Source organism: Cupriavidus sp. 05N40 (genome assembly GCF_056397305.1).
Genome location: NZ_JBFTND010000089.1, coordinates 1 through 56,356, shown reverse-complemented (window position 1 = coordinate 56,356; position 56,356 = coordinate 1). Strand labels below are relative to the sequence as shown.

Annotated in this window: 49 protein-coding genes, 1 tRNA gene and 3 pseudogenes; 11 read left to right on the top strand and 42 right to left on the bottom strand. The window is 68.2% G+C overall.

Features of this window, described 5'->3' with window-relative positions:
* Positions 1–1,774, bottom strand: a 1,774-nt coding sequence (gene ftsH, locus AC1DO7_RS21280) for an ATP-dependent zinc metalloprotease FtsH (RefSeq protein WP_477116535.1), incomplete at its 3' end; no start/stop codon positions are given.
* 129 nt (positions 1,775–1,903) lie between these two features.
* Entirely contained in the window at positions 1,904–2,569 is a 666-nt protein-coding gene (locus AC1DO7_RS21275) for an RlmE family RNA methyltransferase (protein WP_441618274.1), read from the bottom strand.
* A gap of 254 nt (positions 2,570–2,823) precedes the next feature.
* Here AC1DO7_RS21275 and AC1DO7_RS21270 point away from each other — a divergent pair, with 254 nt between their 5' ends.
* Positions 2,824–3,321, top strand: a complete 498-nt coding sequence (locus AC1DO7_RS21270; protein WP_441618272.1) for a YhbY family RNA-binding protein — start codon at positions 2,824–2,826, stop codon at positions 3,319–3,321.
* A gap of 162 nt (positions 3,322–3,483) precedes the next feature.
* On the opposite strand, the gene AC1DO7_RS21265 is transcribed toward AC1DO7_RS21270, so the two are convergent.
* The 15 genes and pseudogenes from AC1DO7_RS21265 to gloB form a co-directional block, all read right to left on the bottom strand.
* Positions 3,484–3,987, bottom strand: a complete 504-nt coding sequence (locus tag AC1DO7_RS21265; RefSeq protein WP_441618270.1) for a DUF4149 domain-containing protein — start codon at positions 3,985–3,987, stop codon at positions 3,484–3,486.
* An 18-nt stretch (positions 3,988–4,005) separates the two neighbouring features.
* Positions 4,006–4,482 carry a transcription elongation factor GreA gene (gene greA / locus AC1DO7_RS21260; protein WP_441618268.1) on the bottom strand — a complete coding sequence of 159 codons (477 nt, stop codon included), beginning with the start codon at positions 4,480–4,482 and terminating at the stop codon, positions 4,006–4,008.
* A 219-nt stretch (positions 4,483–4,701) separates the two neighbouring features.
* A complete protein-coding gene (gene carB / locus AC1DO7_RS21255; protein WP_441618266.1) occupies positions 4,702–7,950 on the bottom strand; it encodes a carbamoyl-phosphate synthase large subunit in 3,249 nt (1,082 codons plus the stop codon).
* Positions 7,951–8,015: 65 nt separating this feature from the next.
* Positions 8,016–8,690, bottom strand: coding sequence for a leucine efflux protein LeuE (gene leuE / locus AC1DO7_RS21250; RefSeq protein ID WP_477116534.1), 675 nt, complete (start codon positions 8,688–8,690; stop codon positions 8,016–8,018).
* Positions 8,691–8,736: 46 nt separating this feature from the next.
* Complete coding sequence (gene carA / locus AC1DO7_RS21245; protein ID WP_441618263.1) at positions 8,737–9,873, bottom strand: glutamine-hydrolyzing carbamoyl-phosphate synthase small subunit; 1,137 nt, start codon at positions 9,871–9,873, stop codon at positions 8,737–8,739.
* 338 nt (positions 9,874–10,211) lie between these two features.
* Complete coding sequence (locus AC1DO7_RS21240; protein WP_441618261.1) at positions 10,212–10,622, bottom strand: RidA family protein; 411 nt, start codon at positions 10,620–10,622, stop codon at positions 10,212–10,214.
* A gap of 64 nt (positions 10,623–10,686) precedes the next feature.
* Positions 10,687–11,160: an acyl-CoA thioesterase gene (locus AC1DO7_RS21235; RefSeq protein WP_441618259.1), complete on the bottom strand. Its 474-nt coding sequence runs from the start codon at positions 11,158–11,160 to the stop codon at positions 10,687–10,689.
* Positions 11,157–12,827: an AMP-binding protein gene (locus AC1DO7_RS21230; protein ID WP_477116533.1), complete on the bottom strand. Its 1,671-nt coding sequence runs from the start codon at positions 12,825–12,827 to the stop codon at positions 11,157–11,159. The genes AC1DO7_RS21235 and AC1DO7_RS21230 overlap by 4 nt, the downstream gene beginning before the upstream one ends.
* Before the next feature lie 71 nt (positions 12,828–12,898).
* On the bottom strand, positions 12,899–14,062 hold the full coding sequence (locus AC1DO7_RS21225) for an acyl-CoA dehydrogenase family protein (protein ID WP_477116532.1): 1,164 nt from the start codon (positions 14,060–14,062) through the stop codon (positions 12,899–12,901).
* 44 nt (positions 14,063–14,106) lie between these two features.
* The gene (locus AC1DO7_RS21220) at positions 14,107–14,958 is read right to left on the bottom strand and encodes an enoyl-CoA hydratase family protein (RefSeq protein ID WP_441618253.1); all 852 of its coding nucleotides are present in this window, start codon (positions 14,956–14,958) and stop codon (positions 14,107–14,109) included.
* A 64-nt stretch (positions 14,959–15,022) separates the two neighbouring features.
* A complete protein-coding gene (locus AC1DO7_RS21215; protein ID WP_441618251.1) occupies positions 15,023–15,823 on the bottom strand; it encodes an SDR family NAD(P)-dependent oxidoreductase in 801 nt (266 codons plus the stop codon).
* Between the two features lie 2 nt (positions 15,824–15,825).
* Positions 15,826–18,115 (bottom strand): annotated as a pseudogene (locus AC1DO7_RS21210) (oxidoreductase).
* A 210-nt stretch (positions 18,116–18,325) separates the two neighbouring features.
* Positions 18,326–20,254 (bottom strand): propionate--CoA ligase, encoded by a 1,929-nt coding sequence (locus AC1DO7_RS21205; RefSeq protein WP_441618391.1) that lies wholly within the window; start codon positions 20,252–20,254, stop codon positions 18,326–18,328.
* Positions 20,255–20,454: 200 nt separating this feature from the next.
* Entirely contained in the window at positions 20,455–22,122 is a 1,668-nt protein-coding gene (locus tag AC1DO7_RS21200) for a transglycosylase SLT domain-containing protein (RefSeq protein WP_441618247.1), read from the bottom strand.
* A 158-nt stretch (positions 22,123–22,280) separates the two neighbouring features.
* Positions 22,281–23,084, bottom strand: a complete 804-nt coding sequence (gloB, locus tag AC1DO7_RS21195) for a hydroxyacylglutathione hydrolase (protein ID WP_441618245.1) — start codon at positions 23,082–23,084, stop codon at positions 22,281–22,283.
* Positions 23,085–23,094: 10 nt separating this feature from the next.
* Between gloB and AC1DO7_RS21190 the strand changes: the two genes are divergently transcribed.
* From AC1DO7_RS21190 to AC1DO7_RS21170, 5 genes are all read left to right on the top strand, one after another.
* The gene (locus tag AC1DO7_RS21190) at positions 23,095–23,886 is read left to right on the top strand and encodes a class I SAM-dependent methyltransferase (protein WP_441618243.1); all 792 of its coding nucleotides are present in this window, start codon (positions 23,095–23,097) and stop codon (positions 23,884–23,886) included.
* 82 nt (positions 23,887–23,968) lie between these two features.
* Positions 23,969–24,406 carry a ribonuclease HI gene (rnhA, locus tag AC1DO7_RS21185; protein WP_441618389.1) on the top strand — a complete coding sequence of 146 codons (438 nt, stop codon included), beginning with the start codon at positions 23,969–23,971 and terminating at the stop codon, positions 24,404–24,406.
* Between the two features lie 62 nt (positions 24,407–24,468).
* On the top strand, positions 24,469–25,206 hold the full coding sequence (dnaQ, locus tag AC1DO7_RS21180; protein ID WP_441618241.1) for a DNA polymerase III subunit epsilon: 738 nt from the start codon (positions 24,469–24,471) through the stop codon (positions 25,204–25,206).
* 143 nt (positions 25,207–25,349) lie between these two features.
* Positions 25,350–25,424 (top strand) — tRNA-Val (locus AC1DO7_RS21175).
* A gap of 235 nt (positions 25,425–25,659) precedes the next feature.
* Positions 25,660–25,983 (top strand): hypothetical protein, encoded by a 324-nt coding sequence (locus AC1DO7_RS21170; protein ID WP_441618239.1) that lies wholly within the window; start codon positions 25,660–25,662, stop codon positions 25,981–25,983.
* Positions 25,984–26,026: 43 nt separating this feature from the next.
* Here AC1DO7_RS21170 and AC1DO7_RS21165 read toward each other — a convergent pair whose 3' ends face one another.
* The 6 genes and pseudogenes from AC1DO7_RS21165 to AC1DO7_RS21140 all read right to left on the bottom strand — a co-directional run bounded on the left by AC1DO7_RS21165 (position 26,027) and on the right by AC1DO7_RS21140 (position 32,360).
* The gene (locus AC1DO7_RS21165; protein ID WP_441618237.1) at positions 26,027–26,845 is read right to left on the bottom strand and encodes an IclR family transcriptional regulator; all 819 of its coding nucleotides are present in this window, start codon (positions 26,843–26,845) and stop codon (positions 26,027–26,029) included.
* Between the two features lie 150 nt (positions 26,846–26,995).
* Positions 26,996–27,823: an SRPBCC family protein gene (locus tag AC1DO7_RS21160; protein ID WP_441618235.1), complete on the bottom strand. Its 828-nt coding sequence runs from the start codon at positions 27,821–27,823 to the stop codon at positions 26,996–26,998.
* Positions 27,813–28,289 (bottom strand): (2Fe-2S)-binding protein, encoded by a 477-nt coding sequence (locus tag AC1DO7_RS21155; RefSeq protein WP_441618233.1) that lies wholly within the window; start codon positions 28,287–28,289, stop codon positions 27,813–27,815. The genes AC1DO7_RS21160 and AC1DO7_RS21155 overlap by 11 nt, the downstream gene beginning before the upstream one ends.
* A 38-nt stretch (positions 28,290–28,327) precedes the next feature.
* Positions 28,328–28,987, bottom strand: a pseudogene (locus AC1DO7_RS21150) (FAD binding domain-containing protein); the annotation flags it as partial.
* The gene (locus AC1DO7_RS21145; protein ID WP_441618229.1) at positions 28,980–31,286 is read right to left on the bottom strand and encodes a xanthine dehydrogenase family protein molybdopterin-binding subunit; all 2,307 of its coding nucleotides are present in this window, start codon (positions 31,284–31,286) and stop codon (positions 28,980–28,982) included. The pseudogene AC1DO7_RS21150 and the gene AC1DO7_RS21145, both read right to left, overlap by 8 nt.
* A gap of 84 nt (positions 31,287–31,370) precedes the next feature.
* Positions 31,371–32,360, bottom strand: a complete 990-nt coding sequence (locus AC1DO7_RS21140; RefSeq protein WP_441618227.1) for a Bug family tripartite tricarboxylate transporter substrate binding protein — start codon at positions 32,358–32,360, stop codon at positions 31,371–31,373.
* A gap of 309 nt (positions 32,361–32,669) precedes the next feature.
* Here AC1DO7_RS21140 and AC1DO7_RS21135 point away from each other — a divergent pair, with 309 nt between their 5' ends.
* Entirely contained in the window at positions 32,670–33,239 is a 570-nt protein-coding gene (locus tag AC1DO7_RS21135; RefSeq protein ID WP_441618387.1) for a MarR family winged helix-turn-helix transcriptional regulator, read from the top strand.
* Between the two features lie 54 nt (positions 33,240–33,293).
* Here AC1DO7_RS21135 and AC1DO7_RS21130 read toward each other — a convergent pair whose 3' ends face one another.
* From AC1DO7_RS21130 to AC1DO7_RS21070, 13 genes are all read right to left on the bottom strand, one after another.
* Positions 33,294–34,604 (bottom strand): MFS transporter, encoded by a 1,311-nt coding sequence (locus AC1DO7_RS21130; protein ID WP_441618385.1) that lies wholly within the window; start codon positions 34,602–34,604, stop codon positions 33,294–33,296.
* A gap of 232 nt (positions 34,605–34,836) precedes the next feature.
* Positions 34,837–35,793, bottom strand: coding sequence for a PDR/VanB family oxidoreductase (locus AC1DO7_RS21125; protein WP_477116531.1), 957 nt, complete (start codon positions 35,791–35,793; stop codon positions 34,837–34,839).
* Positions 35,794–35,926: 133 nt separating this feature from the next.
* On the bottom strand, positions 35,927–36,916 hold the full coding sequence (locus tag AC1DO7_RS21120; protein ID WP_441618223.1) for a VOC family protein: 990 nt from the start codon (positions 36,914–36,916) through the stop codon (positions 35,927–35,929).
* Between the two features lie 58 nt (positions 36,917–36,974).
* Positions 36,975–38,450: an aldehyde dehydrogenase gene (locus tag AC1DO7_RS21115; RefSeq protein WP_441618221.1), complete on the bottom strand. Its 1,476-nt coding sequence runs from the start codon at positions 38,448–38,450 to the stop codon at positions 36,975–36,977.
* Positions 38,451–38,487: 37 nt separating this feature from the next.
* Positions 38,488–39,294 (bottom strand): aspartate dehydrogenase, encoded by an 807-nt coding sequence (locus tag AC1DO7_RS21110; protein ID WP_441618219.1) that lies wholly within the window; start codon positions 39,292–39,294, stop codon positions 38,488–38,490.
* A 12-nt stretch (positions 39,295–39,306) separates the two neighbouring features.
* On the bottom strand, positions 39,307–41,067 hold the full coding sequence (locus AC1DO7_RS21105) for a thiamine pyrophosphate-binding protein (protein WP_477116530.1): 1,761 nt from the start codon (positions 41,065–41,067) through the stop codon (positions 39,307–39,309).
* A complete protein-coding gene (locus AC1DO7_RS21100; protein WP_441618215.1) occupies positions 41,060–41,863 on the bottom strand; it encodes an SDR family oxidoreductase in 804 nt (267 codons plus the stop codon). Before AC1DO7_RS21100 ends, AC1DO7_RS21105 begins: the two co-directional genes overlap by 8 nt.
* 5 nt (positions 41,864–41,868) lie before the next feature.
* Positions 41,869–42,699, bottom strand: a complete 831-nt coding sequence (locus AC1DO7_RS21095; RefSeq protein ID WP_441643374.1) for an IclR family transcriptional regulator — start codon at positions 42,697–42,699, stop codon at positions 41,869–41,871.
* A gap of 70 nt (positions 42,700–42,769) precedes the next feature.
* Positions 42,770–43,306 carry a cupin domain-containing protein gene (locus tag AC1DO7_RS21090; protein WP_441618211.1) on the bottom strand — a complete coding sequence of 179 codons (537 nt, stop codon included), beginning with the start codon at positions 43,304–43,306 and terminating at the stop codon, positions 42,770–42,772.
* A 17-nt stretch (positions 43,307–43,323) separates the two neighbouring features.
* Entirely contained in the window at positions 43,324–44,094 is a 771-nt protein-coding gene (locus AC1DO7_RS21085; RefSeq protein ID WP_441618209.1) for an SDR family oxidoreductase, read from the bottom strand.
* Positions 44,087–45,154 carry a Rieske 2Fe-2S domain-containing protein gene (locus AC1DO7_RS21080; RefSeq protein ID WP_441618207.1) on the bottom strand — a complete coding sequence of 356 codons (1,068 nt, stop codon included), beginning with the start codon at positions 45,152–45,154 and terminating at the stop codon, positions 44,087–44,089. Before AC1DO7_RS21080 ends, AC1DO7_RS21085 begins: the two co-directional genes overlap by 8 nt.
* Before the next feature lie 120 nt (positions 45,155–45,274).
* On the bottom strand, positions 45,275–45,580 hold the full coding sequence (locus tag AC1DO7_RS21075) for a recombinase-like helix-turn-helix domain-containing protein (RefSeq protein ID WP_441618205.1): 306 nt from the start codon (positions 45,578–45,580) through the stop codon (positions 45,275–45,277).
* A 211-nt stretch (positions 45,581–45,791) separates the two neighbouring features.
* Positions 45,792–46,661 carry an alpha/beta fold hydrolase gene (locus AC1DO7_RS21070; protein ID WP_441618203.1) on the bottom strand — a complete coding sequence of 290 codons (870 nt, stop codon included), beginning with the start codon at positions 46,659–46,661 and terminating at the stop codon, positions 45,792–45,794.
* Between the two features lie 490 nt (positions 46,662–47,151).
* On the opposite strand from AC1DO7_RS21070, the gene AC1DO7_RS21065 reads away from it, so the two are divergent.
* Together AC1DO7_RS21065 and AC1DO7_RS21060 are read left to right on the top strand one after the other, a co-directional pair.
* Positions 47,152–48,246 (top strand): porin, encoded by a 1,095-nt coding sequence (locus AC1DO7_RS21065; RefSeq protein ID WP_441618201.1) that lies wholly within the window; start codon positions 47,152–47,154, stop codon positions 48,244–48,246.
* Positions 48,247–48,315: 69 nt separating this feature from the next.
* Complete coding sequence (locus tag AC1DO7_RS21060; RefSeq protein ID WP_441618199.1) at positions 48,316–49,299, top strand: Bug family tripartite tricarboxylate transporter substrate binding protein; 984 nt, start codon at positions 48,316–48,318, stop codon at positions 49,297–49,299.
* Between the two features lie 59 nt (positions 49,300–49,358).
* On the opposite strand, the gene AC1DO7_RS21055 is transcribed toward AC1DO7_RS21060, so the two are convergent.
* Positions 49,359–50,480 (bottom strand): NADH:flavin oxidoreductase/NADH oxidase, encoded by a 1,122-nt coding sequence (locus AC1DO7_RS21055; protein ID WP_477116529.1) that lies wholly within the window; start codon positions 50,478–50,480, stop codon positions 49,359–49,361.
* A 120-nt stretch (positions 50,481–50,600) separates the two neighbouring features.
* Positions 50,601–51,215, bottom strand: coding sequence for a TetR/AcrR family transcriptional regulator (locus AC1DO7_RS21050; protein ID WP_477116528.1), 615 nt, complete (start codon positions 51,213–51,215; stop codon positions 50,601–50,603).
* 231 nt (positions 51,216–51,446) lie between these two features.
* Between AC1DO7_RS21050 and AC1DO7_RS21045 the strand changes: the two are divergent.
* A pseudogene (locus AC1DO7_RS21045) lies at positions 51,447–51,815 on the top strand (lecithin retinol acyltransferase family protein); the annotation flags it as partial.
* A gap of 35 nt (positions 51,816–51,850) precedes the next feature.
* Here AC1DO7_RS21045 and waaC read toward each other — a convergent pair.
* The gene (gene waaC / locus AC1DO7_RS21040) at positions 51,851–52,849 is read right to left on the bottom strand and encodes a lipopolysaccharide heptosyltransferase I (RefSeq protein ID WP_441618193.1); all 999 of its coding nucleotides are present in this window, start codon (positions 52,847–52,849) and stop codon (positions 51,851–51,853) included.
* A 104-nt stretch (positions 52,850–52,953) separates the two neighbouring features.
* Complete coding sequence (locus tag AC1DO7_RS21035; protein ID WP_441618191.1) at positions 52,954–53,559, bottom strand: cysteine hydrolase family protein; 606 nt, start codon at positions 53,557–53,559, stop codon at positions 52,954–52,956.
* 136 nt (positions 53,560–53,695) lie between these two features.
* Between AC1DO7_RS21035 and AC1DO7_RS21030 the strand changes: the two genes are divergently transcribed.
* On the top strand, positions 53,696–54,568 hold the full coding sequence (locus AC1DO7_RS21030) for a LysR family transcriptional regulator (protein ID WP_441618189.1): 873 nt from the start codon (positions 53,696–53,698) through the stop codon (positions 54,566–54,568).
* 62 nt (positions 54,569–54,630) lie between these two features.
* On the opposite strand, the gene AC1DO7_RS21025 is transcribed toward AC1DO7_RS21030, so the two are convergent.
* Both AC1DO7_RS21025 and AC1DO7_RS21020 read right to left on the bottom strand, forming a co-directional pair.
* Complete coding sequence (locus tag AC1DO7_RS21025; protein ID WP_441618187.1) at positions 54,631–55,233, bottom strand: TetR/AcrR family transcriptional regulator; 603 nt, start codon at positions 55,231–55,233, stop codon at positions 54,631–54,633.
* A gap of 139 nt (positions 55,234–55,372) precedes the next feature.
* Positions 55,373–56,125 carry a copper resistance protein CopQ gene (locus AC1DO7_RS21020; RefSeq protein WP_441643373.1) on the bottom strand — a complete coding sequence of 251 codons (753 nt, stop codon included), beginning with the start codon at positions 56,123–56,125 and terminating at the stop codon, positions 55,373–55,375.
* Positions 56,126–56,356: the final 231 nt, after the last annotated feature.

Genomic DNA, 56,356 nt, shown 5'->3' with positions numbered 1-56,356 from the left:
CCATGATGTCGTTGACCTGGTCGGCGTCGATGGTTTCCCACTCCATCAGCGCGGTCGTCATGGCTTCGACCTTGTCGCGGTTCTCTTCGAGCAGGCGCTTGGCCAGCGCGTACTGGTCATCGACGATGCGGCGGATCTCCGAATCGACCTTCTGCTGCGTGGCTTCCGACACGGTCTTCGAGGACATCTTGCCGAACATGCCGTCCTGCTCGGTATCCACGTAGACCATCGTGCCCAGCGTATCGCTCATGCCGAAGCGGGTGACCATGTCGCGCGCGGTCTTGGTGGCGCGCTCGAAGTCGTTGGAAGCACCGGTGCTCATGGCGTTGAGGAAAACCTCTTCCGCCGCGCGGCCGCCAAACAGGATGGCGATCTCGTCGAGCATGTTGTCCTTGTACTTCGAGTACTTGTCATGCTCCGGCAGCTGCCAGGTCACGCCCAGCGCCCAGCCGCGCGGCATGATGGTGACCTTGTGCACCGGATCCGCCTTGGGCAGCAGCTTCGCCACCACCGCATGGCCAGACTCGTGGTACGCCGTCGCGCGACGTTCTTCCTCGCGCATGACCGTGGACTTGCGCTCCGGACCCATGTAGATCTTGTCCTTGGCGTCCTCGAAGTCCTGCATGTCGACCACGCGCTTGCTGCGGCGTGCGGCAAACAGCGCGGCCTCGTTGACCAGGTTGGCCAGGTCGGCGCCCGAGAAGCCCGGCGTGCCGCGCGCGATCACCGACGCGTCGACGTCGTTGCCGATCGGCACCTTGCGCATATGGACCTTGAGGATCTGCTCGCGGCCGCGGATGTCCGGCAGGCCAACGTAGACCTGGCGGTCGAAACGGCCCGGACGCAGCAGCGCCTTGTCCAGCACGTCGGAACGGTTGGTCGCGGCGATCACGATCACGCCGGAGTTGGCCTCGAAGCCGTCCATCTCGACCAGCATCTGGTTGAGAGTCTGCTCGCGCTCGTCGTTGCCGCCGCCCATGCCGGCGCCGCGATGACGGCCGACCGCGTCGATTTCATCGATGAACACGATGCAGGGTGCCTGCTTCTTGGCGTTCTCGAACATGTCGCGCACGCGGGCCGCGCCCACGCCGACGAACATTTCAACGAAGTCCGAACCGGAGATGCTGAAGAACGGCACCTTGGCCTCGCCGGCGATGGCGCGCGCCAGCAGCGTCTTGCCGGTGCCCGGAGGGCCGACCAGCAGCACGCCGCGCGGGATGCGCCCGCCCAGCTTCTGGAATTTCTGGGGATCCTTGAGGAAGTCCACCAGCTCGACCACTTCTTCCTTGGATTCGTCGCAGCCGGCGACGTCCTGGAAAGTGACCGCGTTCTGGTTTTCGTCGATCAGGCGCGCACGCGATTTGCCGAAGGAGAAGGCGCCGCCTTTGCCGCCGCCCTGCATCTGCCGCATCATGTAGAACCAGAACACGATGATCAGCAGGGTCGGCCCGAGGTAGTACAGGGCCTGCACCAGCACGTTGGGTTCGTCGTCGGCCTTGCCGGTCACCTGGACACCGTACTTCATCAGGTCGCCGACCATCCAGATGTCGCCCGGCGAGATGATGGTGTACTTCTGCCCTTCCTTGGGCGTGACCACCAGATTACGGCCTTGCACGTCGACGCGGCCCACCTTGCCGTTCTTGGCATCATCCATGAACTGCGAATAGGTGACGCCTTCCTGCGCGCGGGGCTTGTCGAACTGCTTGAAGACGGTAAACAACACCAGCGCGATCACGAGCCAGATTGCCGCCTTTTGAAACAGGTTGTTATTCAAGGCCAAACTCCTTTACGAACGCCTTGCCAACGGGATAGCTGCATTGTAATGCAGCGCCCGGTGTCGGGGGAAAAAGCAAACTCATCGAAGCGATAGGCCCGCTTTACGGGCCCGCCCCACCTTCCCGCCTCATTCCGCCGACTTGAGGTAACGCCCAAGTATGAAGGTCTCGGAAGACTTGTCGCGCGACGCCTTGGGCTTGCGTTTGGCGACCACCTTGAACTGGCGCTTGAACTTCTCCACGATCTGGCTATACCCGCTGCCATGGAAACACTTTACCAGCAATGAGCCTTCGGGCTTCAAATGGGCCTGGGCAAATTCCAGCGCGAGCTCGCACAGGTACTCGATGCGCGCGGCATCCGCGAAGGCCACACCCGACAGATTGGGGGCCATATCGGACAAAACAAGGTCGATTTTCGCCCCGCCGGAGGCTGCCAGCACGATTTCTTCCAATTGTCGGAAGACCGGCTCTTCGCGGAAGTCGCCCTGGATGAAAGTGACGTCGGCGACCGCCTCCATCGGCAGGATATCGATTGCCACCACGGCGCCGTCGATGCCGCCGTCCTTGACGCGCGGCGAGGCCGCCAGCTTGTTGCGCGCGTACTGGCTCCAGCTGCCCGGCGCGGCGCCGAGGTCGACGATGACCTGGCCGGGCCGGATCAGCTTGTCCTGCTCGTCGATCTCCTTGAGCTTGTACGCTGCGCGGGCACGGTAGCCCTCGCGCTGCGCCATCTTCACGTAGGGATCGTTGATATGGTCGTGCAGCCACGACTGGTTGAATTTGTTCTTGGCCATTTGCCTGAAACTTGCCTGAGACTTGCGTAAAGCGCCTGTAGCGCATGACGCCTGATCGGAAAAGCTTGCCAGCGGCCGGTCAACCCGGTGCCCGACAGGCGTTTTTCACTCGTTTTGATGATTTTGCAGCCCGACCGCGCCAGTTTGACGGATAATACGCGCCGATTCGCTTTTTCGGCACTTCGGTGCCCTGCTTTGCGCACCTGGCTGCGCGCCCGTTTGCGCCAATTTGCGCCCTCGCCTGCGCTTTACTTATGCCCGCTCTTCAACTCATTCCAGCCCAGCGCTCCGAACTCCGCTCCCGCGCCCATGGCCTCAATCCGGTCGTGATGATCGGTGCGGACGGCCTGACGCGTGCCGTCCTGGCGGAAATCGACCGCAGCCTGGCCTCGCACGACCTGATCAAGATCCGCGTGTTCGGCGACGACCGCGAGAACCGCCTCGCCATCTACGAAGCCATTTGCGAGGATCTCGACGCGGCCCCGATCCAGCACATCGGCAAGCTGCTGGTGGTATGGCGCCCCGGCCCGGCCACCCTCAAGGAAAACCGCCCGCAGGAACTTGGCCGGCTGGCACCCCGCGGAGGCGCCGCGCCGCGCACCGTGACCGTCAGGAAGCCTAGCGCCGCACCCAATCGCCGCCCCAAGCGCTCGCAAGTGACGGTGCTGGGCAATGAACGCGTGACCGCCGGCGGCAACGTCAAGCGCGCTCGCGTGCGCCCGACCAGCCAGAAGAAGAAGGCGCTCGACTGAGCACCCGCCCGGCGCGCCCGCGCGCCGGTCCGGCAGCGGCGGGGCATTGCTGCCCGCCGCGGACCCAGGCCGCGGACCTGAACATTCCGCCCGCACCCCCTGCCCGCAYCCCGTTTCCTCCAGCCTGGCCAGGTCTTGGCCCGGCCCCGGCCATGCCCGGGCTTATTCGCCCGCGGAGCGCGGCGCGGCCGCGCGCCACACCATGACCAGCGCAAGCAGGCTCTGCACCAGGTAGATCACGCTCGACACGCCATGCAGCATGCCGAACTGGCCTTTGTACGGCGATTCCGACACACCCACGCCGAGCGCGGATGCCTTGTCCTTCAGGTTTTCCATGAAAGGCTGGATGCCGAAATAGCCGGCGAGCACGCATAGCAGCATGCCCAGCACCAGCCAGCGCAGGCCACGGTAGCGGCCCGCGCCGCGGCGGATCATCAGGTTGCACAGCGCCAGCTGCAGCACCCCCACCACCACACCCAGAATGGCCTCGGTCCTGAACAGCTGGCCGGCGATCAGGCCGGCGGTTTCGCGGCTGGGCAGCACCGAAAACAGCGTCGGGGCCACCATGTAGCCCACGGTCCACAGGCTGCCGGCCCACACCACGGTGAGCAGGAGGAAAATCCGGTGCGGCAGCGGCGGCAGGCTGGAATAGGAGGAAGAGAACACGAAGCCTCGTTCAGTCGTTCAGATATAGCGAACCGTGATGACTTCGTACTCGCGCTCGCCGCCAGGGGCCAGCACGATCGCCACGTCGCCTTCGAACTTGCCGATCAGGGCGCGCGCGATGGGCGAGCTGACCGAGATCTTGCCACTGTCGAGGTCGGCCTCGTCGTCGCCGACGATCTGGTAGCTCACCGGCTTGCCGGACTCCAGGTCTTCGAGGTCCACAGTGGCGCCGAACACGATGCGGCCGTCGGTGTCGAGCTGGGTCGGGTCGATGACCTGGGCAGCCGACAGCTTGGACTCCACTTCCAGGATGCGGCCTTCGATAAAGGCCTGCTTTTCCTTGGCGGCGTCGTATTCCGCGTTCTCCGAGAGGTCGCCTTGCGCACGCGCTTCGGAAATGGCGTTGATCACGGCGGGACGCTCGACCGCCTTCAGGCGCTGCAGCTCYTCTTTCAGCAATTCAGCGCCACGCTTGGTAATCGGAATCGTGCTCATGTCTTTCGTTCTGCAAAAAAATGAGCCGCAGCGGAGCGGGAACCATGCCCCGGCCATATGCCCGGGCACTTCCGCTCAACCGCGGCTTTTCAGGTTGTTCTCAGAGTGGTTCGTCGGTCTGACCGACCAGATTGCCGTAGTTTAGGCCAAGACGGCCGCCCGCAGCAACTGCGGGCGGCCAGGCAGCCGGGCAACCGGAAGGGCCGGAAGGCCCGACGATCAGGCCAGCGAGGCGTGCAGGCCTTGCAGGTCATAGACCTCCAGGCGCTGCATGTGCTTGAGACCCTCCACCGCGGCGCGCGCGCCGGCCATGGTGGTGTAGTACGGCACCCGGTTGGCCAGGGCCGAGATACGGATCGAGCGCGAGTCGGCGATGGCGGTGCGGGTTTCGTCCACGGTGGTGAACACCAGCGCCAGTTCGCCGTTCTTGATCATGTCGACGATGTGCGGACGACCGTCCTTCACCTTGTTGACCACGCGCACCGGAATGCCGGCCGCTTCGATCGCCGAGGCGGTGCCGCGCGTGGCCACCAGGGGGTAGCCCATGTCGTGCAGCATGCGCGCCACGCTCACGGCGTGCGGCTTGTCGCTGTCCTTCACGGTCAGCAGCACGGTGCCCTTCTCCGGCAGGCGCGAACCGGCGGCGAGCTGGCTCTTGAAGAGCGCCTCGCCGAAGGTCTTGCCCACGCCCATCACTTCGCCGGTGGAACGCATCTCGGGTCCGAGCACCGGGTCCACGCCGGGGAACTTGTTGAACGGGAACACCGCTTCCTTGACGCTGAAGTACGGCGGCACCACTTCATCATGGATACCCTGCGAGTCCAGCGACTGGCCGGCCATGCAGCGCGCGGCGATCTTCGCCAGCGACAGGCCGGTGGCCTTGGACACGTACGGCACCGTGCGCGAGGCACGCGGATTCACTTCCAGCACGTAGACCACGTCTTCGCCGTTGGTCTGCTGGATGGCGAACTGCACGTTCATCAGGCCGATCACGTTGAGGGCCTTCGCCATCGCGGCGGTCTGGCGCTTGAGCTCGTCCACGGTGGCCTGGGCCAGCGAGTACGGCGGCAGCGAGCAGGCCGAATCGCCCGAGTGCACGCCGGCCTGCTCGATGTGTTCCATCACGCCGCCGATGAACACGCGCTGGCCGTCGCTCAGGGCGTCGACGTCGCACTCGATGGCGTCGTTGAGGAAGCGGTCCAGCAGCACCGGGGAGTCGTGCGAGACCTTGACGGCCTCGCGCATGTAGCGCTCGAGGTCGCGCGGCTCATGCACGATTTCCATGGCGCGGCCGCCCAGCACGTAGGACGGGCGCACCACCAGCGGGTAGCCGATTTCCTCGGCCAGGCGCAGCGCTTCGTCCTCGGCACGCGCGGTGCGGTTGGGCGGCTGGCGCAGGCCGAGTGCCTGCAGCAGCTTCTGGAAGCGCTCGCGGTCTTCGGCCGCGTCGATCATGTCGGGGCTGGTGCCGATGATGGGCACGCCGTTGGCTTCCAGGTCCAGCGCCAGCTTCAGCGGGGTCTGGCCGCCGTACTGCACGATCACGCCGACCGGCTTTTCCTTGTCGACGACTTCCAGCACGTCTTCCAGCGTCAGCGGCTCGAAGTACAGGCGGTCCGAGGTGTCGTAGTCGGTCGACACGGTTTCCGGGTTGCAGTTGACCATGATGGTCTCGTACCCGTCTTCGCGCAGCGCCAGCGCGGCGTGCACGCAGCAGTAGTCGAACTCGATGCCCTGGCCGATCCGGTTCGGGCCGCCACCCAGCACCATGATCTTCTTGTTGTTGGTCGGCTGCGCCTCGCACTCGCCATGCTCGGCCTCGTAGGTGCCGTACATGTATGCGGTGTTGGTGGCGAACTCGGCCGCGCAGGTATCCACGCGCTTGTAGACCGGGCGCACGCCGGCGGCGTGGCGCGCGGCGCGCACTTCGGCCGGCTTGGCGCCGAGCAGCTTGGCCAGGCGGCGATCGGAGAAGCCCTTCTGCTTCAGGTGGCGCAACTCGACCGCCGACAGGCTATCGAGCTTGCGCGCCTTGACCAGGGTCTCGGTCCTGACGATGTCTTCGATCTGGGCCAGGAACCACGGGTCGATGGAGGTCTCGGCGTGCACTTCTTCCAGCGACATGCCGATGCGGAAGGCGTCGCCCACGTACCAGATGCGGTCCGGGCCGGCCTCGCCGATTTCCTCGACGATCTCGTCGCGGTCGGTGGACTTGTCGTCCAGGCCGTCCACGCCCACTTCCAGGCCGCGCAGCGCCTTCTGGAACGATTCCTGGAAGGTGCGGCCCATGGCCATCACCTCGCCCACCGACTTCATCTGCGTGGTGAGGTGGCTGTCGGCCTGAGGGAATTTCTCGAAGGCGAAACGCGGCACCTTGGTGACCACGTAGTCGATCGACGGCTCGAACGACGCCGGGGTCTGGCCGCCGGTGATCTCGTTCTTCAGCTCGTCCAGCGTGTAGCCCACCGCCAGCTTGGCGGCGACCTTGGCGATCGGGAAGCCGGTGGCCTTGGAGGCCAGCGCCGACGAACGCGACACGCGCGGGTTCATCTCGATCACGATCATGCGGCCGTCGGCCGGGTTGATCGAGAACTGCACGTTGGAGCCGCCGGTGTCCACGCCGATCTCGCGCAGCACGGCCAGCGAGGCGTTGCGCAGGATCTGGTATTCCTTGTCGGTCAGGGTCTGCGCCGGGGCCACGGTGATCGAGTCGCCGGTGTGGATGCCCATCGGGTCCAGGTTCTCGATCGAGCAGATGATGATGCAGTTGTCCGCCTTGTCGCGGACCACTTCCATCTCATACTCTTTCCAGCCCAGCAGCGATTCTTCGATCAGCAGCTCGCGGGTCGGCGAGAGATCCAGGCCGCGCTTGCAGATTTCCTCGAACTCTTCGCGGTTGTAGGCGATGCCGCCGCCGGAGCCGCCCAGCGTGAACGACGGGCGGATCACGATCGGGTAGCCGCCGGTGTCGGTTTCCTTGGCAATCTGCGACTGCACCGCCAGCGCTTCTTCCATCGAGTGGGCGATGCCGGACTTGGCCGAGCCCAGCCCGATCTTGGTCATCGCTTCCTTGAACTTCTGGCGGTCCTCGGCCTTGTCGATGGCTTCGGGCGACGCGCCGATCAGTTCCACCTTGTACTTGTCCAGCACGCCGTGGCGATGCAGGTCCAGCGCGCAGTTCAGCGCGGTCTGGCCGCCCATGGTCGGCAGGATGGCGTCCGGGCGTTCTTTCTCGATGATGCGCTCGACCACTTCCCAGGTAATCGGCTCGATGTAGGTCACGTCGGCCGTATTCGGGTCGGTCATGATCGTGGCCGGATTGGAGTTGACCAGGATGACCTTGAAGCCTTCCTCGCGCAGCGCCTTGCAGGCCTGGGCGCCGGAATAGTCGAACTCGCACGCCTGCCCGATGATGATGGGGCCGGCGCCGATGATCAGGATGCTCTTAATGTCTGTGCGCTTTGGCATTGCACGCTCTCTTTGTTGGCCGGCCCGCGCATTCGCGCGCACCGCACCGGATATCAGGATTCGAATCAGTTCAGGGTGGCTGTCGCCAGCTTGGCGCCGAAGCCGATGAACATGGCGCCCACGCCGCTGGCCATGCCGGCCGACAAGCGCCGGCGCCGGCGGAACATCTCGGCCAGCCTGGCGCCCGCAAGGATGAGCGCGGTGAGGTAGGCGAAGCTGAACACCTGGCAAACCAGCCCCAGCACGGCGAACGACAGCGCCGGCTGGCCGAACTGCGGATCGACGAACTGGATGAAGAAGGAGATGAAGAACAGGATGGCCTTGGGGTTGAGCAGGCTCACCACCAAGGCCTTGCGGAACGGGCTGGCGACACGGTCGGCCGGCGCGGCTGCGGGCACCCCTGCCACGCTACCGCGCGCCGACCAGCTGCGCAGCGCGCCGCGCAGCATCTGGAAGYCGATCCAGCCCAGGTAGGCCGCGCCGACATACTTCACCGCGTAGAACAAGGCCGGGCTGGCCTTCAGCAGCGAGGCCACGCCCGCCGCCGACAGCACCATCAGGATGGCATCGCCCAGGAATACGCCACAGGCGCCCTTGTAGCCTTCGCGCACGCCGCGCTGGGCGGCGATCGACAGCACGTACATCGAATTCGGCCCCGGCAGCAGCACGATGAAGATCGTGCCGAGCACAAAGGTCCAGAAATCGGTGATGCCGAGCGTTGCGTGCATGAAGGCGTTCATGGGATCGTCCTGACTGTCTTCGTTTCTTCTTCGGGGCGCGGTGCGCTTACTTGCGTGCGTCCGCCATCATCTTGGTGAAGCGGTCGAACAGGTAAGCCACGTCGTTCGGACCGGGCGAGGCTTCCGGGTGGCCCTGGAAGCAGAAAGCCGGCTTGTCGGTCAGCGCGAAGCCCTGCAGCGAACCGTCGAACAGCGACACGTGCGTGGTGCGCACGTTGGCCGGCAGCGTGGCGGCGTCCACGGCAAAGCCGTGGTTCTGCGAAGTGATCACCACGCGGCCGTCGTCCAGGTCCTTGACCGGGTGGTTGGCGCCGTGGTGGCCGAACTTCATCTTGAGCGTCTTCGCGCCCACGGCCAGGGCCATGATCTGGTGGCCCAGGCAGATGCCGAAGGTGGGGATGCCGCGCGCGATGAACTCGCGCGTGGCGGCGACGGCGTAGTCGCACGGTTCCGGGTCGCCGGGGCCGTTGGACAGGAAGATGCCGTCCGGATTGAGCGCGAGGGCGTCCGCGGCGCTGGCCTGCGCCGGCAGCACGGTCACCTTGCAGCCGCGCTGGGCCAGCATGCGCAGGATATTGAACTTGACGCCGTAGTCATAGGCGACCACGTGGAACTGCGGCTTGTCCTGCTTGCCGTAGCCTTCGCCGAGCTTCCACTCGGACTGGGTCCACTCGAACGGCTCCTTGACCGACACCACCTTGGCCAGGTCCATGCCGGCCAGGCCGGGGAACGAGCGGGCCAGGTCGATGGCTTTCTGCACATTGTCCTCGCCGGCCAGGATGCAGCCGTTCTGCGCGCCCTTCTCGCGCAGGATGCGGGTCAGCTTGCGGGTATCGATGCCGGCGATCGCGACGACCTTTTCCTGCTTCAGGTAGTGCGCGAGCGTGTGCTCCTTGCGGAAGCTGGAGGCCAGAATCGGCAGATCCTTGATGATCAGGCCGGCGGCATGGACTTTCGTTGCTTCGACATCCTCGGTATTGACGCCGTAATTGCCGATATGCGGATACGTCAGCGTGACGATTTGCCGCGAATAGCTCGGGTCGGTAAGGATTTCCTGGTAACCGGTGATGGCGGTGTTGAACACCACTTCGCCAATGGTATGACCGGAAGCGCCGATGGAATAGCCACGAAAGACCGTGCCGTCTGCAAGCGCGAGAATGGCGGACGGAAAAGACGGTAACACGGGTAGGCTCCTGCTGGATTCACCCCGTGACCGACCAGCTCAACGCCTCGTGCCCCGTTGTCCGGCGTGGTGGCAGGCATGGCGCTGGGCGCGATGCCTGCCACCCGGACCGTTCGCCAGGCGCTCGAAACGCCACACAGAATCATGCGGCGGAGCCAGGGCGAAATGGGGGCGGCGGAAGGTGGAATTCGGTAGGCGCTAGGGTGATGGGGTTCTGAAAGCGAAACTTTCGGATTATACCCCGCCGCACCCATTTTCTCAAGTTATCAAGGACTTGCGGGCGCATCGGGAGCTTTCGCCCGCCTTGCCCCGCCGCCCCGGGAGCCGCGCTGGTGGCCTTACGCGGCTGGAGGCACTACCGCCGTGACCTCTATTTCCACCTTGGCGCGGGACTCCACCAGGTCGGCCACTTCCACCGCCGTCATGGCCGGGAAATGACGTCCGATGGTGGCGCGATAATGCTCGCCGATGGCGCGATAGGCACTCACGTAGGCTTCCTTGTCCTTCACATACCAGGTCATGCGCACGATGTGATCGGGGCGCGCCCCGCCCTCGGCCAGCACCGCCACCACGTTGCGCAGGGCTTGCCCCACCTGCTCCGCGAAATCGTCGGTCTCGAACTCGCACTTGCCGTTCCAGCCGATCTGGCCGCCGACGAAGAGCAGGCGGCTGCCCACCTGCATTTCGGTCATCACGCCATTGGCGTAGCCGCGCGGCGGCGCCCAGTCTGGTGGTTGCAGAATCTTCATGATCGGTCATCCCGTTGCTTGTGTTTTTGATTTCCCTGACGGCGGCCCCGGCGGGGCGCAGCCATCAGCTTCCGGCTGCGTCGTGGGGCATGCCGGCCTGCATGCTGCCGGCCTCGCCCGGGGGCAGCACAAAGCGCTCCATCTGCGCGCGCACCGCCGGTGGCAGCGCGCGCGGCACCAGTTCGCCGGCATCGACGCAGACCAGCCGCTGCGCCACTTCCAGCCGCGTATCGCCATCGGGCCCGCAAAAGCGCACCAGCAGGGAGAAGCTGCTGCGCCCCAGATGCGTCACGCGCAATTCCCGGCGCAGCACTTCGTCGAGCCGGCTCGGCGCCACGAACCGGCACGACAGCGCGGCCGTGGGCACCCCCGCCTGCCCGGCGCCGTGCATCTCGCCGAAGGGCCAGCCCAGCGCCTCGCGGAACCAGTCCTCGACCAGGTCGTTGAGCATCTCGAAGTAGCGCGGGAAGAACACGATGCCCGCGGCATCGCAGTCCTTGAAGCGCACGCGGCGCAGGCTGGCGAAGACCTCGCTCACGGCTGCCTCCCGCCGCCCGCTCCTTGCTGCTCCGCCATCTGGCGCAGGCGGAAGCGCTGCAGCTTGCCGGTCTCGGTGCGCGGCAGCGCATCCACGAAGATCACGCGCCGCGGATACTTGTAAGGCGCGATCTCGGCCTTGACGTAGGCCTGCAGCGCGGCGCTGGTCGCCTCGCTGGCAGGCACGCCGGGGCGCAGCACCACATAGGCCGCGACCACCTGGCCGCGCTCGGCATCGGCCATGCCCACCACGCCGCACTCGGCCACCGCCTCGTGCCGCATCAGCGCGCTCTCCACTTCGGGGCCGGCAATGTTATAGCCTGCCGAGACGATCATGTCGTCGGAGCGCGCCTGGTAGTAGTAATAGCCATCGGCGTCGGCCATGAAGGTGTCGCCCGGCAGGTTCCAGCCGTCCCTCACATAGGCAGACTGGCGCGGGTCGTCCAGGTAGCGGCAGCCGGTGGGTCCGCGCACCGCCAGCTTGCCGACGGTGCCGGGCGGCACCGCCTGCATCGCATCGTCGACGATGCAGGCGATATAGCCCGGGACCACCTTGCCGATCGAGCCCGGCCGCACATCCGCGCCGGCGCTGGAGATGAAGATATGCATCATCTCCGTGCCGCCGATGCCGTCGGTCATCTCGATCCCGGTGGCCGCCTTCCAGCTCTGGCGCGTGGCGTCGGGCAGCGCCYCGCCGGCCGACACGCTCTTCTTCAGGCTGGAAATATCGTAGCCCGGCGCCAGCGCCGCCATCTGCCGGTAGAAGGTCGGCGCGGTGAAGACGATGGTGGCACGCCATGCCTGGATCAGTGCCAGCAGGCTGTCCGGCGCGAGGCGCTCGGCCAGCGCCGTGGACGCCCCCACCCGCAGCGGGAAGCACAGCATGCCTCCCAGGCCGAAGGTAAAGGCCAGCGGCGGCGTGCCGCAGAAAATGTCGTCGGGGCCGGGCTTGAGCACGTGGCGCGGAAACAGGTCGCACATGGCGATCACATCGCGGTGAAAGTGCACCGTGCCCTTGGGCTGGCCCGTGGTGCCGCTGGTGAAGGCGATCAGGCAGATGTCGTCGGCCGCGGTGTCGCAGGCCGCGTACGCATCCGGCTTGCCGGCCATGGCCGCTTCCACCGAGCCCGCGCCGCTGCCGTTGAAATACAGCACCTGCGCCAGGCTCGGGCAATGCTGCTCGGTTCCGGCGACCAGGTTGGCATCGAGCTCTTCGCGCAGCCGTTCGTCGCACAGCGCCGCGCTGACCTGGGCGCGGTCGATCACCTGCTTGAGTTCCTTGGCACGCAGCAGCGGCATGGTCGGCACGGCGATCAGGCCGGCCTTGACCACCGCCAGCCAGCATGCCGCCATCATCAGGTTGTTGGGCCCGCGCAGCAGCACGCGGTTGCCCGGCACCAGCTTCATGTCGCCGGTGAGCACGTGGGCGATGCGGTTCGACAGCGCGGCCAGATCCGCATAGGTGACGGCGCGCTGCGCGCCGTCCTGTTCGTAACGGATGGCCACGCGCTCCCCGCGCCCTTCGCGCACGTGGCGCTCGACCAGTTCCAGCGCGCAGTTCATGCGCCCGGGGTATTGCGTGTCCTCGTTGAACAGCAGTTCCGGCCACTGCGCCGGGGGCGGCAGCCGGTCGCGTGCAAAGGTATCGAGGTGGGCAGTGCTCGCCATGATTGTCTCCGCTTCCTTCATTCTGGTGATGCTGGTAAGGGTGGTGGTCCTGCTGCGCCGGCGCCGCCGGGCTAGCCGCGATGCTGCGCCAGCGTCTCGCGCGCGATGATCAGCTTCTGCACTTCGGTGGCGCCTTCGTAGATGCGCAGCGAGCGGATCTCGCGGTACAGGCTCTCCACGCGCGTGCCGACCTTGACGCCGAGCCCGCCGAACATCTGCACGGCGCGGTCGATCACCTGCTGCGCGTTCTCGGTGGCAACCATCTTGGCCATCGCCGCCTCGCGCGTGGTGCGCACGCCGGCCACGTCGCGCAGCCAGGCCGCGCGGTAGGTCAGCAGCGCCGCCGAGTCGATCGCGGTGGCCATGTCGCCGAGCGCGGCCTGCGTGAGCTGCAGGTCGGCCAGCACGCCGCCGAACATCGGGCGCGAGGTGGCGCGCGCCAGCGCTTCGTCCAGTGCGGCGCGGCCGAAGCCGAGCGACGCGGCGGCCACCGAGGCGCGGAAGATATCCAGCGTCATCATCGCCACCTTGAAGCCCTGCCCCGCTTCGCCCAGGCGCGCGCCGGCGGGCACGCGGCAGTTCTCGARGCGCAGCGTGGCCAGCGGGTGCGGCGCCATCACGTCGATGCGCTCGGCGATGCTCAGCCCGGGCGTGCCGGCATCCACCACGAAGGCGGAGATGCCGCGCGCGCCGGGCGCCTCGCCGGTGCGCGCGAACACGCAGTAGAAATCGGCAATGCCGCCGTTGGAGATCCAGGTCTTGACGCCGTCGAGCACGTAGTCGTCGCCGTCGCGCACGGCGCGGCACTGCATGGCCGCCACGTCCGATCCCGCATCCGGCTCGGACAGCGCAAAGGCCGCGATCGCCTCGCCGCGCGCCACGCGCGGCAGGTAGCGCTCGCGCACGGCCTCGCTGCCGGCCAGCGAAATGGCGCCGCTGCCCAGGCCCTGCATGGCGAAGGCGAAGTCGGCCAGGCCATCGTGGCGCGCGAGCGTTTCGCGCAGCAGGCACAGCGAGCGCGAATCGAGCTTGTCGAGCGCGCCGCCGTAGGCGGCCGGCACGCAGTAGCGCAGCCAGCCGGCCGCGCCGAGCTGGCGCACCAGCGCGCGGCAGGCGGCATCGGTATCGCTGTGGTCGACGGCCAGCGAAGCCGTGGCCCAGGCGTCGAGGCGCTGCTCCAGTTCGCGGTGCGCGTCATCGAAGAACGGCAGGGCGAGATAACTCTTGTCGGACATGGCGTTGGCCTTCCTCTTTCTTGGGGTCTGCTTTGCGTGTGGTTTCAGTCGCCTTCGAACACCGGGCGCGTCTTGGCCACGAAGGCATCGTAGGCGCGGCGGAAGTCCCTGGTCTGCATGCAGATGGCCTGCGCCTCGGCCTCGGCCTCGATGGCTTCGTCCAGGCCCATATTCCATTCCTGGTGCAGCAGCTTCTTGGTCACGCCGTGGGCGAAGGTGGGGCCGGCGGCGATCTGCGCGGCCAGCGCCTGCGCGTCGGCCAGCAGCGTTTCCGGCGCATGCAGCACGTTGAAGAAGCCCCATTGCAGCCCCTCCTGGGCGTTCATGGCGCGGCCGGTGTAGAGCAGTTCGCTGGCGCGGCCCTGGCCGATCACGCGCGGCAGCAGCGAACACGCGCCCATGTCGGCGCCGGCCAGGCCCACCCGCACGAACAGGAAGGCGGTCTTGGCCTGCGCCGTGCCCAGYCGCATGTCGGAGGCCAGCGCCATCATCGCGCCGGCGCCGGCGCAAATGCCGTCGACGGCGCTGACGATCGGCTGCGGACAGGCGCGCATGGCCTTGATCAGGTCGCCGGTCATGCGCGTGAACTCCAGCAGCTCGGGCATGGTCATGCGCGTGAGCGGGCCGATGATCTCGTGCACATCGCCGCCCGAGCAGAAATTGCCGCCGGCGCCGGTGACCACCACGGACTTGATGTCGGTGGCGTAGCACAGGCCGCGGAACAGGTCGCGCAGCTCGGCGTAGGAATCGAAGGTCAGCGGGTTCTTGCGCTCCGGGCGGTTCAGCGTCACGGTGCCGACCTTGCCGTCGGCCGAGACCGACCACAGGAAATGTTTGGGCTGGTAGCCGGCGAAGCTGCGCTTGTGGTGGCGCATGTCCAGTGCGATTTCGCTCATCTCGTTTCTCGCTTGCAGGGATTCGTTGGATTGCGTTGTGTGCTTGCGTCTCGCCGCGCGGGGCTCAGCCGGCCATGACTTCGCCGCCGGCCACCGGGATCGACTGTCCGGTGATGGCGCTGGCCGACGGCTGGCACAGCCATGCCACCGCATCCGCCACTTCCTCGGGCTGCACCAGGCGCCCCTGCGGATTGCCCTTGGCCAGATCGGCGCGGGCCTGCGCCTCGCTACGGCCGGTCTTGCGCACGATATTGGCCACCGCGTCACGCACGATGTCGGTCTCGGTGTAGCCCGGGCAGACCGCGTTGACGGTCACGCCGCTGCTGGCGGTCTCGAGCGCCAGCGCCCGCGTCATGCCGATCACGCCGTGCTTGGCCGCGCAATAGGCGCTGACATAGCCATAGCCAGCCAGGCCGGCGGTGCTGGCCACGTTGACGATGCGGCCCCAGCCGTTCTCCAGCATGCCGGGCAGCGCCGCCTGCGTGCACAGGAAGGTGCCGGTCAGGTTGACTTCGAGCATGCCTTGCCACAGCGCCAGGTCGGTCTTCATGAAGGGCGCGCTGCGCGCCTGCCCGGCGTTGTTGACGAGCACGTCGATGCGCCCCGCCCTCTGCGCGGCCGCGGCAAACGCCGCCGACACGCTGTCGGCGCTGGAGATATCCGCGCTGACCGTGCCGAGCACGGCCGGCGGCACCACCGCATCGGCCAGCGCATCGGCGGTGGCGGCCAGCGTGGCCGCGTCGCGACCGAGCAGGGTGACGCTGGCGCCGTGCGCCAGCAGGCGCCGCGCGATGGCGGCGCCGATGCCGCGACCGCCGCCGGTGACCAGGGCGTGCCGGCCCTGCAGGGAATGCTGTGCACCCATGTTCAAAGACCCTCCGCCTGGCGCGCATGCAGCGCCTCTTGTCTTGCCTGTTGCTGCGCCATCTGCGCCGCACGTTCCAGATTGGTCTCGAGCTGGCGCTTGCCGGCCTGGTATTGCTTCGGCCAGGCCAGTTCGCGATGCCCGATCCGCGCGGCCTCGTGGATGGTCCAGGCCGGGTCCGCCAGGTGCGGACGCGCGATCGCGCACAGGTCCGCGCGGCCGGCAGCGATGATGCTGTCGACGTGGTCGGCCTCGAAGATCGCGCCCACGGCGATGGTGGCGATGCCGGCCTCGTTGCGGATGCGGTCGGCGAACGGTGTCTGGTACATGCGCCCATACACCGGTGCCTGGTCCGGGCTCACCTGGCCCGACGAGCAATCGATCATGTCCGCGCCGGCGGCCTTGAAGGCGCGCGCGATCTCGATTGCATCGTCGGGCGTGATGCCGCCCTCGACCCAGTCATGCGCCGAGATGCGCACCGACATGGGCCAGGTAGCCGTGCGCGCAATGCAGCTCGAGCCAGTCGAAGCCGGCCTCGGCGGCGCGCCGCGCGGCGGCCGTGAAATCGTCGCGCACGCGGTCCATGTCGGCGCGCGTCATTTCGCGCGGCACCTGCGAGATGCCGGGCATATAGGGCAGCGCCGAGGCCGACAGCAGTGGCCAGTTACCGTTGTCCAGCGGGTAGTCCATCTGCTCCCAGCCGAGCTGTGTCGAGCCCTTGCGCCCCGCGTGGCCGATCTGCATGGCAATGCGCGCATCGCTGTTGGCGTGCACGAAGTCCACGATGCGGCGCCACGCGTCGCGCTGCGTGTCATTCCACAAGCCCGGGCAAGCCGGGGTGATGCGCGCGTCCGGCGAGGTACAGGTCATCTCCGCCACCACCATGCCGGCGCCGCCGAGCGCGCGCGCGCCCAGGTGGGTCAGGTGGAAATCGCCGGGTACGCCGTCCTCGCAGGAATACATGGCCATCGGCGATACCACCACGCGGTTCTTCAGCGTGACGTCGCGCACGCGGAACGGCGTGAACATCGGCGGCACGGCGCGCGCGCCGGCTTGCGGCGCGGCCGTCTGCGCCCCCGCCACGTCGGCCGCGGCCTGGCTTGCCAGCCAGCGCTCGAAATCGTCCACATAGCCCGCATCGCGCACGCGCAGGTTCTCGTGCGAGATGCGCTGCGAGCGCGTCAGCAGCGAATAGGCAAACTGGTCGGGCGCCATGCCGGCATAGCGCGCCACGTTCTCGAACCATTCGGTTGAGTTGCGCGCGGCATTCTGGATCTTCAGCACTTCCACGCTGCGGCTGGCCTGGTAGCGCTCCAGCGCCTGCGGCAGCACGTCGGCGCCGCCGGCGCCCGCATCGCGGATATTGTTGGCCAGCTCGATGGCGTCTTCCAGCGCCAGCTTGGTGCCCGAGCCGATCGAGAAATGCGCCGTGTGCGCGGCATCCCCCATCAGGACCACCGGCACGCGACGGCCGTCGGCAAGCGTGTTCCAGTGCACCCAGGTATGGCAGATCACGCGCGGGAAGCGGATCCAGCTGGCGGAGCCGCGCAGGTGGGTGGCGTTGCTGATCAGGCGGTTGCCGTCCAGGTAGCGCGCGAACAGGCGCTCGCAATACGCCACGCCCTCTTCCTGGCTCATCTGCTCGATCCCTGCCGCGCGCCACACCGGCTCGGGCGCTTCCACGATGAAGGTGGAGGTATGGTCGTCGAAGCGGTAGGCATGGGCCTGGAACCAGCCGTGCTCGGTCTTCTCGAAGGCAAAGGTGAAGGCGTCGAACAGCTTGTGCGTGCCGAGCCAGACAAAGCGGCACCGGCGCGTATCGATATCGGGCCGGAAGGTGTCGGCGTAGCGCCCGCGCACACGGCTGTTGATGCCGTCGGAGGCGATCACCAGGTCTGCCTGGTATTGCTGCGCAAGTGCCTGGTCATCCGCGACGTCGGTCTCGAACACCAGGTGCACGCCGAGTTCCTCGCAGCGCGCCTGCAGGATATTGAGCAAGCGCTTGCGGCCGATGCCGATGAAGCCGTGGCCACCGGAGCGGATGGTGCGCCCGCCGATATGGACGTCGATATCGTCCCAGTGGTTGAAGGCCTCGTCGATCTGGCGCGCGCTGACCGGGTCGGCGACCTTGAGGTTGTCCATGGTGGCATCCGAGAACACCACGCCCCAGCCGAAGGTGTCGTAGGGGCGGTTGCGCTCCACCACGTAGACCTCGTTGGCGGGGTCCTGCAGCTTCATCAGCAGGCCGAAGTACAGGCCCGAAGGGCCACCGCCGATACACAACACTCGCATCTTTCGTCTCCAGCGCGCCGGTGCCGCCGCGGCGCAAGCCAGCGGCACGGACAGCATATTTCGGCGCATGCGATGCGCGGCTGCGCATCTAGATCATGCTTAAATATTTTATGCTTAAAATATTAGTCCGCATGGCGGCGGCTGGCAAGCACAATCTCTGCGGCGGCGCAGCGGCGGCCCCGCCAGCCGGGGCCGCCGCCCTTCTTCTCCTCAGCCCTGCATCGCCGCCCGCAACTGGGCCAGCGCGGTCGGGTCCTCGATGGTGGTGAGGTCGCCCGGGTCGCGGCCCTCCGCCACGGCCTGCATGGCGCGCCGCAGCAGCTTGCCCGAGCGGGTCTTGGGCAGCGCGTTGACGAAGAACACCCGCGCCGGTCGCGCCACCGCGCCGAGCTGGCGGTCCACGGTCTTCATCACGTCGCCTTCCAGCGCCAGGCGGTCGGCCTGGGTAGCGGTGCGGCCCGCGTCGCGCGCAATGACGAAGGCCATCGCCACCTGGCCCTTGAGCGCATCCTGCACGCCCACGACCGCCACTTCGGCCACGGCCGGATGTGACGAAATACTCTCTTCGATCTCGCGTGTGCCGAGCCGGTGGCCAGCCACGTTGATCACGTCGTCGGTGCGGCCAAGGATGAAGATGTAGCCATCCTCGTCCTGCACGCCCCAGTCGAACGTGGAGTAGCAGCGGCGGCCCGGCACGCCGCTCCAGTAAGTCCGGACGAAGCGCTCGTCGTCGCCCCACACGGTGCTCAGGCATCCGGGCGGCAGCGGCCCGTCGATGGCGAGCACACCCTTCTGGCCCCGCGGGCACTCGGCGCCGGTGGCTTCGTCGACGATCTTCAGGTCGTAGCCGTACACCGGCACGCCGGGCGAGCCCAGCTTGGCCGGCAGCGGATCGATGCCGCGCTGGATCGCGATGATCGGCCAGCCGGTCTCGGTCTGCCAGTAGTTGTCCACCACCGGCTTGCCGATGCCCTGCTGGATCCAGCTCGCGGTGGGCTCGTCGAGCGGCTCGCCGGCCAGGAACAGCAGGCGCAGGCCGGACAGGTCGTAGCGCGTGAGCCAGGCGGGATCCTGCTTCTTGAGCACGCGGATCGCGGTGGGCGCGCTGAACATCAGGTTCACGCGGTACTGCTCCACCAGCTGCCAGAGGATGCCGCCGTCCGGGTACACCGGCGTGCCTTCGTACAGCAGCGTGGTCATGCCGGCCAGCAGCGGGCCGTAGACGATATAGCTGTGCCCCACCACCCAGCCGATATCGGAACTGGAGAACATGGTGTCACCAGGCTTGCCGCAGAAGATGTACTCCATCGACGTGGCCAGCGCCACGGCGTGGCCGCCGGTATCGCGCTGCACGCCCTTGGGCTTGCCGGTGGTGCCCGAGGTGTAGAGCACGTAGGACGGCTCGCTCGATTCCAGCCACGTACACGGCACCCGCGCCGCGCCCACGCGTTCGCGCCAGGCAGCGTAGTCTTCGTCGCGGCCGGCGACCAGCGTCATCGGGGCGAGCCGGCGGTCCACCATCAGCACGCGTTCCGGCTTGTAGGCGGCCAGTTGCAGGGCCTCGTCGAGCAGCGGCTTGTAGGGCACCACCTTGCCCGCGCGCGAGCCGGCATCGGCGCTGATCACCACGCGCGGCTGCGCGTCGTCGATGCGCGCGGCCAGGCTGACCGAAGCGAAGCCGCCGAACACCACCGAATGGATGGCGCCGATGCGCACGCAGGCCAGCATGGCGAACGCCGCCTCGGGAATCATCGGCATGTAGATCAGCACGCGATCGCCGCGGGCCACGCCCATCTGCTGCAGGATCGCCGCCATGCGGTTGACCTCGTCGTGCAGCTCCGCGTAGCTGTAGCTGCGGTGCTCGCCGGTCTCGGTGGACACGTAGACCAGCGCCGGCTGGCCGGCCCGCTCCGCCAGGTGGCGGTCCACGGCGTTGTGGCAGAGATTGGTGCGCCCGCCGGCGAACCAGCGGGTGAATGGCGCGCGGCTGTCGTCCAGCACCGTATCGAACGGCGTTTCCCATTCGATGCGGCGGGCCTGCTCGGCCCAGAAACCTGCGGGATCGCTCAAGGACCGGGCGTGCAGGGCACGGGTTGCCGTCATGGCTTGTCTCCTCCGCTTTGTCGCGGGTTGTCTGATTTCTGTGCCGGCAGCCGCTGGCCATCTCCGGATACCGGTGACGGGTCACCAGGCGCTGCCTGCCATTAGTTTGCCACCACCGGCGGCGCTTGCAGTCTGGCCACGCCGCCTTACGCAAGACTTACCGCGCGCCGCGCCGAAAAACAAAAAGGGCGTGCCAGCGGCACGCCCTTGATCCAGCACAAACCCGCGCCGTGCGATCAGTGCGCGCGCGCCTTGCCGGAGGCCTTGCCAGCCGCCTTGGTGCTGGCCTTGGCCGACGCCACCGCGGGCGCCGCCCTGGACGACGAGGCCCTGGCGGGCGCCTTGGCCGCCGCGGCTGCGCCCTTGCGCGGCGCGGCTTCCACCGTGACGCGCTGGCGCGCGCCATGGCCCCCGGCCGCGGCGTGCGCCGGCTCGGCGTGTACCGGCACCAGCGCGGACGCCGTCGACGGTTCGGCCGGTGCGCTGGCGAAGCGGCTGCGCGCCGGCACCATCAGCACCAGGCTCTGCCCCGACACCAGCTTGGTGCCGGACAGCTTGTTCCAGGACTGCACCTGGCCCTGCGACACGCCATAGCGGTGCGCCACCGACGCCACCGTATCGCGCCGCCCGGCGCGCACCACGATGCGGCGCGCATCCGGCACATCAGGCTCCACGGCCATCATCGCGCTGTCGGCCAGCGTGGCGCTGATGTCCTGGTTATGCTCGCCGGAACGCGGCACCACCACCGTCGAGCCGGCCTTTAGCCGCATGCCCTTGGGAATGCGGTTGATGTCGCGGATGGTGTCGGCATCGATATTGAGCCGCGCCGCCAGCGCTTCGATGCGCTCGCGGTTGTCCACCGTCACCGCGGTCCAGCTCGACAGGCCGCCCCGGTAGGTGTTCAGGTTGTACTGGAAGCGCTCGGCGTTATCGAACGGCAGCAGGATTTGCGGATTGGCCGCGCCGAGGATCACCGGCCGGTTGAAGGACGGGTTGAGCGCCTTGAATTCGTCGAGCGGCAGGTTGGCCAGCTTGGCGGCCAGCGTGACGTCGATATCGCGCGAGGTGGTCACCGTGACGAAATACGGGTGATCCGGGATGTCCGGCAACTTGACCCCGTACATCTGCGGATTGGCGATGATGTTCTTGACCGCCTGCAGCTTGGGCACGTAGTAGCGCGTCTCGTTGGGCATGTTCAGGCTGGCATAGTCGGTCGGCAACCCGCGCGCCTGGTTGCGCGCGATCGCGCGCGAGACCGCGCCCTCGCCCCAGTTGTAGGCGGCCAGCGCGAGCTGCCAGTCGCCGAACATGTCGTACAGCCGCGCCAGGTAGTCCAGCGCGGCGTCGGTCGAAGCCAGCACATCGCGCCGCTCGTCGCGGAACATGTTCTGCTTCAGGTTGTAGGTCTTGCCGGTGCTCGGGATGAACTGCCACATGCCGGCGGCCTTGGCGGTCGATTCCGCCTGCGGATTGAAGGCGCTCTCCACGAACGGCAGCAGCGCCAGCTCGGTGGGCATCTTGCGCCGTTCCAGCTCCTCGACGATGTGATACAGGTAGCGGCTCGAGCGCCCCACCATCCGTTCCATATAGTCCGGCCGCTGCGCGTACCACTGCGTGCGATCGTCAACCAGCGTGCCTTCCAGGTCGGGCATGCCGAACCCGCGGCGGATGCGGTCCCAGATGTCGCTCGACGGGCCACGCAGCCAGCCCAGGCTGTCGCTGTCCACGTTGATGACGGAGGCGCTGTTGATCGAGTTGAGCGGATCGGGCTTCGAGATAGCCGGCCTGGTAGCGGAGGCGGTCGGGGTGCCGCCGTCGGCGGCTTCAGGCGGGGTTGGCGTGCTGGCGCACGCTGCAAGCAGCGCGGCACACGCAAACACCACCAGTAATCGACCAATTTTCATTAAGTTCTCAAATCGTGACGCTAAAAATTTGCCTGATGCTAAAAAAATCCGGCTTTCGCGTCAATGAAATTCTCCCGGCCGCGGCGGCTGGCCGGCGCGGCAGGTAATGTATGCGACAAGCGCCGGCAGGCATCGRCCAGCCGCGCCTGCGCACGAAATCAGCGGAAATTATCCTTCCATCCGCGCAGCGCGCCGAAGGCCGCCGCGTCGTCGCTGGCCGGACCGCCGGCGTGGGCCGCCACGGCCTGGCGCACGTCCGGCTCGCGCGAGCGCAGGAAGGGATTGACCTCGCGCTCCTGCGCCACGGTGGTCGGCACGGTCGGCGTGCCGGCCGCGCGCAGCGCTTCCACGCGCGCGTCCCAGGCGGCCAGCGCCGCATTTCCCGGCTCCACCGCGCGGGCAAAGCGGACATTGCTGCGAGTGTACTCGTGCGCGCAGTACACCCGGGTATCGCCGGGCAGCGAGGCCAGCTTGTCCAGCGACGCCAGCATCTGCGCCGGCGAGCCCTCGAACAGGCGCCCGCAGCCGCTGGCGAACAGCGTATCCCCGCAGAACACGGCGGGCCCGGCGCCCGGCAGGTCGGCCACGTAGGCGACGTGGCCGGCGGTATGGCCCGGCACGTCCAGCACGCGCAGTCGCATGGCCGGATACGCCACGTCCACCGTGTCGCCTTCGCGCACGGCCACGGTACGCCCGTCGATGCGCTCGCCGGCCGGCCCGATCACCGGCATCGGCATGCCGTCCGGCGCGCTCGGGTGCGCCGCCAGCAGCCCGGCCACGCCACCCTGGTGATCGCCATGGTGGTGGGTGATTACAATAGCGCCCAGGACCAGCCCCCTGCCGGCCAGGAAGGCCTCGACCGGCGCGGCCTCGCCSGGGTCCACCACGGCGGCGCAGTGACCGTCGTGGATTGCCCAGATATAGTTATCCTGGAATGCGGAAATCGGCTCCACCTTCAACATGCGTGCTCCTATGTCCAAGCGTCCGATTATAAGTTGGGAAGACTGGCTTGCCTCGCCACCCGGGCAGTACATGCTGCAATGGGAACAGGCACAGTACGACCGGACCGTGGCGGACATCTTCGGCTACCACGCCGTGCAGCTCGGCCTGCCCCATGTCGACACCCTGCGCGAGAACCGCATGCCGTTCTCCGCACTGGCGCTGGCGCCCGGCAGCGGCCCTCACGGCCCGCGCGCCCAGGTCGACGCGCGCCAGTTGCTGTGCCGCTTCGACGAACTGCCGTTCGCGACCCAGAGTATCGACCTCCTTACCCTGCCGCACATCCTGGAGTTTTCCGAAGACCCCCATGAAGTGCTGCGCGAGGTATCCCGCGTGCTGATGCCCGAAGGCCGCGTCGTGATCACCTGCTTCAATCCCATGAGCCTGTGGGGCGCGCGCCAGGGCCTCAAGCGGCTCGGCGCCGACCCGTTCCTGCCCAACGACAACCAGTCGATCGGCTTCGTGCGCATCAAGGACTGGCTCAAGCTGCTCGGTTTCGATATCATCCGCGGCCGCTTCGGCTGCTATTGCCCGCCGTACCGGACCGAACGCTGGCTGCAGCGCGCCGCCTTCATGGAGAAGGCCGGCGACCGCTGGTGGCCGATCTTCGGTTCCGTCTATATGATCTCTGCAGTCAAGCGCGTGCGCAATATCCGCCTGGTCGGCCCCGCCTGGAAAGCCACCAAGCCCGCGCTTTCGCCGGTCGCCGCGCCGGTGGCCACGCCCACCGGCACCCACGGCAAGGCCCCCGGCGACGAGCACTGAACGCCACCGCCTGCCCATCCAACAACCCGGCCGGCGCCCCCCGAGGCTGCCGGCCCCCAGCTGCGAATCCATGAGCAACGAAATCGAAGACGTCATCATCTATTCAGACGGCGCCTGCAAGGGCAATCCCGGCCGCGGCGGCTGGGGCGCGGTGCTGGTCGCCGGCGCCAACGAGAAGGAGCTGTTCGGCGGCGAGCAGAACACCACCAACAACCGCATGGAGATGACCGCCGTCATCGAAGCGCTGCGCGCCCTCAAGCGGCCGTGCCGCGTGGCCGTCTACACCGACTCCCAGTACGTGCAGAAAGGCATCGGCGAATGGCTGCCGGGCTGGAAGGCCCGTGGCTGGAAGACCGCCGACAAGAAACCGGTGAAGAATGCCGACCTCTGGCAGGAAATGGACAAGCTCGCCCAGGGACACGATATCTCCTGGCACTGGGTACGCGGCCACAACGGCCATCCCGGCAACGAGCGTGCCGACGCCCTCGCCAACCGCGGCGTGGCCTCCCTGCAGGGATAAGCAAGCGACAGGCGCCGCGGCCGCACGACGGCCGCCGCGCCTCACCGGTTAGAATGCCCGCCATGCGACAGATCGTTCTCGACACCGAAACCACCGGCCTCAACGCCGCCAGCGGCGACCGCCTGATTGAAATCGGCTGCGTGGAGCTGCTTAACCGCCGCCTCACGGGGCGGCACCTGCACTTCTACGTCAACCCCGAACGCGATATCGACGAAGGCGCGATCGCGGTGCACGGCATCACGGTGGACTTCCTGGCCGACAAGCCGAAGTTCGCCGAAGTCGTCCACGAGATCCGCGAGTTCGTCCAGGACGCCGAGCTGATCATCCACAACGCGCCCTTCGACCTTGGCTTCCTCGACATGGAATTCAAGCTGCTCGGGCTGCCGCCGTTCCGCGAGCACGCCGGCAGCGTGATCGACACCCTGCGCGAAGCCCGCCAGATGTTCCCCGGCAAGCGCAATTCGCTCGACGCGCTGTGCGATCGCCTCGGCGTCGGCAATTCGCACCGCACGCTGCACGGCGCACTGCTCGACGCGGAGCTGCTGGCCGAGGTCTACCTCGCCATGACGCGCGGCCAGAACTCGCTGGTGATCGACATGCTCGAAGGCGGCGGCGAGGAAAGCGGCGCGGTGGCGGCCGCCGACCTCTCCCGCCTGGCCCTGCCCGTGCTGATGGCCAGCGACGAGGAAGTCGACGCTCACCTCGGCGTGCTCAAGCAACTCGACAAGGCCAGCGGCGGCAAAGTGGTGTGGCAAGAGTCCGCGCAAGCCATCGCAGCCCCCGCCGCGCAAGCCGCGTAGGCCACGGCCCAAGCGCCGCGGCAGGCCCATGGATGCGCCGGACCACTTTTTTGAAGAAATTTCCAAGAAAGGGCTTTACAAGATACAGAGGTACCGGCATAATTTCGTTTCTCTGCAGCACGGCAGCAACAACGCAGCAGCAGGGGTGGTTAGCTCAGCGGTAGAGCACTGCCTTCACACGGCAGGGGTCACAGGTTCAATCCCTGTACCACCCACCAGAATTCGGTGAAGAACGAAGGACCTGAGGCGACAGCCCAGGTCCTTTTTTCTTTGGTGGCTCTTGATGGCACTGTGTGGCGCGTAATTGGCGCGTAATCCAGCACGCATCGCCGCCGCTTCCGTTTCCAGAAATCCCCCGCCCCGATTCAGAACTTTCCGCCTGAATCCCACCGCCGCCTCCCGTAAATCTGGAACCGTCGCGCCCAAGGCGCATATACGATGACGGTTCCCGCCATGAGAAGAATTTCACGATGGGTGAGCGCGGCCAGGTGGCTGCTGACGCTGGCGCTCGGCTTTGTCTGCGCCATCATGATCGCCGAGTTGTGGGCCGCCGCCTCCGCTCCCGCCCATGCCGACAGCGCGCAAGGTCCGTTCGCCGAATTGCGGGCCTACCGGGCCAGGGAATACTACGCGGCGGCCTGCGCGTTCGTTTTCGCCGCAGCCCTGTCCGCACTCTGGGCGCTGTGGGCCGCCAGCCGGGATCCCTGGTTGCGCTACCTTGCCGGTGCGCCCATCCTGGCGATCTGGGTACTGTCGATCCTCAATCGCGCGGGTTGAGCGGGTTGGCCGGTCGAGGCCACCCGCCACCGCACCTGCCGCTCTACAGCGCCAGCAACTCGCTTCTGGCCGGCCGGTAATCCAGCAGCCGCGACAATTCGGCCGCGGCTCCCCTCACCTGCTCCACCATGATGTCCAGTTTCTCCGGGTCGATGCGCGAGGCCGGGATGGTGGCGCCGAGCGCGGCCACCACCTTGCCGGTGCGGTCGCGCACCGGAGCGGCAATGGTGGAGATGCTGGTCTCGAAAAAGCCTTCCTGCAGGACGTAGCCCCGCTCGCGGTCGCGCTGGACCATGTCGAACAAGGCTTCCACGGTCTTGGGCGTGCTGTCGGAGAAGACTTCGAGCTGCGGCTCCGGATAGAGCACGCGCAGTTCGGCCAGCGTGAGGTCTTCGAGCAGCACGCGGCCGAGCACGGTGGCGTGCGCGGGCAGGCGCGTGCCGACGTTGACGGAGCTGGCGAACGGCGTCGGCGCGACGGACTTGGCGACATAGACGATGGAGCGGCCATCGCGCACCACCAGGTTGCAGGGATAGCTGATCTCGTCGCGCAGGCGGTCGAGCAGCGGGCGGCCGAGTTCGGTGAGTTCCAGCGAGGCGAGGTAGTCGAAGCCCAGGCGCAGTACCGCCATGCCCAGGCGAAACTCGCGGCCACCGTCGGTACGCTCGACAAAGCCCATCATCTCCAGCGTGGTGAGCAGGCGGAACACGGTGGAGCGCGGCACCTTGAGCCGGCGCGCCAGCTCGGCCGCCGACAGCGTCTTCTCGTGGCGGCTGAATTCGCCGAGCAGGCGCAGGCCGCGCTCGAGGCCCGGGACGATGTACTTGTCCTGCGGATCGGCAGGCTCGAGGGCGTCTGTCATGGTGTCGTCTGTGCGATTGGCGTGCTGTGGCATGGCGATATGGTAACGGCTTTGGCGCCGCGCCTGCTCCATGCCCGGCGCCGGGGCCACTTTGCCCGCCACGGCGCGCCAGTCGCCAGCCCCGCGCACGGAGCCGCCCGCGACACCGGCCTAGGGCTTCAGGTAGTCCCGCAACCACGCGGCACACTCGCCCGCGTGCTGCACCGGCCAGCGCACGGTGATGGTGGCGTCGGGCTGGCGCACCTCGATGCAGATGTCAGACAGCGGGCCGCGCTGCGCCGGTGCCGCGGCCGCCGCCGGCGAGAACAGGCGCGACCACCAACCGGCGCTGCCGTTGTGCGTGGCCTGCACGGCCCGGGCCGGACGCGCGGCCTGGTCCGCAGCCTGCCGTGCCGGCGCGGCCTCGGCCACCGGCACGGCGGACGTGGCCGCGGGCGCCGGCGGGACCGTGGCTGCCTGCCGTGCCGCCTGCTGTCCGGCGCCGGCCATGGCGGCCGCCGGGCTCGTCCCCTCGGCCCCCTCGGCCCCCTCAGCCGCCTCGAGCCGCGCGCAGAGATTGGCGCCGAACTCCTCCCACATCCGGTCGGCCTTGGTCTTCATCACGCTCAGGCCGAAGGTGCCGAGGCGCCCCAGCACGTCCACGCTGAGCTTGATGCGCAGCTCGGTCCCGCCGTCCGGCTGCGCGCTCAGGAACACTTCGCTGGACTGCCGCAGCGAGCTGGCCACGGAGGCGTCCTCGCCGGTGCCTTCGGTGCGCAGGTAGCCGGGCGCGCGCATCTCCACGATATTCGTCCTGAGGCGGAAGCGCGCGTTGATGAAGGCGATCTTCACCTGGATGACCGAGACGTACTCCACATCGCTGATCACATCGATCGACTGCATGCCGGGCACACAGCCGCCCATCACATTGGGATCGAGCAACAGCGCCCATACACGCGCCGGCGCTGCGCCGACGACCAGGGTTTTTTCAATTTCCACGCATCTTCTCCGCGGCGCACAGAATGGATTCGACGATGCCGACGTAACCGGTGCAGCGGCACAGGTTGCCGTTCAGGCCGGCGCGCACTTCCTCTTCTGTGGGATTGGGGTTGTGCGCCAGCATGGCGCAGGAGGTCATCAGGAATCCGGGGGTGCAGTAGCCGCACTGCAGGCCGCCGCATTCCATGAAGCTTTGCTGCAGCGGGTGCAGTTCGCCGCCGCTGGCCAGGCCCTCGACGGTGCTGACTTCGCGCCCGCGCGCATGCACGGCGAGCATCAGGCAGGACTTCACCGCTTCGCCGTCCACCAGCACGGTGCAGGCGCCGCAGATGCCGGTCTCGCAGCCGCGCTTGGTGCCGGTCAGGTTGAGGTCGTCGCGCAGCAGGTCGGAAAGCAGGCGCCGCGCGGGCGCCTCCACGCGGTGCGGCTCGCCGTTGACGCTCAGTTCGATGGTGATCTTTTTCATCAAGGCTCCTTAGTCCGTGGCCAGGCCGAACAGCGTCGCGTGGAGGCGCCGACCGTCAGGCGCGCCTCCACGCAGGTGGCGCCGGCGCGGCGCGCCAGCAGCGCCACGCTGGCCAGCGGCCGGTGCTCGGCGGCGGTGCGCAGGAAGCGTGCATAGTGGCCGTGCGCATCGGGCGCGGGCGCCGGGACACGGATCTCCGTCACCAGTTCGTCGGGCGCCAGCGCGGTGGTGTAGTAGTCCACCAGGAAATCCTCCATCTCCAGCACGCGTTCGCCGCGGCTGCCGGCGAGCACGACCTGCGCCTGCAGCGCCATCAGGCAGCCCGGCGGGTCGGTGGCGGGATCGGCGTAGCAGAGGTTGCCGCCCAGCGTGCCCTGGTTGCGCACCTGCGGGTTGGCAACCCGTGCCGCCATGCTGGCGAGCATGGGGTAATGCGCCTGCACCAGCGGTGAACGCGCGACCTGCGCGTGCAGCGCCAGCGCGCCGATGCGCAGCCCGCCGCGCGGGTCGTAGTCGATCTGGCGCAGCGCATCGAGCCGGCCGAGCGAGACCACGTGCGACGGCGTCACCATGCGCTGGCGCATGCCCAGCATCAGCGCGGTGCCACCGGCCATCACCCGGCACTGGTCGCCGAGGTCGGCCAGCATGCGGCTGGCTTCCTGCACCGAGCCGGGTTCCAGGAACTCGAAATCACGCATGGCGTGCCTCCTCTTGCCGGCGCGCGCGCAGCGCGGCCAGCACCTTCTCCGGCGTGATCGGCAGCGAGCGGATGCGCACGCCCACGGCGTCGCAGACCGCATTGGCGATGGCCGCGGCACCCGGCAGGATGGCCGTCTCGCTGGCGCCCTTGGCGCCGTACGGGCCGTTGGGATCGTTGGATTCCACCACCTCGGTGCGCAGCGCGGGCACGGCGTCGGCGGTGGGCATGTTGTAGTCGGCGAAATTGCCGTTGAGGATGCGGCCGTCTTCGACCAGCAGGTGCTCGTACAGCGTCCAGCCGATGGCCTGCACCGTGGCGCCGTGCGTCTGGCCGTGCACGGCGAGCGGGTTGATGGCCTTGCCGCAGTCGTCGGAGACAAAGCTGTCGATGACCGTGACCTGCCCGGTCTGGGTATCCACCTCCACCTCGACGGCCTGCGCCGCGAAGGAATAGGCGGGCGCGATATTGCCGTAGTAGTCGGCGTCGTGCATCACCGTGGGCGCATCGTAGGTGGCGCGCACCATCAGCCCCTCGCCGCCGTGGCGGAAGATATGCAGGCGCGCGATCTCGGCCAGCGTGGCCTGCTTGCCGGCGTTCTCGCCATCGCCCGCGCACGCGCGGATCACGCCATCGGCGATCTCCAGCCGGTCACGCGGCACGCCGAGCTTTTCCGCGGCCACTGTCAGCAGCTTGAGCCGCGCTTCGCGCGCGGCGCGCAGCACCGCGTTGCCGGAGATGATGGTCACGCGCGACGCCAGCGAACCGAGGCAGAACGGCGCGGCGTCGGTGTCCGGCGCGGCCACGGTGACGTGCGCCAGGGGAATGCCCAGCTCCTGCGCGCAGATCTGGCTGAGCATGGTGTTGGCGCCCTGCCCCATGTCGCACTCGCTGGTCAGCAGCAGCACGCGGCCGTCCTCGTTGACCTTGAGCAAGATGGTGGAGCCGTCCCAGTTACCCAGCGTGCGGTTGCCGCTGACATGCATGGCCGCGGCGATGCCGAGCCCGCGCCGGCGCGGGCCGGTCTGCGCCGCGGCGGCGGCGCGGCGCGCGTCCCACCGGATCGCCTCGCGGGTCTGCTCCAGGCATTCGGCCAGGCCGCTGCTGCCGATCTTCCAGCCGTGCACGCTGGTATCGCCGGTACGGATGGCGTTGCGCTTGTGCACTTCGAAGGGATCCATGCCGAGCATGTCCGCCAGCACCGCAAGGTGACTGTTCAGCGGGAACAGCATCTGCTGCCCGCCGAAGCCGCGGAACGCGCCGCGCGGCTGCGTATTGGTGTAGGCCAGCACCGCATCGGAGCGCACGTTCTCCACCCGGTGCATATTGTCGCTGCGCATCGCGCTCACGTGCATCACGTCGCCGGCCAGTCCCGCGTAGGCGCCGCATTCCGCCGTGATGCGCACGTGCTTGGCGACGATCATCCCCTGTGCGTCGAGCCCCATCTTCAGCCATACCCGGGCCGGCACGCTCGAGCGCGCGCCGAGGAAATCTTCCAGGCGGCTGTTGACGAAGCGCACCGGCCGCTCCAGCCGGCTCGCCAGCAGCGCCGCGATCAGGCTGTTGTTCTCCTCCACGATCTTGGCGCCGAAACCGCCGCCGGTGACGGCCTGGATCACGCGGATGGTCGAGACCGGGCGGTCGAGCGCCTCGGCCAGCCGCGCGCGCGCCAGGAACACCGACTGCGTCGACGCCCACACCGTCAGGCGGCCGTTGCCATCCTGCGCCGCCACGGTGGCCATCGGCTCCAGGTAGCCGGGATATTGCGACTGCATGTCGTAGGTAGCCTCATGGACCACCGCGGCCCTGGCAAAGCCGGCCTCGATATCGCCGCGCTCGATATGCATCTCGTGCGCGATATTGCGGGTGCCCTGGTGCAGTTCGGGCGCGCCCTCGGCAAGCGCTGCGTCGGGCGTGAGGATGGCAGGCAGCTCTTCGTACTCCACGCGGATCAGGTCCAGCGCGTCGCGCGCGGTTTCCTCGTCGACCGCGGCGAGCGCCACAACCTCCTCACCCACGTAGCGCACCACGCCCGCGGCCAGGATGCGCTGCTCCTTGCGGTGCGGCCCCCACAGGCGCTTCGGCGTATCCGCGCCGGTCAGCACCAGCTTCACACCCGGCAGCGCGCGCGCCGCCGCGGTGTCGATGCGCACGATGCGCGCGTGCGGATGCGGGCTGCGCAGCACCTTGGCGTGCAGCATGCCGGCCTGCTTGATGTCGCCTGCATACACGGCCCTGCCCTGCACCTTTTCCCGCGCTGTCACCTGCGGCGTGGAGGTTCCCACTGTCGACGTACTCATGCCGACCTCCCTGATCTGAAATCCGAACAAAACGATGCGTGCACCGGCGCGCGCCTGCCGCCGGTGCGCACCGCCCGGGGGCAATCACTCGGCGGTGATGCCGAAATCCCTGATGACCTTGCCCAGCCGCTCGTAGTCGGAGGCGTTGACCTTCTCCAGCACGCCGGGCGCGCCGCCCACCGGCACCGCGCCGAAGGTGGCCATCTTCTCGGCGATGTCCGGCATCTTCACGATCTCATTGAGCTGATCGTTGAGCTGCCGGACGATGTCCGCCGGCGTGCCCCTGGGCGCCATCACGCCATGCCATGCGCCCACCACCACGTCCTTGTAGCCGAGCTCGGCAAGCGTCGGCACGTTCGGCAGCAGCGCAGAGCGCTTCGGATCGGTCACGGCCAGCGCGACCAGCTTGCCGGTGTTGATGTATTGCGCCACCGGGCCCAGCGTGACGTAGGCAAAGTTGACGTGCCCCGCCACCACGTCGTTGACCGCCGGCGCCACGCCGCGGTACGGCACGTGCTGGATCCTCACCCCGGCGGCGTGGTTGACCCACTCGCCCGCGATATGCATGGGCGAGCCGGCGCCGGGGCTCGCGTAGGTCAGCGGCTTGCCGGCCCTGGCCGCGGCCACCATCTCCTGCACGGTCTTGATGCCGGCGCCCGGATACGCCACCAGCAGCACGGTCTGCGTACCGGTCTGKATGACCGGGGTAAAGCCGTGCAGCGCGTCGTAGCTGGATGCGGGCGGCAGCTTCAGCACCATCGGCGCGGTGGTGAACGGGTTGGGCGTGAACAGCAGCGTATAGCCGTCGGCCGGCGCGCGCGCGACCATGGCGTTGCCCACCACGCCGCCCGCGCCCGGCTTGTTCTCCACGATGACCGGCTGCTTGAGTCGCACCGACAGCTTCTCGGCATACATCCGCGCCATGGAATCGGTATCACCGCCTGGTGGATAGGCCACCACGATCGTGACCGGCTTGACGGGATAGGCGGCCTGCGCGAGCGGGCCGCCCCCCAGGGCGACAAAGGGCAGCGCAGCGATGGCCGCGGCAAGGATGTGACGTCGGGCAGGTTTCATCTATGGCTCCTGTGGGGGCGCTCCAGGTCCGCGTCGAGTGGCCGCGGGGAGACAGGTTGGGGTCGGCGGACGATGGGAACGCCTTCGCTTTTGCGTTTTATTGGTGAAACATAGATTTACATCAGGAACATACACAACATCGTAGAATACGTTTGTTGATGACTCAACTTACGCTAAACCCCAATTGACACACGCGCGTTTACTTATGTTTATTTCGTCGCGAAATCGACCGCGAAGACGTGGCGCAAGCGCGTCATGAGACAATCAGCCTCCACATCACATGCCGCCATGCGGCACATCCCGAACGACATGGATCCCATCAAGCGCGAAGCCGGCCACGCGGAGGACGCCGCCGCGCGTGCCCGCACTGATTGCCCGTGGGCCGAGCTGGACGAGAACGGCAGCGGCCTGGTCGTCGACGACTTCCTGACCACCATGCTGAGCCAGCTGGTCAACGCCCTGCGGCGCACCGTAACCCTGCCCTACGCGGAAAAATTCGAATTGAGCGTGCCGGAATGGCGCGTGCTGGCGCTGCTGGCGCATGCGCGGCCGCTGCCGTTTGCCGAGCTCGTGCTGCAGTCCACCTCGGACAAGGCGCTGGTCAGCCGCACGTTGCGGCTGCTGGAAGGCCGCGGGCTGGTGCAACTGGATTCGGAGGGCAATACGCCGCGCAAGAAGCTGATCTGCAGCATCACGCCGGCGGGGCTGGCATTGCACGAGCAGGTGATGCCGCTGGCCAGGAAGAGCCAGGCGGAGGTGATACGGCTGCTGGAGCCGGGAGAACGCCGGGCGATGTACCAGGCGCTGAGAAAGCTGCACGGGCTGTGCGTGACGCCGCGCCAGGCAGGCGGCGACGGCAGCGGCGGCGAAGGCGAATAGCGCGGGCGCACAGGGCGCCCGCCGGGCCGCCGGAGCCGGGGCCGCCCCCCGGCCTCAGGCCTCCAGTTGCTCCAGCACCTTGCCCTTGGTCTCGATGCCGAGGAAGTGAATGGTCAGCGCCGCCGCGAACGGGACCAGCGCCAGCGCGTAGAAGGCGCTGCTAAGGTCGCCGGTGCCGATGGTGTTGGCGATCAGCGTGGGCGCGAAGATCGCGGCCAGCTTCAGCCACGCGCCGCCCAGGCCGCAGCCCATGGCGCGCACGCTGGTGGGATACAGCTCCGGCGTGTACACGTAGGCGGTGATGAAGCCGCTGGCCAGGAAGCCGAGCGACAGCGCGCATAGCGTGGCCACCACGTACACCGACTCGGCGTGGAACACACCCGCCAGCGCCAGCGACAACGCGCATAGCACGAACGACACATTGATCACCGGCTTGCGGCCAACCTTGTCGACCACCATCGCGCATACCAGCGAGCCGACCACGCCAAGCACCGATGCGCCCGCCGCCAGGTTCAGCGCCAGCTGCAGCGGCGCGTGATAGACCGTCTTGTAGATGGTCGGCAGCCATGTCGACAGGCCGTACTGGATAAAGCCGCAGGTGGCCCACAGCATCCACACCGCCAGCGTGCGGCCGATATAGGCCTTGCCCAGCAGGTCGCGCACGCCGCGGCGCGGGTGCTTGTGCGTCAGCGCGTCATAGGCGGCCACATCGCCCAGCGGCGGCAGCGGCCCGCGGGCCCGGGCCTCGAAGGCGGCCAGCGCCTGGTCGGCTTCGGCCAGGCGGCCCTTCTCCGCCAGCCAGCGCGGCGACTCCGGGATCGCGCGGCGCAGGATGAAGAACAGGACGATGGGCGCGCCGCCGATGAAATACATCACGGTCCAGCCGAAGCGCGGCACCAGCCAGGCGCCGGCCACGTTGGAGATCAGCAGGCCGATCGGGAACACCACTTCGTAGAGCAGCACGAAGCGCCCGCGGCCGTGCGCGCGCGTGACCTCGTTGATATAGGTGGCGGCCACCGGCAGCTCGCCACCCAGGCCAAGGCCCTGCACGATGCGCAGCAAGGCGAAGATCTCGAACGACGGCGCGAAGCCGCAGGCGATGCTCATCAGCCCGATGATGCCCGCACTCCAGCCGATCGAGCGCAGGCGGCCGAAGCGCTCCGCCAGCGCGGGAAACAGCAGCGCGCCGACCAGCTGCCCCACCGACGGCGCCGCGATCAGGAAGCCGATCTGGCCCGGCGTGAGCGACCATGCGGAGATCAGCAGTGGCAGCGTGGCGGCGATCGCGATCACGTCGAAGCCGTCGAAAAACGTGGCCAGTCCGATCAGCAGCCGCGCGCGGATATGCATGCCGTTGCCGGGCATGCGCTCGATGCGCGCGATGATCTCGCCGTGGGTCGCGGTGCGCGCRCCGCCGTCAGCGGCGACGGTGGTGGCCKGGAATGGGGTGCCCTGTGCGCCGGCATTGGCCGGCGCAGCCTCTTGTCTCTGGATCAACACGGTGTTTCTCTTCAAAAGTGTCCGAGGCAGGCAGCCGCCTCGCGCTGGCGCCGCAGGCGCCGCCGGGCGCGCCGCGTTGCGCGGCGCGCGGGCCATCTTATAAGTCCAGGACCAGGCGCCGGCCCTTGCAGCCGGACACGCACACCATCATGGTCTTGTTCGAATCACGCTCGCCCTTGCTCAGCACGCTGTCGCGATGCTCGGGAATGCCGTCGATCACGCGCGTCTCGCACGAACCGCACACACCTTCCCTGCAGCTGTGCTCGACGGCGATGCCGGCTTCGAGCAATGCATCCAGCAGCGACTTGCCCGCAGGCACCGTCAGCTCGCCGCCGGTGGCGGCCAGCGTCACGGTGTACTCGCCTTCCTGCACCGCCGCCACCGAGGGGTCCGCGGCAAAGCGTTCGATATGCACTTCGGTGTAGCCATGGCCGGCGCAGGCAGCCTCGAACCCATTGAGCATCGCGCCCGGGCCGCAGCAGTAGAAATGCGTGGAGGCCGCCTGTCCGGCCAGCAGCGCAGGCAGGTCCGGCGGGCAGCCGGCCTCGTCGTCGAAGTGCATGCGCACCGCGTCGCCATAGGCAGCCAGCTCATCGGCAAAGGCCGCCTCGGCCCGCGAGCGCGCGCAGTAGTACAGCGTGAAGGGCCGGCCAAGCTGGTGCAGGCGCCGCGCCATGCAGACGATCGGCGTCACGCCGATGCCGCCGGCCACCAGCACGCTGTGCGGCGCGTTCTCTTCGAGGGCGAAGTGGTTGCGCGGCGCCGCCACGGCCAGCGTGGTCCCCACGCGCAACTGCTCGTGCACATAGCGCGAGCCGCCGCGACTGGCGCGGTCGTTGAGCACGCCCACCACGTAGCGGTCGCGCACTTCCGGGGCCCCGCACAGCGAGTAGCTGCGCACCASGCCATTGCCCAGGTGCAGGTCGATATGCGCACCGGGCGCGAACGCCGGCAGCTCGCGCCCGTCAGGGTCGCGCAACTCCACGCTGACGATGCCGCGCGCCTCGAAGCGCATGGCCTGCACGCGCAGGGTCAGGGATTGGCTGGTACTCATGGCACTTCCTTGTATTGCCCGGTGCGGCTCGCGCCGCACCGTATTGCCTTGCGGGGGCATGTCTCGTCCTGGCTGACTTCGACTTGCCTGTCTTCGTGGTCTTGCCCTGTCGTGGCCGGGGCGATGCTGCTGCTCAGCGCTTCTCGGTCAGGAACTTGCCTTGCGGGCCGCCCGCGTTCTTCTGCCGGCGCGTGTTGCCGTCCAGGCCGCCCTCGACCGCCCACTCGGCGAACATGGTCGGGCCCGGCTCGAAGTCGCGCGGTTCCCAGTGCGCATCGAGCTGGTCTTCGTCGGCGTAGTACTCGATCAGGCCGCCGGCCGGGTTCTTGAAGTACCAGAAGTAGGCCGAGGAAATCGGATGCCGGCCCGGGCCAAGCTGCGTGTCCCAGCCGCTGCGCGACACATGCAGGCCGCCGCCGAATACCTCATGGATATCGCGCACGGTGAAGGCCACGTGGTTCAGCCCGCTCTTGGCCTGCGGCAGCTGCAGCAGGAACAGGTCGTGGTGGCCGCCGTCGGGCGCGCAGCGCAGGAAGGCGCCGCGGCCCGGATAGTGGTCCGACGGCACGAAGCCCAGTTTCTCCGTGTAGAAGCGCTCGGTGGCGGCGACGTCCTTGACGAAGAACACCACGTGGCCCACTTCGATCGGCGTGGCGCGCTCGTAGATCGGGCTGCGCTGGTTCAGGCGCGGCTTGTCGTTCCAGGTGTTCATGGCGGCGCACTCCACTTCGATCTCGCGCTTGCGCGTGAGCTGGAAGCGCACGGCCAGGCCGTTCGGATCGGTGCAGCCCACGCGCTCGCCCTCCACACCGCGCGCGCCGTGTTCGCCGATGGCGACAAAGCCGGGTTCGGCGCGGATGGCGTCGGCAAGCTTGTCGAGTGCCGCCTGCGTATCCACCCCCCACACCACTTCGCGCAGCGTCGGGCCCGCTTCCATTGCCGCCGGCAACGCAGGATCGTCGGTGCGGCGCACCAGCACGCGGCAGCCGTTGAGCGTTTCGAAGTCCAGCCCGGCCGCGTCCTCGCGCACCAGCGTGAGGCCCCAGTCGGCGAAGAAGCGCCGGCAGGCGTCCAGGTCGTCGGCACCGTAGACGATCTCGTCGATGCCCAGAATCGTGTTCATTCCCATCTCCTGCTCTGCTCTCTTTGCTTGCTGCATTGTTCGTGACCTGCGCACCGGCTCAGTTGGCCCACGGCAGCGGCTGCTCGTGCATGCCCCAGTAGACGCTCTTCTGCTCCATGTACTGCAGGATGCCCAGGCGCCCCTTCTCGCGGCCCAGGCCACTGTCGCGCCAGCCGCCGAACGGCGTGGAGATCGAGAACTGCTTGTAGGTATTGATCCACACATTGCCGGCCTGCACCGCGCGCGCGAAGCGCCAGGCGCGCTTGTAGTCGCGCGTCCACACGCCAGCGGCCAGCGCGTACACGCTGTCGTTGGCCTGCGCGATCAGGTCGTCCTCGTCGTCGAAGGCCATCGCCACCAGCACCGGCCCGAAGATTTCTTCCTGGCAGACGCGGGCGCTGTTATCGAGCCCTTCGATGATGGTGGGCGTATAGAAGTAACCGTTCTCGCAGCCCGCCACCGTGGGACGCAAGCCGCCGGTGCGCAACTGGCCGCCTTCGGACACGCCGAGCGCCACATACGATTCGATCGAGTCGCGATGGCGGTCGCTGATCAGCGGCCCCATCTGGGTGCGCTCGTCGGCCGGATCGCCCACGCGCAGGCGCGCCGCACCCTCGGCCAGGCGTTCCATGAAAGCCTCATACAGGGAACGTGCCACGAACAGGCGCGAGCCGGCGATGCAGGATTCGCCCGAGGAACTGAAGATGCCGTACAGCACGCCGTTGACGGCGTGGTCCAGGTCCGCGTCCTCGAACACCATGGTGGGCGACTTGCCGCCCAGCTCCAGCGACACCGGCATCATCTTGTCGGCGGCGATGTGGGCGATATGGCGGCCCGTCGACGTGCCGCCGGTAAAGGACACGCGGCGCACCAGCGGGTGCTTGGTGATGGCGTCGCCGATCACCGAGCCCTTGCCGGGCAGCACGCTGACCAGGCCCTTGGGCACGCCGGCCTCTTCGCAGATGGCGGCGAGTTCCAGCGCCATCAGCGGCGTGATCTCGGCTGGCTTGATCACCACGGCGTTGCCGGCGGCCAGCGCCGGCGCCAGCTTCTGCGCCTCGCTGGCGATGGGCGAGTTCCACGGCGTGATCGCCGCCACCACGCCCATGGCTTCGTGCACGCTCATGGCGAGGAAATCGCCGCGCGCCGGCGTGAGCGTTTCCTCCAGCGTCTCGCACGCGGCGGCGAAGAACTGGAAGGTGCCGGCGGCGCTGGCCACCAGCGCGCGCGTCTCGCTGATGGGCTTGCCGTTGTCCAGGCGCTGGCGCTGCGCGAGCGGCTCGGCGCGCGCGCGGATCAGGTCGGCCACGCGATGCAGCACGGCGGCGCGTTCGTGGGGCTTGCGCTGCGCCCAGCCGCTGGTGAGGAAGGCGCGGTGCGCGCCCTGCACGGCTTCCTCCACGTCGTCCAGGCTGGCCGCGTTCAGTTCGGCGACGACCTCGCCGGTGGCGGGATAGCGCGTGGCGTAGCGTTCGCCGCCGCCCAGGCGCCACTGGCCTGCGATGCAGATGGGGAGAATTGCTTGCTTCATCATGATTGCCTTGCTGGCCTGGTCTGGCCTGTCTGCCTGCTTAAATCGACATGGCGTGCGCGCGGTTGCCCAGCGCGCGCACCACGCTGAACACCGTCAGCGCCGAGGTCTTGGGGTTGGCCGCCAGCGGCTTGCCGCGCATGGTCAGCTCGAAGCCGCCGAAGGCGCCACGCGCCTCCACGTGGTGCACGTTTTCGTCCACGCCCGGATCGGCCAGCAGCTTGACCTGCGTATGGTCCAGTCCGAGCCCGGCCATCGACAGCGTGGCGGCCACGTTGGCGTTCTTGGGGTAGAGCCGCGCGGCCTCGCGCGCGGTGCCTTCGAAGATCACCGTGGCCTCGGTCAGCGCGTCGAGATCGACGAGCGCCTCGGCCGGCGTGTCCTTCCACGCGCCGGGCGGCTTGCGCCCGGTGTAGATCACCGCATCGAGCCCGCCCACGCGGGCCGCCGCCAGTGCATCGATGGCGCCGATCGCGCCGGAGAGCAGCTGCACCTGGGTGCCGCCGCGCCGCGCCGCCGCTTCCAGCCGTTCGGCCAGGCCCGGCTCCGACAGCGCGCCCACCGAGACCACCAGGCAGGCGATGCCGCGCTCCAGCGCCGGCACGATGTGCTCCTCCAGCGCGTGGTGGCCGGCACACTCGACCAGCAGGTCGGGGCGTCCGTCGGCCTGGCTCAGGCAGGTCGCCACGCGGGCGCGTGGCGCCAGCGCGGAGACTGCGTCGCGGGCCTGGTCCATCTGGGCCTCGGGCACCACCACCACGTCGAACACCACGTCCGGATCGCTCTTGAGCAATTCAAGCACACCGCGCCCGATCGCTCCGCATCCCACCATCGACACATGCAGCATGTTGCGTCTCCCTCAGGCCGTCACGGTGCCGCGCTCGGCGGCGCGCGCCTTGTCTGCGTCCGCGTCGGCTTCCTTGTTGACCGGCGGGCCGGCGAACGCGGTCTTGAAGCTGCCGATGGAGAGCATGTCGATCTCCAGCAGGAACGGACCGGGTTCGATGGTCGCGTCTTCCAGCGCACGGCCGACCTCGGCCAGGTTGCTCACGCGGCGGTGGCGCAGCGCAAGCGCCTGCGACAACTGCGCGTAGTCGGGCGTGTGCAGGTCCACATAGTRGCGGCGGCCGCCGTATTGCGCGTCCTGGATGTTCTTGATGACGCCATAGCCCTTGTCGTTCATCAGGACGAAGACCACGTCGGCGCGCTCCTGCACCGCGGTGGCCAGCTCGCCCAGGTTGAGGATGAAGCCACCGTCGCCGGCCAGGCAGAAGGTTTTCTTGCCCGAGGCCGTGACCGCCGCGCCGACCGCCGCGCCGATGCCCATCGCCAGGCCCTGGCCGATGCCGCCGCCCAGCGCATGCACGCCGGCGCGCGGATCGAAGATGCGCAGCTGGCGATTGCCCCAGGTGCTGTTGGACACGGTGACGTCGCGCACCCAGTTGAAGTTCTTGCCCACCGCGCCCTGCAGCGCTTCGACCAGCGCCGCGTACGGGCCCAGGCCGTCGATCAGGCCGCCCATGGCGGTGTCGTGCGCGCGGCGCAGGTCGGCGGCGAAGGCGGGGTCCACCTTGAGCTTGCCTTCGAGCCGGTCGGCCAGGCCTTCGAGGGCCAGCGCGGCGTCGCCGCAGACGAAGTTGTCGGTCTGGTAGCAGCGGCCTTCGGCCGAGGCGTCCGCATCCACGCGGAACAGCGGACGCGGCAGCTTGAGTTCGTACTTCAGCGTTTCATTGCCGCGCAGGCGCGAGCCCACCACCAGCATGGCGTCGCAGCTCTGGTAGAACTGCTCCACCGGCTTGTGCAGGTTGAAGGCGCCCAGCGAGCGGGGATCGTCTTCTGCCACGATGCCGCGGCCTTGCGTGCTGGTCACCACGCCGAAGCCCAGCGCCAGCAGGCGCTTGACCTGCGCGCCGGCGTGGCGCGCGCCGCCGCCGAGCCACAGCAGCGGGCGGCGGGCCCTGGCCAGGCGCTCGGCCAGTTCGTCCAGCGCCTGCGCAGACGGCACGTGGGCCGGCACGGCCAGCGGGCGCAGGTCGGCCGGCATGGGGATCAGCGCGGCCTGGATGTCGATGGGAATCTCGACGCTGACGGGGCCGGTGGGCGCGGTCAGCGCGGTCTGCACGGCCAGCTTGATGGTGCTCAGCGCGGTGTCCGCGCTACGGATGCGGAAGGCGGCCTTGGAGATGGCCTTGAGCATGGTGAGCTGGTCCGGTGCCTCGTGGATGTAGGCCAGGCTCTGGTCCAGGTACGGCGTCTCGATCTGGCCGGTGAGGTGCAGCAGCGGCGTGCCGGCGGTCAGCGCTTCGACCATGGCGCCGGCGGCATTGCCGGCGGCCGTGCCGGTGCTGGTCAGGCAGACGCCGAGGCCGCCGGTGGTGCGGGCACAGGCATCGGCCATATTGGTGCCGCCCGCTTCGCCGCGCGCCGGCACGAAGCGGATCTTGCCACGCTCGCCCATGGCGTCGAGGATGGGCATGTTGTGGATCGAGATCACGCCGAACGCAGCCTTGACGCCGCACTGCTCGAGGAAGGCGGCGATGGCATGGCCGACCGTGACTTGTTGTTGGTCCTGCTGCGGTTGCTGCAGTTGCTGCTGTTGCTGATGTTGTTCGTTACGCATGACGGGAAAGTCCTCCGGAAATATCGATGTGGCTGCCCGTGGTGTACGAAGACAACGGCGAGGCAAGGAACAGGATCGCGCGCGCGGCTTCCTGCGGCAGGCCAAGACGGCCGAGCTGGATATGCTTTTGCTGCGCCAGGCGCGCGGTCCACGCGGCCCAGTCCAGGTGGCGGTCCTCTTCAGGACGCGCCTCGAAACGGCGGCGCCACTGGCCCGACTCGACCAGGCCGAGCAGGATGCCGTTGACGCGGATGCGCCTGGGCGCGAATTCGGTGGCCAGCGAGCGCACSAGGTTGTGCACGCCCGCACGTGCCGCCGAAGTGGCGACCATGTGCGGCTCGGGCTGTACCGCCAGCAGCGAGTTCACGCACACGACGGCGGCGCTGTCGGAGCGTTCGAGCTGCGGCAGGAAGGCGCGCGTGGCATGGATCACCGAGAAGAACTTGAGCTGCAGTTCTTCGAGCCAGGCGGCGTCTTCGGTGTTGGCGAAGGTGGAGACGCGGCCCTGCCCTGCGTTGTTGACCAGCATATCGGCCGCACCGAGCGCGGCCTCGCTGGCAGCGGCGAAGGCCTTGACCTGCTCCGGCTGCAGCACGTCGCAGGCCGCGGCGAACAGGCGCGCCTGCGGGAAGCGCGCGCGCAGCCTGCCTTCGGCTTCGCGCAGGCGCGCTTCATTGCGCCCGCACATCGCCACGGCGGCGCCCGCCTCCAGCAATAATTCCACGGTGGCCAGGCCGATGCCCGAGGACCCACCGGTGACGACGGCAACCTTGCCGCCGAGTTCAATCATGGACATCAGTCTCACTCCCGATACAAGTTGACCACCTTGGCGAGCTCCTGCGGCCGGTAGTCAAGCAGGCGAGACAGCTCGCCCGCGGTGTCTCTGACTTTCTCCACCATCGTGTCCAGCAGCGCCGGGTCGATGCGCGCTGCGGGGATGGTGACGCCGAGCGCGGCTACCACCTTGCTGGTGCGGTCGCGCACCGGCGCGGCGATGGTCGAGATGCTGGCCTCGAAGAACGCTTCCTGCAGCACCACGCCGCGCTCGCGGTCGCGCTGCACCATCTCGAACAGCGCTTCCACGGTGCCAGGCGTGCTGGGCGAAAACGATTCGAGCCGGGGCTCCGGGTACAGCGCGCGCAGCTCCGCCAGCGTGAGGTCTTCGAGCAGCACGCGCCCGAGCACGGTCGCATGCGCCGGCAGCCGCGTGCCGACCGTGACCGAGCTGGAAAACGGCGTGGGCGCCACCGACTTGGCCACGTAGACGATGGAGCGACCGTCGCGCACCACCAGATTGCACGGATAGCGGATATCGTCGCGCAGGCGGTCGAGCACGGGGCGGCCCAGTTCGGTCAGCTCCAGCGAGGCCAGGTACTCGAAGCCCAGGCGCAGCACGGCCATGCCGAGGCGGAACTCGCGCCCGCCTTCGGTGCGCTCCACGAAGCCCATCATCTCCAGCGTGGCGAGCAGGCGGAACACGGTCGAGCGCGGCACCTTGAGACGGCGCGCCAGGTCGGCCGCGGTCAGCGTGCGGTCGCGGCGGCTGAACTCGGCCAGCAGGCGCAGGCCGCGTTCCAGTCCGGGCACGATGTACTTGTCCTGGATGTCTTCCGGCAGGCGTTCTTGGTTCATGAGTGGCTCGTGTCTGCGTGATGCCGGCGCGTGCATGGCTGGTTTGCCCGCGGCGCCGGCGCTTTCACGCTCAGCGCTTGATCTGGGCGAGCGGATGCTCGGGCGGATAGGTCGGCGTGATGGGCTTCTTGGCGCCGAGCATCACGCACATCAGCGCGTCTTCCTCGCCGATGTTGATCTCCTCGCGGTACACGCCCGGCGGCACCGACACCAGGTCGCGGTCGGTCAGGATGGTTTCGAAGCGCTGGCCGTCCTTCTCGAGGACCAGCTTGATCTTGCCGCGCAGGATGAAGAAGACCTCTTCCACATCGGTGTGCAGGTGCGACGGGCCCTCGTGGCCGGCCGGAATGATCATGGTCGAGAAGGTGAAATTCTCGGACGGCACGGTATTGGTGTCGGCCGCCACGCCGGTGCCGCCGGTGCCGAGATAGCGCATCTGCGCACGGCGGTACTTGGGGTCGTGGTCGGCCTGGAACTTCAGCGCGTCCCAGTCGTAGCGGCGCGTGGAGAAGCGTGCCACGCGGCCCTCCATCCACTGGTCGAAGGAAGCGCCTTGCGGCTGCTCCCAGGAACGCTTGATGTTTTCTTGTTGGGAAAGATCGCTCATTTGGTTTCCTTCTTGGCTCAGTGCATGACGAAGCCGCCGTTGACGGCCAGCGTCTGGCCTGTCACGAAGCGCGACAGGTCGGAGAGGGCGAACAGCACGGCCCCGGAAACATCCGCGGGGAGCTGTTCGCGCGAAATCGCGCGTTGTTCGCGATAGAGGTCGCGCCTCTTCTGGGGCACGTATTCGGTGGCCTCGACCATGGTCAGGCCCGGCGCGATGGCGTTGACGGTGACGTTGTCGCCGCCGAGTTCGCGCGCCAGCGAGCGGGTCATGCCGATGATGGCGCTCTTGCTGGCCACGTAGGCCAGCAGGTTGGGCGCGCCCCACAGCGGCGTGTCCGAGGCCAGGTTGACGATGGCGCCGCGGCCCGATGCGCGCAGCGCCGGCAGGCAGGCGGTGGTCATCAGCCAGGTGCCGCGCACGTTGATGTTCATCACGCGGTCCCAGGTGGCGATGTCGATGGCCGATGCGTCGCGGCCGCCCGAATCGGTCACCGCGGCATTGTTGACGAGGCCATCCAGCCCGCCCAGCACGGCCACCGCTTCGGCGGCGCAGGCCTTCACCGATTCGGGGCTGCCGAGGTCCAGCACGATGGGCACGACGTTCAGCCCGCGCGCCTTCAGCGTCGCGACTTCTTCCTGCAGGCGCTCGGCCAGGATGTCGGCCATCGCCACCGCGGCGCCGGCTTCGGCGATCTGCGTGGCGAAGTCCAGCCCGAGCCCGCGCGCCGCGCCGGTCACCAGCACGCGGCGGCCGGCCAGCAGCTTGTTGCGGTTGGTCTCAGGCATGGCTCGCCATCCCGCCGACGGGCTTGAGCATGGCGACCGGCTCGTCCGCGACTTCCTGGTCGGCACGGCGGCGCAGCAGGCGGCGCACGCGGGTGATACCCACGTCGTGCTGGTACAGCGTTTCGTGGTCGCGCGCGTTCGGCGCCATCATTTCCAGCACCACGCGGTCCTGCTCCAGCACGTCCCAGTGCAGGCCTTCGAGGCGGTTGCGATACAGGAAGCGCCACACGTCGCGCTCCCAGCCCTGCACGTGGCGGGTGCGCCAGAAGAACACCATGCAGTGGTCCTCGTCGACCGGCGTGGCCATGCCGACGATGCCGAACGGGCCGCCCGGGCCGACCTTGGCGCGGTAGGGGATCGCCAGGCGCAGCCACAGCGTGCCGGTCTCGCCGAACTCGACCCAGTCGAAGTTCACGCCGCGCTGGCCGGTCTTCTCGAACACCAGGCCGGTGTCGGTCTCGCGCACCGACATCACGGCCTGCTTCTCGCCGCTGGCCATCGAGTGCGAGACCGCGTGCAGGTAGGCCCCGTGCATCGGGTCCATGACGTTGTCGATGGCGTAGCGGTAATTGCAGTCCCAGTGCGCCACGCACAGGAAATGGCTGTGCTCGTCGCTCTCCAGTTCTTCCGGCAGGCGCAGCGCGTCGGCACCGCCCTCGCCTTGCACCGGGGCGCGCTCGCCGAACCACAGGAAGATGGCGCCGGCCTTTTCCTGCACCGGGTAGCTGCGCACGCAGGTCTTGCCTTCGAGCGGGCAGCTATCCACCGCCGGCACGCTCTTGACCTGGCCGTCGCCGCCGACTTCCACGCCGTGGTACCAGCAGGCCACGCGGTCGCCGAGGTTCCAGCCCATCGACAGACGCGCACCGCGGTGCGGGCAGCGGTCTTCCAGCGCGTGGACCTGGCCGGCGCCGTCGCGCCACAGCACGATGTTCTGGCCCAGGCGCGTGATGCCGATCGGCGCGTGCGCGACCGCCCACGAGGCGGACACCGGATACCAGTAGTTATGCAGACCGCTGTTCAGGCGCGCTTCAGCACGCGCTTGCTTGTTGGATTCCATTGTTTGCTCTCTAGCCTCTTGCGGGTACCGGATCGGATCGCAGTTGCGAAGATGGGGCGTCTTGCCGTGCCGCCTGCCGTCGCGATCGCGTTGATGTTGTTGGCGTCGGGCCGGCCTGCCCTACGCGCCGAGCCGGCGCAGCTCGGCGAGCAGGCGCTCTTCGCTCCAGGCCTGGCCGTCGGCGCCCAGGAAGCCGGCCTGGTTGAAGGCGCGCACCAGGTCTGCCGGGTTCAGGGCACCGGCTTCGAAGGCGGCTTCCAGCGCATCGCCGAGCGCGTTCTCGTAGGCGGTCGGCGCCGCGGCGCGCGTTTGCCACACGACGTTGGCCACCTTGCCCGGCTGCTCGATGTGGCCCTTGCCGGCGACGTTGTTCGGCGCCGGGCGCTCCCACGGCGCCAGGTTCGGGTTGTATGCGAGGTCTTCCATTGCGCTGCTCCTATGCACCTTCGTTGCCTGCTGTCTCATCCGTGTTTTGTTTTACTGGTAAAACACTGATTTAAATATTGAACACAGACACCACTATAGACAACGAAACTTCAAAAATAGACTGGGGTTTACCCTTTGATTTGACGACTATCCGCAGGAAGCGGCCAGGCCGGGCCGCAGCCTGGATCTGGGCGAGCGCCGGGCGCGCGGATCAGCTGCGGATCCAGCGCGCCACCGCTGCGGCCTGCTCGACATAGCAGGCGTGGCCGGCATCGGGGATGAGGGCGAACGGCAGGTCGAAGCGCTCGGCCAGCGCCGCACCGGCCGGCGGTGGCGTCACCACGTCCAGCGCGCCGCAACCCACGCGCACGCTCGCGCCCTGGGGCCGCTGCCGCAGGTAGTGCTCGATGGCGTCGCCGCACAGCATGGCCACCGCCTGCCGGTAGCCGCCCGGATGGAGCCGGCGCATGTTCCAGCTCACCCAGGCCCGCGCGTCGGCGCCGGCCGCGCCGCTCAGCAGCCGTGCCGGCCCGCGTTCGGCGAGGCCTTCCACGCCGACGGCGGCGAGCGCGTCGAGGCGTTGCCGTTCCACTTCAAGGGCCTTGTCTTCCTTGCCGGCGCCGCCGTAGCCCTGCGCGGGGCTCAGCAGCAATGTGCGGGCGGGCAGCAGTGCGGGGGCCGCCTCGGCAAGGAAAGCGCAGGCCATCAGCGCGCCCAGCGAATGACCCACGATGACATCGGGCCGCACATCCAGCACGCGCAACAGGTCCTGCAGGCGCCGGCCGTAGTCGGCGGCGGACGGCGCGGCCACCGCCAAAGGCTGCGAGTTGCCGTAGCCGGGGGCGTCCCACGCGATCACGCGCGCGTCGGCCGCCAGCAGGCTGGCGCAGGGCAGCCACGAAGCCGCCCCGGAACTGATGCCGTGCAGCAGGACGATCACCGGGCCGCGCTTGCCGCCGCTGCGGTAGGCGACTTGCGCGCCAGCGGCGGTGACCACGCGTTGTTCGGTGAAAGCGCTGTCCAGGGCGCGCAAGAGTTCCGGCACGGGTTGCGGGATTGCGGGCGAGGTCTTTTGTTCCATATATGAAACTTTAGTTTTCAGATAAAACCTAGGAAATATAGACCGGCCTTCGGGGAAGCGTGATCCGGGTTAACCCCGCGACGAAAAATTTCTCCGCAAGCCGCATTGCGGCTCGTCGTCCCGACATCCAGGCATTCTCCCGCTCCCCGTTTTTCCGCATGGCCAAGCCGGCGGCGCCTTTCGGAGCGGCGGACCGCCCTGGCAATGGCGCGGGCCGGGCCTGCCGCGGCGCATCAACCGGCACATGCGCGCCGCCGCCCGTGCAGCGCCGCCGTCGCTTCCCGACATCACTAGGGATTTCCCGCTCCTGCCATTCGCGAGATCACCAGCTATATTTTGCTCGTTGTTTCTTATGTAATCTGATGTTTTACCTATAAAACATAAAGCGGAAAAGTGCATGCTTTCCTCATGCGCTCTTTCCGCCGCGCACGGTCTCGCAGAGCACCGCGGCGCCCTTACACCACATGGCAGAAAAGAGAGGAATCGTTAAATGAAACTTGGACGGATCGCGCTGGCTGCCCTGGCAGCGGTGCCCATGCTTGCCTCGGCCCAGTCATCGGTGACGCTGTATGGCGTGGTCGATACCGGCATCGAATACGTGAACAACGTCGGCGCGGCAAAGGACAACCTGTTCCGCATGACGACGCTGACCGGCACGGTGCCGTCGCGCTGGGGTATCCGCGGGACCGAAGACCTGGGCGGCGGGCTCAAGAGCCTGTTCGTGCTCGAGTCCGGCTTTGCGCCGGATTCCGGCAGCGCCAACCAGGGCGGCCGCCTGTTCGGCCGCCAGGCGCTGGTAGGCTTGTCCGGCCAGTGGGGTCAGGTGGCCCTGGGCCGGCAGTACACCATGCTGTTCTGGGCCACGCTGGACCCGGACATCCTCGGGCCCAATGTATTCGGCTCCGGCTCGCTCGACAGCTACCTGCCGAATACGCGCGCCGACAACGCGGTCTCGTACAAGGGCACCTTCGGCGGCTTCACGGTGGGCGCGACGTACAGCTTCGGACGCGACTCGGTCAACGCCGGCCCGAGCCCTTCTGGCGCAAATTGCGCGGGAGAGAACCCGGCCAACCACACGCAATGCCGCGAGTGGTCCGCGCTGCTGCAGTACGACAACAAGACATGGGGCGTGGGCGCGGCCTACGACTCGCTGCGCGGCGGCCCCGGCGCGTTCGCAGGCCTGACCAGCAGCAGCCTGCGCGATGACCGCCTCTCGCTCAACGGCTACATGCTGCTGTCCAAGGCCAAGCTCGGCGCCGGCGTGATCCGCCGCGACAACCAGGGCAGCCCGACGCCGCGCAGCGACCTCTGGTACGCCGGCATGGCCTACGACATCACGCCCGCGTTCACGCTGGCTGGCCAGCTCTACTACCTCAAGTATCACAACAGCGACAACAAGGCGATGCTGTACGCGCTGCGCGGCACCTATGCCTTCTCCAAACGCACCTCGGTGTACGCCACCGCGGGCTATATCGACAATGGCGGGCAGTCGGCCCTGTCGGTGAGCGGCGGCGCGCCTGGCTCCAATCCGAAGCCGGGCGGCTCGCAGCTGGGCGCGATGCTCGGCATCAAACACACGTTCTGAGCGCCAGGGCGCCGGCAGGCGCCTGCCGGGCCGCGGCCCGGCATGAAGTCAATCGAGAGGGGGTATCCCATGAAGTCCGCAATCCGCATCCTGCTTGCCGCCATGGCGGCGACAAGCGCCCTGCTGGCGCCCGCCGCGAGCCACGCGCAGGCCTATCCCGCCAAGCCCATCACGCTGGTGGTGGCCTATCCCGCCGGCGGCGATACCGACGTGCTGGCCCGCCTGATCGCCGAGAAGCTGTCCGCACGGGTGCATCAGTCGGTGGTGGTCGAGAACCGYACGGGCGCCGCCGGCACCATCGGCAGCGCCTACGTGGCCAAGGCCCCGGCCGACGGCTATACGCTGCTGGTCGCGCCCAATACCGTGGCCATCGCGCCGCTGGTGCTCAAGAGCGGCACCGGTGCCGCCTACGACGTGCGCGCCGACTTCACGCCAGTGGCGCAGCTTGGCGTGCAGTCGCTGTTCGTGGTGGTCGGCAAGGGCACCGGCATCACCAGGCTGCCGGACCTGGTCGCGCGCGCCAGGGCGGGCAGCCTGCAGACGTACGCGAGCCCGGGCAACGGCTCGCCGATGCATATCCTGGGCGAGCTGTTCAACAAGGCTGCGGGCGTGAAAATCTCGCAAGTGCCCTATCGCGGCACCGCGCCGGCGGTGGTCGACGTACTGGGCGGCCAGGTGCCGATGACGTATATCACGCTGGGCGCGGTATCCCAGTACATCGGCACCGGCAGCATCGTGCCGCTGGCGGTGGCGGACCTGAAGCGCTCGCCGTTCGCGCCCAACGTGCCGACGCTCGCCGAGCTTGGCTACAAGGATGTGGAAATTGGCGCGTGGCAGGCGCTGCTGGCCCCGAAGGGGCTGCCGCCCGAGCTGGTGAAGACGCTGAACGCCCACGTCAACGACATCCTGAAGATGCCTGACGTGGTGGCGCGCATGGCCACCATCGCGGTCACGCCCGTGGGTGGYGAGCCGGCCGTGCTCGGCAAGCTGATCGCGTCGGACGCTACGCGCTACAGCAAGATCGTGAAGGAGTTCGGCATCCAGGCCGACTGAGCCTCGCCGCTGCCGATGCGGCGTGGAACACGGGCCCGCCTTGCGCGGGCCCGTTTGCGTCAGCGCTGGCCGAAGCTGGCGCCGAAGAACAGGTCCTTGTACTCGCGCGGCTGCGAGCGCCAGTATTGCCTGGGCGCGTGGACCTGCGCGCCGAGCTTCGCCGCCGCGTGCCATGGCCAGCGCGGATCGTAGAGCATGGCGCGCGCCAGCGAGACCACATCCGCCTCGCCGTTGGCGATGATGGCCTCGGCCTGCTCGGGTTCGGTGATCAGGCCCACCGCGATGGTCGGCAAGCCCACTTCGGCCTTGACCCSCTGCGCGTAGGGAACCTGGTAGCCCGGTCCGAGCTTGATGGCCTGCTGCGGCGAAACGCCGCCGGTGGTCACGTGGATGGCCGCGCAGCCGCGCGCCTTGAGCGCCCTGGACAGCGCCACGGTGCCGTCGATATCCCAGCCGCCCGGCACCCAGTCCGTGGCGGAGATGCGTACCCACACCGGCTTGTCGGCCGGAAACGCGGCGCGCACGGCGTCGAACACTTCGAGCGGGAAGCGCATGCGGTTTTCCAGGCTGCCGCCGTATTCGTCGTCGCGCTTGTTGGCCAGCGGCGAGAGGAACTGGTGCAGCAGGTAGCCGTGCGCGGCGTGGATCTCGATGCCGTCGAGGCCAAGGCGCGCGGCACGCTGCGCGGCGGCCACGAAGTCTTGCCGGATCTTGTCCATGCCGGCGCGGTCGAGCGCCTGCGGCGGATCTTCACCCTCGGCGTGCGGCACCGCGGATGGCGCCAGCGTCTTCCAGCCACGCGGCTCGTCGGGACGGATCTGGCTGCCGCCATCCCACGGCGCCTGGCTCGACGCCTTGCGCCCGGCATGGGAAATCTGGATGGCAATGGCGATCGGCGCGTGCGCTCGGGCCGCGGCAATCACCTTGCCCAGCGCGGCTTCGTTGGCATCCGAGTAGAGGCCCAGGTCCTGCGGCGTGATGCGCCCTTCCGGCGATACCGCCGAGGCCTCGATGATCAGCAGCCCCGCGCCGGACAGCGCGAGCTGGCCGAGATGGATCATGTGCCAGTCGCCGGCCGATCCGTCWTGCGCCGAGTACTGGCACATGGGTGCAATGGCGATGCGGTTTTCGAGCCGCAGGTTTCCGATCGAAAGCGGCTGGAACAATTGACTCTGGCTCATGGGGCACGGCTCCTTGCGGTCTGTGGCATGCGCGGCAGGCGCCGCACGCGCGTCTCGGGCGTCCCGGCCATTCTAGAACGGCTGCGTTTTCCGCGTCGGCGCGCGAAGCAGATGCTGCCGCTATGGCGCGCGCCCCGCGCCGGGCAGAGGCGGCAGGCCCAGCATGCCGAGCACCGGCCTGACCGCGCCCTCGAGCAGCGCGCGCTGCGGATTGATCCGCGCCAGCACGCGCACGCCGAGCAGCACCGCCAGCAGCTGGGTCGCGGCATCCTCGGCCGGCAGCACCTGCGGGACCTCGCCACTGGCTTGCCCCGCCGTCATGCAGCGCTGGAAGAAACGCTTGAGCTGGTCCAGCTCGGCGACGATGGCGCGCTGCAGTTCCTCGTCCTCGGGCRTCGACTCCACCGCCGCGTTGACCAGCATGCAGCCGCGATGGTGCTCGTCGGCGAGCGAGCGCTCGACGATCTCGCCGAAGAAGGCGGCAATCGCATGGCCCGGCGGCAACGCCGACTCCAGCCGGTCGATCCGGTCATGCAAGGTCTTGCCCAGGTAGTGTTCCAGCGCGCGCCGGTATAGACCGCGCTTGTCGCCGAAGGCGTTGTAGAGGCTGGGCTGCGTCAGGCCAGTCAGCCGCACCAGGTCGCGCGTGGAGGTGGCCTCGAAACCCTTGGCCCAGAAGGCATCTCCGGCGGCGTCCAGTACCTGCTGCTCATCGAATCCGCGCGGTCGCGCCATGGTGGTTCCTTGCCGTGTGATCAGGTGACGTGGTTTGCATCTGGGAACGAAGGGAATGACGTTTTCTATCGTTCGCAACAGAACGATTATATATCGATTGATACATAACACAAGACGGCCGCCCTGTCTGCCGGGTGCCCGGGCGAAGCCGCTGTTTGATCAAATGATCGAAAGCCGGTCCCGGGCGGCATGCTGCGGCGTGCGTCGGCGTGCGTCCGGGCGGGGCGACGCAGTGGCCGCGTGGTGCACTACGCCGGACTGGCGCATGGCTGGCGCAGCGGCCCCGTCGAAGAACTGGCCCCGGACCGGTTCGCCGCCGGCGGCGGCATCGAAGTCAAGGCCGTGCCGCTGAGCGCGGACATCGGCGAAGAAGCCGTCCGGCGCGCCCGCTCGCGCCTGGGCGAAGACCGCTACCGGCTGCTGACCAACAACTGCGAGCACTTCTGCTCGTGGTGCCTCTACGGCGAGAGCCACAGCGAACAAGTGCAGCGATGCCTGGCGCGTCCGCTGATGGCGCTGCGGCTGCTGGGTGCCATCGCCGCGACGTGGTGCCGCGGCCTGCGGGCCGCGCGCCCCGATGCCGTCGCCATGCCCGCCTGATGCCCGCCTGATGCCCGCCTGTTAGCGCGCGCCGCTCAGGCCATATGGGTGGCGCCCGGCTGGGCGCTGCGCTCGCCCGCCGTGACGTGGGCGATGGCGTCGAGCACTTCGCTCACTTCCGGCACCACGCCTTTCGCGCCGACGGACACCGACTGCCCCGGCGTGCTGATGCCGAAATGCTGGCTGTCGGTCACGGTAAACAGCATGACCGAGGGCTTGCCCAGCGCATCCGCCAGATGGACGAAACCCGTGTCCGTGCCGACCACCAGGGCCGCGGCATCGACGCGTTGCGCGCATTCGGTGATGGTCATGCGCGGCAGCACCTCCGCGCCCGGGATTTCCGCGGCCAGTGCTTCGGATTCCGCGCGCTCGGCCGGCGACCCCCACGGCAGCTGGATCTTGTAGCCGCGGCCCGCCAGTTCCCGGCCCACGGCAATCCACCGTTGCGCCGGCCATTTCTTGGCCTCGACCGAGGTGGCATGGAAGAGCATCGCGCGCGCAATGCCGTCAGCGTTCAGCGGCGTGGCGGGCGCGGGCACGCGCAAGGCATAGTGCTCGGCGGCATCGATCGGGTATCCCAGCGCGTTGGCGACCACCATGCGCATCTTGTAGCGCGCCGTGGCATCGCCATGCGGCCCGAAGATCTGCGTATAGGCAAAGACGGCGCGCGCCTCGCCGAGGTATTCGGCCGCGTAGCCGAGCCGGCGGCGCGAGCGCGCAAGCCAGGCCACGATGGCGCTCTTGTAGACGCCATGCACGTCCACCACCACGTCGTACTTTTCCCGGCGCAGCTGCCAGAGCGCGCCGATGATGGCACGCAGGTCGGCCCAGCTGCGCGACTTCTTGAAGCCGCGCAGCGGCGGTGCGATCACGCGATCCACGTCCACGGCCCAGCGCGGGATATCCGCGCAGGAAGCGTCCGCCACCCAGTCGATCTTGGCCTCGGGGTAGGCGCGGCGCAGGTCGGACACCAACGGCAATGTGTGGACCATGTCACCCAGCGAGGTGATCTTGATGACGAGAATGCGTTTCATGGGCGGTTCGGATAGCGGAGGAACGGGCCGGGAGCCGGCGAGGCCGTAGTATGCACCAGCACCCCAGCCGGCGCACCCCCGCGGCGGGCGCCCGGTCGCCCGGCCTAAGCCCAGACCGCCGGGCTCGCCACCACCGTGGCAAAACGGTCGTTCAGCGCGACCAGCGCCCCCCGGTGGACCTCGTGGGCCGCAAGCGGCGCGCCGCCCAGAGGATCGGGCAGGTCACGCGTGGCGCAGGCCGAGGCGACCACGGTCGTGCGATAGCCGTGGTCGAGTGCCGAGCGCACCGTGGCGCTGATGCACATATGGGTCTGGAAGCCGCCCACGATCAGCTCCTTGCGCCCGAGCCTTTCCAGCAGCGCCGCCAGCGTGGTGCCGGCGAAACTGTTCGGCAGGCTCTTGACCACGGTGTGCTCGCCCGCGCCCGGCTCGAGCCCTTCGATGATCGCAGCATAAGGACCTTCCGGATCGAAAGCGCCGCCGCTGCCGGGCCGTCCGTGATGCACCACGTGCACCACAGGGCTGCCGTGGCGCCGCGCCAGCGCCAGCAGATCGGCGCAGGCAGCGGTGGCGGCAGGCATGCCGGTCAGCGGCAGCTTGCCGTCCACATACTCGCGCTGGTGGTCCACCAGCACCAGCGTGGCGGCCTCCCAGGCCGAAGGGGCGCGGCTGGCGCCGGCAAGGTCGAGCAGGGTAAAGGGGGTGGACATCGTGACTCCTTTCTTGCGTGCAGTGTGCAGATGGCGGCCCCGCCGGGGCCGGCAGGCGCCGTCCTGGCGTCTACCGTGCAGGCGATGATAGGCCGCGCTATCCTGTTCGGCAATTCTCAATCCGCTCACATTCACTGTGCAAAAACGTTCACTGCATTGGGACGACCTGCTGACCTTGTCCACGCTGATCCGTACCGGCAACTACTCGGCCTGCGCGCGCGAACTGGGTGTGACGCACGCCACCGCAATCCGTCGCATCCGGCGGCTGGAGAGCGCGCTCGGCAAACCGGTGGCGACGCGCACCGAAGGCGCTTTCGCCCTGTCGGCCGCCGGGCGCGCGGCGCTGGCGGCAGCGCAGCAGATGGAAAATTCGGCCGAGCGCCTGCTGCGCGAGGTGGAGGATGCGGGCGCGGGCGTCTCCGGCGTGGTCAGCATCGCCTGCACGGCGGCGCTCGGCAGTCACTTCCTCACCCCGCGTTTGTCCACGCTGTACCGCGCCCACCCGCAGCTCGAAGTCAGGCTGGAGACGGACAACCGCATCGCCAGCCTGGCGCGGCGGCGCGCGCACCTGGCGGTACGGCTGGCGCGGCCGCAGGAACACGACGTGATTGCGCAACGCGCGGGCAGCATGGGATTCGGCCTCTATGCGCCGGCGCGGGCGGCCGATGCGGGACCCTGGCCGCAAGCCGAGCTCGCGGCCGCGCCGCTATGCGGGCTGCTCGACGAAGGGCTTGCGCTGCCGGAATCGGAATGGACGCACAGGGCCGCCGCGCGTACCGGTTTCCAGTCGAACAATATGCTGGCGGTGCACGAGGCGATCTGCAGCGGGCTTGGCATCGGGCTGTTGCCGCACTACCTGGCGCGCGGCGATGCGCGGCTGGCGCTGGTGCGCGAAGTGCCCGAAGTGGTGCGGGAGATATGGCTGGCCTATCCGCAGGAGTTTCGCGGCGCGTCGCGCTTCCGGCCGGTGATCGAGTGGCTTGCGCACACGCTTGAGACCTGCCCCTGAGATGACGGGCCAAAGCAAACGCCCGCCATGCGGCGGGCGTTTGCTTCGTCGGGACCGCGCGCTCAGGCAGGCATGGCTTGCGCGCCGCGGGCGGACCCCGGGGCGGCTACCGAAGCGGTCAGCAGGTCGGCCGCGGCCTCGATCCGCTGCGGTGCGCCGAACAGCCGCGCCACCACAAGTCCGCTCTGCAGCGCACCGAGCACAGCCTGCGCCATCGATTGCGCCGATATCGCGGCAGCCGTCTGCTGCGTGGCGTACACGCTCTCGAACAGGCGCGTGAGCCAGGATTCGTTCACGCGATAGTACTCCTTGAGCACCCGGTGCACGGGTTCCGGCAACATCAGCGCCTCGGTCGACAGCATGCCGACCAGGCAGATGCCGTCGCCGCCCGCCGAATCCAGCCACGGCTTCAGGAATTCGCGCGCCTGCGCTTCCGGCGGCAGGGCCGCGTCGATGTGGCGCACGCGTTCGCACACGCGGGCGCTGTATTCCGTCACGGCAGCCTCGACCAGGTCTTCCTTGGACGGGAAGTGGTAGTGGATGCTGGAGGTCTTCACACCCACTCGCTCGGCCAGGTCACGATAACTGAAGCCATTGAAACCCCGCTGACCGACCAGCACCAGCGTGTGCTCGAGCAGTTGTTCGCGTACGGATCGGGTTGTCATATGGCATGCATCCGCATTTCGGCGGACCCTCTTGACGTCGTTCAGAACAAAAACAGATCACACGGCGAAGGGACCGGAAACGCCGGCCGTTCGCCGCGTGCCCCGCTCCCGACTGCGGAAGCGGGCACCTTGACTTCGCTCAGGCGTTGGCGCCTTCGGTGAAGACATCGAACTTGCCGGTGCGGGCGCCATCGGTGAAGGCATCGCGGTTGCCGCTGCGCGCGCCATCGGTATAGCCGTCGCGGTTGCTGATGCGCGCCGGGCTGGCCGATACGCCGACGCGGTCCAGGCCGGCCACGATACGGGCGCCGTCGGTGTACGGGTCGAACTTGCCTACGCGGGCGCCATCGGTGAASGCGTCGCGGTTGCCGTTGCGGGCGCCRTCGGTGAAGGCGTCGCGGCTGCCGTTGCGCGCCGGGCTGGCCGACACGCCGACGCGGTCCAGGCCGGCCACGATACGGGCACCTTCGGTGTACGGGTCGAACTTGCCGGTGCGGGCGCCGTCGGTGAAGGCGTCGCGGTTGCCGTTGCGGGCGCCGTCGGTAAAGGCATCGCGGCTGCCGTTGCGCGCCGGGCTGGCCGACACGCCGACGCGGTCCAGGCCGGCCACGATACGGGCACCTTCGGTGTACGGGTCGAACTTGCCGGTGCGGGCACCGTCGGTAAAGGCATCGCGGTTGCCGGTGCGGGCGCCGTCGGTGAAGGCATCGCGGCTGCCGTTGCGGGCGCCGTCGGTGAAAGCGTTGCGGGCGTCGGTGCGGAACACATAGCCGTACTTGTCACCGGCGAAGCTGCTGTCCTTGGGGCCCGAGGCTTGTGCCTGGCCGGCAGCGAAAGCGGCGGCAAGGGTAGCGGCGGTGATGAGGGTCTTGGCGATGAGCTTGGCGTTCATGATGTTCTCCATTTCACTTTGAGGATCCGCGCTTGGGGCGGACATCGAATCGGTAAGGCGCTCTGGAGTCCTTCGCTTCCCCTGGCTGTTATCTACTAGTAGATAGACTGTCTGGCCAAAAAAAACGGGGTGTCCCCGGTACTGCGCTGGATCCTCTTTCCTGCTTCAGCTTTCTTGCTGGGGCGGAGCAGTGGCTTCCATGAGCAGAATATTATCTACTGGTAGATAGAT

Coding starts and splice junctions, on each gene's coding strand:
- AC1DO7_RS21065 (WP_441618201.1), top strand. CDS start 47,152: ATGAAACTTGGACGGATCGCGCTGGCTGCCCTGGCAGCGGTGCCCATG.
- carB (WP_441618266.1), bottom strand. CDS start 7,950: ATGCCAAAGCGCACAGACATTAAGAGCATCCTGATCATCGGCGCCGGC.
- AC1DO7_RS21130 (WP_441618385.1), bottom strand. CDS start 34,604: ATGCCCGGCAACGGCATGCATATCCGCGCGCGGCTGCTGATCGGACTG.
- AC1DO7_RS21145 (WP_441618229.1), bottom strand. CDS start 31,286: ATGAGTACGTCGACAGTGGGAACCTCCACGCCGCAGGTGACAGCGCGG.
- AC1DO7_RS21025 (WP_441618187.1), bottom strand. CDS start 55,233: ATGACAACCCGATCCGTACGCGAACAACTGCTCGAGCACACGCTGGTG.
- AC1DO7_RS21120 (WP_441618223.1), bottom strand. CDS start 36,916: ATGAACACGATTCTGGGCATCGACGAGATCGTCTACGGTGCCGACGAC.
- AC1DO7_RS21215 (WP_441618251.1), bottom strand. CDS start 15,823: ATGGGTGCACAGCATTCCCTGCAGGGCCGGCACGCCCTGGTCACCGGC.
- AC1DO7_RS21240 (WP_441618261.1), bottom strand. CDS start 10,622: ATGAAGATTCTGCAACCACCAGACTGGGCGCCGCCGCGCGGCTACGCC.
- AC1DO7_RS21275 (WP_441618274.1), bottom strand. CDS start 2,569: ATGGCCAAGAACAAATTCAACCAGTCGTGGCTGCACGACCATATCAAC.
- AC1DO7_RS21170 (WP_441618239.1), top strand. CDS start 25,660: ATGAGAAGAATTTCACGATGGGTGAGCGCGGCCAGGTGGCTGCTGACG.
- AC1DO7_RS21165 (WP_441618237.1), bottom strand. CDS start 26,845: ATGACAGACGCCCTCGAGCCTGCCGATCCGCAGGACAAGTACATCGTC.
- dnaQ (WP_441618241.1), top strand. CDS start 24,469: ATGCGACAGATCGTTCTCGACACCGAAACCACCGGCCTCAACGCCGCC.
- AC1DO7_RS21200 (WP_441618247.1), bottom strand. CDS start 22,122: ATGAAAATTGGTCGATTACTGGTGGTGTTTGCGTGTGCCGCGCTGCTT.
- AC1DO7_RS21190 (WP_441618243.1), top strand. CDS start 23,095: ATGTCCAAGCGTCCGATTATAAGTTGGGAAGACTGGCTTGCCTCGCCA.
- AC1DO7_RS21035 (WP_441618191.1), bottom strand. CDS start 53,559: ATGTCCACCCCCTTTACCCTGCTCGACCTTGCCGGCGCCAGCCGCGCC.
- AC1DO7_RS21135 (WP_441618387.1), top strand. CDS start 32,670: ATGGATCCCATCAAGCGCGAAGCCGGCCACGCGGAGGACGCCGCCGCG.
- AC1DO7_RS21085 (WP_441618209.1), bottom strand. CDS start 44,094: ATGCCTGAGACCAACCGCAACAAGCTGCTGGCCGGCCGCCGCGTGCTG.
- AC1DO7_RS21115 (WP_441618221.1), bottom strand. CDS start 38,450: ATGATGAAGCAAGCAATTCTCCCCATCTGCATCGCAGGCCAGTGGCGC.
- AC1DO7_RS21075 (WP_441618205.1), bottom strand. CDS start 45,580: ATGGAAGACCTCGCATACAACCCGAACCTGGCGCCGTGGGAGCGCCCG.
- AC1DO7_RS21110 (WP_441618219.1), bottom strand. CDS start 39,294: ATGCTGCATGTGTCGATGGTGGGATGCGGAGCGATCGGGCGCGGTGTG.
- AC1DO7_RS21270 (WP_441618272.1), top strand. CDS start 2,824: ATGCCCGCTCTTCAACTCATTCCAGCCCAGCGCTCCGAACTCCGCTCC.
- AC1DO7_RS21080 (WP_441618207.1), bottom strand. CDS start 45,154: ATGGAATCCAACAAGCAAGCGCGTGCTGAAGCGCGCCTGAACAGCGGT.
- AC1DO7_RS21155 (WP_441618233.1), bottom strand. CDS start 28,289: ATGAAAAAGATCACCATCGAACTGAGCGTCAACGGCGAGCCGCACCGC.
- AC1DO7_RS21090 (WP_441618211.1), bottom strand. CDS start 43,306: ATGAGCGATCTTTCCCAACAAGAAAACATCAAGCGTTCCTGGGAGCAG.
- waaC (WP_441618193.1), bottom strand. CDS start 52,849: ATGAAACGCATTCTCGTCATCAAGATCACCTCGCTGGGTGACATGGTC.
- AC1DO7_RS21095 (WP_441643374.1), bottom strand. CDS start 42,699: ATGAACCAAGAACGCCTGCCGGAAGACATCCAGGACAAGTACATCGTG.
- AC1DO7_RS21070 (WP_441618203.1), bottom strand. CDS start 46,661: ATGGAACAAAAGACCTCGCCCGCAATCCCGCAACCCGTGCCGGAACTC.